A 56619-nucleotide genomic window follows, 5' to 3' on the forward strand; every position below is an offset into this window, starting at 1 on the left:
GGTAGAGGGGTGAGCGCCGCTCCAGCTCCTCGTGGGTGCCGAGGTCGGCCAGGCGGCCGCGGTCGAGGACGGCGATGCGGTCGGCGAGGGCGAGCGTGGAGCGGCGGTGGGCTATCAGCAGGGTGGTGCGTCCGGCCATGACCTGCCGCAGCGCCTCGTGGATCTCGTGCTCGACCCGGGCGTCGACCGCGGAGGTGGCGTCGTCCAGGAGCAGCAGCCGGGGGTCGGCGAGGATCGCCCGGGCGAGGGCCACGCGCTGGCGCTGGCCGCCGGAGAGGGTCAGTCCGTGCTCCCCGACCGTGGTGTCGTAGCCCTCCGGGAGTTCGGCGATGAAGCGGTCGGCCTGGGCGGCGCGGGCGGCGGCCTCCACCTCGGCGTCGCTCGCGCCGGGGCGGCCGTAGGCGATGTTGGCGCGGACGGTGTCGGAGAAGAGGAAGCTGTCCTCGGGGACCAGGCCGATCGCGGCGCGCAGGGAGTCGAAGGTCAGCTCGCGCACGTCGTGGCCGCCGACCAGGACGGCGCCGTGCGTCGCGTCGTAGAAGCGGGGCAGCAGCAGCGAGAGGGTCGACTTCCCGCTCCCGGAGGCGCCGACCACGGCGACGGTCTCACCGGGTGCGATCCGCAGCGAGAAGCCGTCGAGCACGGGCGTGCCGTCGGCGTAGGCGAAGCCCACCCCGTCGAACTCGACGCTCGCCGGGGCGCCTGCCGGCAGCTCCCTGGTGCCCTCGCGCATCGTCGGCTCGGTGTCGATCAGCTCCAGGACCCGCTCGACGCCGGCGCGCGCCTGCTGGCCGACGGTGAGCACCACGGCGAGCATCCGCACCGGGCCGACGAGCTGCGCGAGGTAGGTGGAGAAGGCGACGAAGGTGCCGAGCGTGATCTCGCCCCGGGTGGCCAGCCAGCCGCCGAGCGCGAGCATGGCGACCTGGCCGAGGGCGGGCACGGCCTGGAGGGCGGGGGTGTACCTCGCGTTCAGCCGGATGGTGCGCAGGCGGCCCGCGAACAGCTCGCGGCTCGCCTCGCGCAGTTTGCCGGTCTCCTGCTCCTCCTGCCCGAAGCCCTTGACGACGCGGACGCCGCTGACCGCGCCGTCGACCACCCCGGCGACGGCCGCGGCCTTGTTCTGGGCGTACCAGGTGGCCGGGTGCAGCCGGGTGCGGCTGCGCCGGGCGATCGCCCACAGCGCGGGGGCCACGGCCACGGCCACCAGGGTCAGCGGCAGCGAGAGCCAGGCCATGATCGCCAGCGAGATGGCGAAGAGGAGGAAGTTGCCGATGGTCATCGGCAGCATGAAGAGCAGGCCCTGGATCAGCTGGAGGTCGCTGGTGGCCCGCCCGACGACCTGCCCGGTGGACAGCTCGTCCTGCCGCCGCCCGTCGAGCCGGGTGATCGTCCCGTACATCTCGGTGCGCAGGTCGTGCTGGACGTCGAGGGCGAGGCGGCCGCCGTAGTAGCGGCGGATGTAGGTCAGGACGTAGATCACCACGGCGGCGGCGACCAGCAGGCCCGTCCACACCGCGAGCGAGCGCGTGCCCCCGCCGATCACGTCGTCGATGACGACCTTGGTGATCAGCGGCACCAGGGCCATGACCGCCATGCCGCCGAGCGAGGAGCCCAGCGCGAGCACCACGTTCCGCCGGTAACGCCACGCGTATCCGGCGAGCCGCCGCGCCCACCCCTGGTCCTGCTCCGACGCCGTCGCCACGTGGGCCTCCCCGTCGGTCCCGGACTCCTCCGGGACCGCTCCTCGGTCCTGATCTTCCGGAAGGCTGCAACACCCATGAAAGCGGATTTCATCCCTCCGCCGTGGATCCCGGTCCTTCGGCCGAGCGCCCTCGGGCGCGGGGAGCAGGACCGGGGACGGGGGCCTCGGGGCCCGGGGGCGGGGCGGACCGCGGGCGGTCGGGCGCCCCCGGGCCCGGCCGCGGCCGCGATGTCAGTGGGCCCCACCAGACTGGGGGACGTCATCACCGCAGCACGCGACGGGGGATCACCATGGGCACCTGGGACATCGGGCACTTCGACAACGACACCGCGGCCGACTTCTCGATCCGGCTGGACGGCGCCGCCGGGGAGGAGCGCGCGGGGGTCCTGTCCGAGGTGCTGCGGAGCACCGCGGACAGCGGGGAGTACCTGGAGGGAGACAACGCCGCCCGGGCGGTCGCCGCGGCGGCGCTCGTCGCCGCGCAGTGCCCGGGCGGCGTGCCGGTGACCACGGCCTACGGGCCGGACGAGCCGCTGCCGCCGCTGCCGCGGGAGCTGCGCCCCCTCGCCGTGCGCGCCCTGGACCGGCTGGTGGGCGGGGATTCGGAGCTGGCGGCGCTGTGGGACGAGGGAGGCGAGGGGGAGGAATGGCGCGAGGGCATAGCCCGGCTCCGCGCGGTGCTGGTCGCGGCTCGGGGCTGACGGGTGGGCGGACGCCCGCGGAGCGCCCGCCCGGGTGACGCCCGCGGCTGCCCCGCGGGGGCGGCGGCCGAGAGCCGCCCCCGGCCCGGCGCCTGTGGGGGTGGGCCCGGGCCGCCCGTCAGAGGTGCGTCGGGGCGAACATCCGCAGGACGGCCGGGAGGACGACCACCGAGGGCCCGGGCGCGGCGAGCGCCGCGGCGAGGTCCCCGGCCAGCGCCTCCGGGCTCGTGCGCACCGCGGGCACGCCGAAGGACTCGGCCAGGGCGACGAAGTCGGGCCGGGCCAGTTCGGTGCCCGTCGCCGTTCCGAAGGCGTCCGTCATGTACTCGCGCAGGATGCCGTAGCCGCCGTCGTCCACGATCAGCCAGGTGACGGGGAGGCCGTACTGGCGGGCCGTGGCCAGTTCCGCCAGCCCGTACATGGCCCCGCCGTCCCCGGAGACGGCGAGCACCGGGCGGGTGGGGTCCGCGGCGGCCGCGCCGAGGGCGGCCGGGAAGGCGTAGCCCAGACCGCCCGCGCCCTGCGCGGAGTGCATGGTGTTGGGCCGCCGGGCGTCGAAGGCGGACCAGGCCCAGTAGGCGAGGATCGTCATGTCCCAGAAGCCGGGCGCGTCGTCGGGCAGCGCCTCGCGCACGGCGTCGAGCACCTGCTGCTCCAGGGCGAGGTCCTGCGCGTCGATCCGGGCGCGCACGGCGTCGAGGAGCGCGCGCACCGAGGCGGCGGCGGCCGGGTCCCGCCGCTCGCCGGCCGTCTCCAGCAGCGCCTGGAGGGCCAGGCGGGCGTCCGCGTGGATGCCGATGCCCGGGTGGTTGGACTCCAGCTTCCCGAGGTCGGCCTCGATCTGCACCACCCGGCCGCGGGGGGCGAAGGTGTGGTAGTTCGAGGACAGTTCGCCGAGCCCGGAGCCGACCACGAGCAGGACGTCCGCCGACTCCAGGAAGTCGGTGGTGTGCCGGTCCTCCAGCCAGGACCGCAGCGACAGGGGGTGGTCCCAGGGGAAGGCCCCCTTGCCGCCGAAGGTGGTCACCACCGGCGCGTCCAGCTTCTCGGCGAGCGCGCGGAGCTTGCCGGAGGCGTCGGAGCGCACCACCCCGCCGCCCGCGACGATCACGGGGCGCCGTGCGTGCGTCAGCAGGTCGGCGGCGACGGCGGTCAGCTCCGGGCGCGGGGGCAGCGGCCCGGGCGTGGCGTCGGGGGCGGTGACCTGCGGCAGGATCGTCTCCGCGAGCAGCACGTCCTGGGGGATCTCGACCCACACCGGTCCGTGGGGTGCGCTGAGGGCCGACTGCCAGGCCGCCGCGATCGCGGACGGGATCTGGGAGGCGGTGCGCACCGTGTGCACGGACTTGACGATCTCGCGGAACGACGCCTGCTGGTCGCGGAGTTCGTGCAGGTAGCCGTGGCGGCCTCCGCCGAGTCCGGCCACCGGCACCTGGCTGCCGACGGCCAGCACGGGCGCGGAGGCGGCCGCCGCCTCCTGCAGCGCGGCCAGCGACATCAGGGCACCGGGCCCGGTGGAGAGCAGCAGCGGGGCCGCCTCGCCGGTGATCCGGCCGTAGGCGTCGGCGGCGAAGCCCGCGCTGCTCTCGGTGCGCAGGCCCACGTAGCGCAGCGAGGAGCGGCGCAGGGCGTCGAACATCCCCAGCGCGTGCTGGCCGGGGAGCCCGAAGACCGTGGTGGCCCCGAGCCCCGCCAGGGTCTCGACCACGAGGTCCCCGCCGATCCGGCCCGGCGGCGGCGCGAGGGCCGCCGCCGTCTGCACCGGGGTGGGGCGCAGGACCGGGTCGTGGTCGTGCGTCACCGCGCCGTCCCGGCCCCGGCGATCTGGCGGGCCATGATGGTGGTCAGCTCGTAGGCGGTGTGCGAGGCGGCGACGGCGGTGATCTCGGCGTGGTCGTAGGCGGGCGCCACCTCGACGACGTCGGCGGAGACCAGGTTGCAGGAGGCGAGACCGCGCAGGATCTCCAGGAGCTCGCGCGAGGTCATGCCGCCGGCCTCGGGGGTGCCGGTGCCGGGGGCGTGCGCCGGGTCGAGGCAGTCGATGTCGATGGAGATGTACAGCGGCCGGTCGCCGATGCGCTGGCGGAGCTGGTCGGCGACCTCGTCGGCGCCGCGGCGGTAGACGTCGGCGGAGGTGACGATGCCGAAGCCCATCTTCTCGTCGTCGGTGAGGTCCTGCTTGCCGTAGAGCGGGCCGCGGGTGCCGACGTGGGAGAGGGCGGAGGTGTCGAGGATGCCCTCCTCCACGGCCCGGCGGAACGGGGTGCCGTGGGTGTACTCGGCGCCGAAGTAGGTGTCCCAGGTGTCGAGGTGGGCGTCGAAGTGGAGCAGGGCGACGGGCCCGTGCTTCTTGGCGACGGAGCGCAGCAGCGGCAGGGCGATGGTGTGGTCGCCGCCGAGGGTCATCATCCGGGCGCCGGTGGCCAGCAGGTCGTCCGCCGCGGCCTCGACGGTCTCGACGGCCTCGTTGATGTTGAACGGGTTGGCCGCGATGTCGCCCGCGTCGGCGACCTGGGCGAGCGCGAAGGGGGAGGCGTCCTGCGCCGGGTTGTAGGGGCGCAGCAGCCGGGAGGCCTCGCGGATGGCGTTGCCGCCGAAGCGGGCGCCGGGGCGGTAGGAGACGCCGGAGTCGAAGGGCACGCCCACGACGGCGACGTCGGCGCTCCCGACCTCGTCGAGGCGGGGAAGCCGGGCGAAGGTGGCGGGCCCGGCGTACCGCGGGATGCGGGAGGAGTCGATCGGGCCGCGCGGCTGCTCGGTGCTGCTCATCTGGTGGCTTCCTTACGTTCCTGCGCCCCGCCGGACCGTGCCCTCGATCCGTTTCGCCAGGTGATCGGGAGGCTTCCGGCGACAGGGTGCCTGTGTGCTGACTCTGGCGCTGCGCGGCGGCCGGCCGGGGCGGTGCTCCCTCCGTCCGCCCCGGTGGGGGCGGGGCCGCGCTCGTGCGCCGGGCACCGACGGTAGGTGGCCGGAGCGCCCTGATGAAGTGTACGTTTCCTCCATCGAGGGCTTCCGCGATGGAGGAAACATCCATGTCCGAGGCCGGTGCACCCCCGCCCACTCCCCCGGTCCCGCTGGCCACGCTACTCGCGGACCGGGAGCTCGGCCTGCGCCGGCTGGCCGGGCCGGACCCCTCGCACGGCGCGGCGATCCGGATGGTGCACACCTCGGAGATGGCCGACCCCTTCCCCTACCTCCTCGGCGGCGAACTGCTGCTCAGCGCCGGCGTGCTGCTCGACGACGCGGACCACTACGTGGCCCGGATCGTGGAGGCGGGGGCCGCCGCGCTCGGCTTCGGGGTGACTCCGGTCCACGACACCGTGCCCGCCGCCCTCGTGGCGGCCTGCGACCGCCGCGGCCTGCCGCTGCTGGAGGTGCCCCCGAGTACCCCGTTCACGGCGGTGGCGCGGGCGGTGTGGGGCCTGATGGCCGAGGCCCGCCACCACGAGCTACAGCGGGTGGCCCGGGCCCAGCAGGGTCTGGCCGCGGCGGCGGCCCGGCCCGCCCCGGTACCCGCCGTGCTGCGCCGGCTGGCCCGGTACGTCCAGGGCACTGCCGTGCTGCTCGACGCGGAGGGCGCCGCGGTCCACGCGGCGGGGCCCGAGCCCTCGGGGGCCGCGGCGGCCTCCCTGGCCCGGCTGGCCCGCGTGGTCGGCGGGCCGGGGCAGGGGCCCGCCTCGGCGACCGACCGGGCCGGCGGCGACCACGTCTCGGCGTACCCGCTCGGCGGCGGCCGCGGTCTGGTCCTCGCGGTGGCCACACCGGCCCGGGAGGCGGGCGACCACACCATCGCCGGGGTCGCCGCGGTCCTGCTCTCCCTGCTGACCGCCCCGCTCCTGGACACCGACGTCTCCGCGCGCTCGGGGGCGCTGGTCCGGCTCCTGCTCGGCGCCGCCCCGGAGTCGGCCGCGCCGCTGCTCGGGGGCGGACCGTGGACGGTGGTGCACGCCCGCTCCGCGGACACCACGCCCTTCGCGGCGGCCGCCCTGGGCGCGGCACTCGGCACCACGCTCCTGTCCCTGGAGGACGACGGCACCGTACGCCTCCTGCTCCCCGGCGGCCGCGAGCCCTCGGCGCGTCCGGGGTGGACGCTGGGCGCGAGCGCCCCCGCCGCACCGGAGGCCCTCCGGGAGGCGGACGCCCAGGCGGACCGCGCCCTGCGCCGCGCGGCGGCGACCCGGAGCGGGCTGGTCCGGCACCGCGAGCCGGGTCCGCTCACACCCGAGTCCGCCCGCGCGCTCCTCGCACCGCTGGCGGACGCCCCCGCCCTGGTGGAGACGCTGCGCACCTGGCTGTCCGTGCACGGCGGCTGGGACCGGACCGCGACCGCCCTCGGCGTCCACCGCAACACCGTCCGCCAGCGCATCGCCCGCTGCGCCTCCCTGCTGGGCGCGGACCTGGACGACGTGGACGTGCGCATGGAGCTCTGGTTCGCGCTGCGGCAGCGGTGAGGCGGGCGGGGGCGTTCGGTCCGCAGCGGCGCGGTGCCGCGGCTCCGGTCCCCTGGCGGGCGCCGCCACCGGCTGCCGGAGCCGGGGCGCCCGCCGCGGTTCCGCCGACGGCCCGCCACCGAGGGCCGGGAACCCTGTCGGAGAACGCCAACTCCCGTGTGCTCAGACCATGTTGCAATGCCTCATGACCTCTCCCCAGCGCGGCACCACGACCCCGGGCGGCCCCGAACCGGTCCCTGACCACCTCAGGGCGGAGATCGGGCGGTTACGGCAGGAGGCGGTGCACCAGCGGCGCCTGGCGCACCGCCGGGCCGAACGGTGGAACGCCGTGCACCTCCTGCTCGGCTTCCCCGCCGCGCTGCTGGCCGGAACCGCGGGGGCCGCGGGACTCTCCTCCCCGGCCGCCCGCGTCCCGGCGGCACTGATCGCCCTGGCCTCGGCCGGGTTCGCGGCGGGCGCCGGGTTCCTGCGCGGCGACGTCCGCCGTCTGGCCAACAAGCGGGCGCGCGGCGCCTGGGGGGCGGTGGAGGACGCGGCGACGCTGGCACTCTCCCGGCCGCACCCGTCCACCGACGACCTCGCCGCCCTGCTCCGGCTGCGCCAGGCCGCCCTGGCGGCCTACGACGCGGGGGACGCGCAGCCCTCCGGCGGCCCGCCCGCCGTGCCGCCCGGCTGAGACGGGGCACGGGGGCCGCGGACGACGGGGCGCCCGCCGCCCTCGGGGCCCCGGCCCGGAGCGCGGCCGCACCCCTACCCGCGCAGGTGCTCCCGCGCCCGCCACTCGCGCTCGACGGTCCTCAGCAGGGCCGGGTAGACGAGGGCGTACCGGAAGGGCTTGATGGCGGCCATGTAGCAGCGGCCGAGCGGGCCGTTGGGCTTCGCCAGGACCGTCAGCTCGCCGCGGTGGCCGCCGCGGCCGTCCGGGACCCAGCCGAGGTGCAGCACGGCGTGGACGGTGCGGTTGGCGTTCTCGGCCGCCCACTCGTCGCGGGTGAGGTAGAGGGAGCCGAAGGAGATCGCGCCGCCGATGTCCGGGCCGCGTTCGCCACTGCGCAGGTCCTCGGGGAGCCGCTGCCGCAGCGAGCGGACCCGGGCCCCCGGCCCGGCCTCGGGCGTGTCCCAGCGCAGCAGGCGGCCGAGCCCCGCGCGCACCGCGAACAGGGCGCGGAGCACCAGCCCCTCCCTCCCGCGGCGGCCGCCGCGGCCGGAGCCGCCCGCGGCGAACTGCTCCACGAGGAGGCGCAGGTCGTCGGGGCCGCCGGGAGTGTCGAGGGACCAGACGTCCTCCACCCGGAAGTCGGGGGCGATCTCACGGATGCGCCAGGGCCGGGTGTGTGCGGACGCGGGAAGCCTCATCACGGACTCCTGTCTATACGGTGCCGTATAAATAGACGCTAGCACCGTCCGTACGGCACCGTATAGACGGGAGCCCGCCACCGGGGCGGCACACCCGCCGGGGCGGCAGGCGCGGACCGGCACCACGGACACGGAGGGAGCGGCCATGGCGGCGCCGCGCACGGCTCGCGAGGCGTGGGTCGAGGAAGGGCTGCGGGCACTCGCGTCGGGAGGGCCGGGAGCGGTCCGCGTCGAGGTGCTCGCCCAGGGCCTCGGCGTGACCAAGGGCGGCTTCTACGGCTACTTCCGCAACCGGGACGCCCTCCTCGCCGAGATGCTGGACACCTGGGAGAGGGAGGCGACCGACGCGATCATCGAGCGGGTGGAGGAGGCCGGGGGCGACCCGCGCCAGCGGCTGGGGCACCTGTTCGCCCTCACCGCGCCCGCCCAGGGACCCCCGGACCCTCCGGACGTCGAACTCGCGGTCCGCGACTGGGCCCGCCGGGACGACGCGGTCGCCGAGCGGCTGCGCCGCGTGGACGAACGGCGGATGGAGTTCCTGCGCTCCCTCTACCGGCCGATCTGCGCCGACGAGGACGAGGTGGAGGTGCGGAGCCTGGCGGCCTTCTCCCTGAGGGTCGCCGCCCCCCTGCTCGACGTGGACCACGGCGGGCGCAGCCGGGCGGAGGTCATGGAACTGGCCGCGCGCTGGCTGCTGCGGTGACGGGGCGGCGCCCGGGCCGCCGGGACCCGCCGCCGCGAGGCGTGCGGCGCGTCACTCTGGACAGTTTCAACAACCGCCCGGTAACTTAACCTGAGCAAGCGCTTAGACATGCGTCGGGGACATCCCGCACCGGCACCGTGAAGGAGGCGTCGACCGTGCGCCGTACCGTTTTCACCGAGGACCACGAGGCGTTCCGGGACACTATCCGCGCCTTCATCGAGGCCGAGGTCGTCCCCGTCTACGACGAGTGGTTCGCCGCGGGCCAGGCCCCGCGCGACTTCTACCACAAGCTCGGCGAACTGGGCATCTTCGGCATCAACGTGCCCGAGGAGTTCGGCGGCGCCGGTCTGGAGACGCACAAGTTCGAGGCGGTCCTCTACGAGGAGACCGCCCGCGCGGGCGTCCAGTTCGGCGGCTCCGGCGTGCACGTGCTGCTCGCCCTGCCCTACATCAAGATGCTCGCCACCGAGGAGCAGAAGAAGCGCTACCTGCCGAAGTTCGTCTCCGGCGAGGAGATGTGGGCGCTGGCGATGACCGAGCCCGGCACCGGCTCCGACCTCGCGGGCATGAAGACCACCGCCAGGCTCTCCGAGGACGGCACCCACTACGTCCTCAACGGCGCCAAGACCTTCATCACCGGCGGCGTCCACGCCGACCGCGTGATCGTGTGCGCCCGCACCGCCGCGCCGACCGCCGAGGACCGCCGCCACGGCATCTCGCTCTTCGCCGTCGACACCAAGGCCGAGGGCTACTCGGTCGGCCGGAAGCTGGACAAGCTGGGCCTGCGCACCTCCGACACCGCCGAGCTCGCCTTCGTCGACGTCAAGGTCCCCGTGGAGGACCTGCTCGGCGAGGAGAACAAGGGCTTCCACTACCTCGGCCTGAACCTGCCCTCCGAGCGGTGGGGCATCGCCTTCGGCTCCTACGCCCAGGCCAAGGCCGCCGTCCGCTTCGCCAAGGAGTACGTGCAGGACCGCACGGTCTTCGGCAAGACGGTGGCCTCCTTCCAGAACACCAAGTTCGAGCTGGCCGCCTGCCAGGCCGAGGTGGACGCGGCCGAGGCCGTCGCCGACCGCGCCCTGGAGGCCCTGGACGCGGGCGAGCTGACCGCCGCGGAGGCCGCCTCCGCCAAGCTGTTCTGCACCGAGGTCGCACACCGGGTCATCGACCGCTGCCTCCAGCTGCACGGCGGCTACGGGTTCATGAACGAGTACCCGATCGCCCGCCTGTACGCGGACAACCGGGTCAACCGCATCTACGGCGGCACCAGCGAGGTCATGAAGATGATCATCGCCAAGGACATGGGCCTGTAGGTCGCACCCGTGACCCGAGCGCTCGACGAGCTGCTCGATCTGCTCGACCTGGAGCAGATCGAGCAGAACATCTTCCGCGGCCGCTCCCGCTCCGCCGTCGTCCCCCGGGTCTTCGGCGGGCAGGTGGCGGCCCAGGCCCTGGTCGCGGCGGGGCGGACCGTGCCCGAGGACCGCACCGCCCACTCCCTCCACTCGTACTTCCTGCGCATGGGGGACCCGGGCGCGCCGATCGTCTACTCCGTGGACCGGATCCGCGACGGACGTTCCTTCACCACCCGCCGGGTGGTGGCCGTCCAGCACGGGCAGCCGATCTTCCATCTCTCGGCGTCCTTCCAGACGCAGGAGGAGGGGCTGGAGCACCAGGCGGCCGTGCCGGACGCCCCGGACCCGGAGTCGCTGCCGACGGCCGAGCAGATGCTCCCGCGGTACGCGGACCGCTTCGTGGACCCGAAGGTGGTCGACCGCCTGCTGGAGGCCCGGGCTGCGGTGGACCTGCGGTACGTGGACGAGCCCCCGTACGGCACCGCCGGCAGCCCGCGCGAGCCGCGCTCCCAGGTGTGGTTCCGGGCCAACGGCACGCTGGCGGACGACCCGCTGCTGCACGTCTGCCTGGCCACGTACGTCTCGGACATGACGCTGCTCGACTCGGTGCTGCTGGCCCACGGGCGCGGCGGCTGGGCGGTCGGCGACGTGGTGGGCGCCTCGCTGGACCACGCGATGTGGTTCCACCGGCCGTTCCGCGCGGACGAGTGGCTGCTCTACGACCAGGAGTCGCCCTCCGCCTCGGGCGGGCGGGGGCTGGGCCAGGCCCGGATCTGGACCCGGGACGGGCGGCTGGCGATCTCGGTGATCCAGGAGGGCGTGGTCCGCGTCCCCCGGTAGGCCCCGGCGGGACCCGGCCCGCGGCCGGGTCCCCCACCCCGCGGCGGATCCGGCATAGCGTCCGGGCCATGGACGACCCGCAGCGGCCCGAGAGCGCAGCCACCGTGATCGTCGCGGCGCTCGCCAACCTCGGCATCGCCGTGGCCAAGGCGGTCGCCGGCCTCCTCGGCGGCTCCAGCGCGATGCTCTCGGAGGCCGCCCACTCGCTGGCGGACACCGTCACGGAGCTGATGCTGCTCGTCGCGGTCACCCGCGCGGACAGGCCCGCCGACGAGGAGCACCCGCTGGGCCACGGCCCCGAGCGCTACATCTGGGCCCTGCTGGCGGCGGTGGCCACCTTCGTCGGCGGAGCGGTCTTCTCGGTCTACGACGGCATCCGCGCCCTCGCCCACGGCGCGGAGCCCGGCGACCCGCTGCTCTCCTACGCCGTGCTCGCCGTGGCCTTCGTCCTGGAGTCCCTCTCGCTGCGCACCGGGCTGCGCCAGGCGCGGGCGGAGGCGCGGCTGCTGTCGCTGGGCTTCGGCCGGTACCTGCGGCGCACCCCGGACACCGCGGTGAAGGCCGTGGTGCTGGAGGACTCGGCCGCCCTCGCCGGGCTGCTGCTCGCGGCGGGAGGGCTGCTGGGCGGGCAGCTGACCGGCTCGGGCGTCTGGGACGGGGTGGCCTCGATCCTCATCGGCGCCCTCCTGGTGTACGTGGCATGGGTCCTCGGCGCCGCCAACGCCCGCCTGCTCATCGGACGCCCGCTGCCGCCGTACCTGCGGGCAGGGGTGCGCGAGGAGATCCTCTCCGTGCCCCACATCGTGGACGTGCTGGAGCTGACCACGCTCGTCCAGGGGCCCCGGGAGGTGCTCGTCGCGGCGAAGGTCGACTTCCGCGACGCCTCCAGCGCCCGGCAGGTGGAATGGGCCTGCGAGGAGGCGGAGGAGCAGCTGCGGGAGCGGTACCCGGCGATCCGCCGGGTCTACCTCGACCCGACACCCGGGCTGGGCGGGGAGGCGGGCACCGGCCCGGGGGCCGGCCGCGGGGGCTGAGCGGCAGAGGACCGCGCCGGGGCGGACGGGCCCTCGATGGCGCGAAGTGTGGGATGCCCGTCGTTGACGCCATCCGGGGGCGGCTCGCAGGGTGGAGGGGTGGAACAGCGCCGCATCGTCTTCGTCGTCTTCGACGGCTTCCAGTCCCTCGACCTCTTCGGCCCCTACGAGGTCTTCCAGCACGCCGCGGGTCTCACGGGCGGGTACTCCTGCTCGATCGCGGCCCCGCTGCCGGGCCCGGTGCGGTCCGGCAGCGGCGTCCCCGTGCACGCCGCCCACGGCGTGGCCGACCTGGATCCCGCCGGGATCGACACGGTGGTCGTGGCCGGCGGCGGCGGTGTCGACCTGGCCCGCCTCGATCCGGAGCTGACGGACTGGATCGCCCGGGCGGGGGCCTGCGCACGGCGGGTCGCCTCGGTGTGCAGCGGCGTGTTCCTGCTGGCCGCCGCCGGACTGCTCCGGGGGCGCAGGGTGACCACCCACTGGGCACGCGAGGAGCAGCTCGCGCGGGAGTACCCCGACCTCGCCGTCGACTGCGATCCGATCTTCCTCCGGGACGGCCCGGTGTGGACGTCGGCCGGGGTGACGGCGGGGATGGACCTCGCCCTCGCCCTGGTCGAGGACGACCAGGGGCGGGAGGTGGCCCACGCGGTCGCGCAGGAACTGGTGATGTTCCTGCGCCGGCCGGGCAACCAGTCCCAGTTCAGCGTGGCGCTGTGGTCGGACCAGCCGGCCGGCGACCCGCTGCGCGCCGCGGTCGCCGCGATCCACGCCGATCCCGGTGCCCGGCACGGCATCGCGGACCTGGCGGCGCACGCCGGGCTCAGCCCCCGCCACCTCCAGCGCAGGTTCACGGCCGAACTCGGCACCCCGCCCGCGGCCTACGTCGAGACCGTGCGCGTGGAGGCCGCCAAACGGGCGCTCGCCGAGAGCGACCGCCCCGTCGAGACCATCGCCCGCCGGTACGGGTTCGGCACCACCGAGACGCTGCGCCGCGCGTTCCACCGGCGCCTGGGCGTCGCCCCGTCCGACTACCGCCGACGATTCCGATCCACCAGGGAGTACACATGACCGCATACGGCCTGCTGGTCTTCGACGGAGCCGAGGAACTCGACTTCGTCGGGCCGTGGGAGGTGTTCACCGCCTCCTCCATGCTGCGCGACCACGCCGACAGCGCGGTGCTCGTCGCCGAGCACCCCGGCCCCGTCCGCTGCAACAAGGGGATGCGGGTCCTGCCGGACCACACCTTCGGCGACCACCCCCCGCTGGACGTCCTGCTGGTCCCCGGGGGCAACGGGACCCGCCGCGAGGTGGCCAACACCCGGCTCACCGACTGGATCCGCAGCACCGCCGACCGCGCCGCCTGGACCACCGGCGTCTGCACCGGGGCGCTGCTGCTGCACGAGGCCGGCCCGGCCCGCGGCCGCCGGGTGGCGACCCACCACGGCTTCGAGGACGCCCTCCAGGACCGGGGCGAGGTCACCGTGGTGCGCGACGCCCGGTACGTGGTCGACGGCGACCTGGTCACCAGTCAGGGCGTCTCCGCGGGGATCGACATGGCCCTCTGGCTCGTCGGCCGGCTCCACGGCCGCGACCACGCGCGGGCCGTGCGCCGCTACATCCAGTACGAGCCCGCTCCGCCCTACCTGGCGGACGAGCCCGGCGCCGCCTGAGGCGGCGGCGCGCCGCGCAGCCCCCACGAGCGCGGCGCACACCCCCGCACCCGCGGGGAGCCGTGCCCCCGCCGCGAGGCCTCACCGCAGGGGGAAGGCCGCCTCCAGCAGGAAGCCCCCGCCGGGGTCCGGGCCCGCGGAGAGCGTGCCGCCCAGCTCGGCGGCGCGGGCGCGCAGCCCCGGCAGGCCCTGGCCGCCACCGGCCGGGGCCGCGGCGGTGGCCGCCCGGTGCGGCGGGCCGTTGCTGACGCGCAGCCGCAGCTCACCGGCCTCCCGGTGGACGTCCACCTCGGCGCGCGCGCCCGGCGCGTGGCGGCGGGCGTTGGTCAGCCCCTCCTGGACGACGCGGTAGGCCGCGCGCCCGACGGCGGGCGGGCAGTCACCGGTGTCGAGGCGGACCGCCGCGGCGCCCGCCGCCTCCAGCAGGCCCGGGAGCTCCGCGAGCCCCGGCCCCTCCCGGTGCACGGCCTCCCGGAGATCGACGGCGGCCCGGCGGCTGAGCGCGCCGAGCGCCTCCGCCCGGCGCCGGTGCTCGGCGGACTCGGCCCCCGCCGCCAGGTCGGCGCAGTGCAGGCTGATCAGGCTGAGGTGGTGGGCGGCGGTGTCGTGGACCTCGCGGGCCAGCCTCTCCCGCTCGCGCAGCGCCGCCTGCTCGGCGGCGCACCTCTGCTCGCGCTCGCGGGAGAGGGCGAGTTCGGCGAGGCGGGCGGCCAGCTCGCGGCGGGCCAGGGACAGCCGTCCCAGCGCGGCGGGGGCGACGGCGAGCAGCCCCGAGAGCAGCAGCCCCAGGGTGATGTCGGGCAGCGTCCAGGCGTAGTCGCCGACTCCCTGCCACGGCGCGAAGGACACCGCCGCCACGGCCGCGGCACCGGCGGCCGCCTCCCGGCGCGACCGGTCGGCGGCGACGGCGTGGAGGGCGGCCATCGCCGGGAGCCAGAGCACCCCGGTGGCCAGGGTCGGCAGGGCGAGCAGCAGCAGGACGCGGGGGAAGCACCTGCGCAGCGGCAGCAGCACCGCCACGGCCAGCGCGGCGGGCAGCAGGGCGCCGGGCAGGTAGGCGCGGGTGGCCAGCGCCTCGGCCACCGAAGCGGTCACCACGAGCGCCTCGGTGACGAGCGTCCGCAGGCGGTCGGGCCCCTCGGCGCGGCGCAGGGCGCTCCCGGCGCACCGCCGCACGGCGGCGGCCGCCCGCCGCGGCGCTCCGACCCGGCCGGGGGCCGCTTCCGGCACCGGGGGGACGGCCGGGCTCTCCCGGGGGAGGGTCCGTCCGCCCTCCGGCCGCGCGCCGCTCACCGGGGCCCGGCCCGGTGGGCGGCCGCGGCCAGGCCGACCCGGCTGTCGGCGCCGAGCTTCCGCTTGAGCGCGCCGATGTGGGTCTTCACCGTCGTCACCCCGACGCCCAGGTGGGTGGCGATGTCCGTGTTGGACAGTCCTGCCGCGATGAGCGTCAGGACCTCCTGCTCACGGGCCGTGAGCCCGTCCAGCCGCCCCCCGGCGGGCGGCGGCTCGGGGACCGGCAGCGGCCGGGTGACCGCGGCGGCGAGCGCCCGCGCGCTGCCGGGCGGGGTGCAGAACACCCCGCCCGCGGCGAGCAGCCGGACGGCGTCCCCGAACAGGCGCGGCTCCATGGTCTTCAGCAGGAAGCCCGAGGCGCCGAGCCGCAGCGCGGCGGCCACGTGGTCGGCGGTGTCCAGGGCGGTGAGCATCGCCACGGCGGGCGCCTGGGGCAGCGCCCGCAGCGCGGGCAGCACGTCCAGTCCGGGGGCCGCGGGCATGTCGACGTCGAGGAGGACGAGGTCCGGGCGGAGGGCGCGGGCCGCCGCGAGGGCCTCGGGTCCGTCGCAGGCCCCCGCGACGGACACGCCGTCGGCGGCGTCGAGGATCCGGCGCAGGGCGGTGCGTACGAGTTCCTCGTCGTCGACGACCAGCACACGCACCGGCCTGAAGTCGTAGAGCAAAGGTCGTCCTGAGGTGTGAGCGATGGTGCCGTCGCGGCTGCGAGCCTGGATGCAGATCCTAGGACGCCACGAGCGCCCGCCCGGATCGCCCGGGGCCCTCGACCAGGCCCCGGGACCGCGCTGCCCCGGACGCCGAGTCCGGCCACCGGGCCGATTCGTCGAAGGGAACGGACCAGTGAGCGCAGGACCGACGGCCGAGGAGGAACCGTCGGGCGGTGATCGTCCGCCCGACGCGGCCGCGGGGACCGCGCGGTGGGCACGTGCCCCCCGCGGCGAGCGCACCCTGTGGTTCGCCGCGGGGGCCGTGCTGATCGTCGGCGCCGTGGCCCTGCTGATCGGCGTCCGGCACCGGGCGGAGGACCTTGCCACGGGCATGCGCTACGCCCTCGGCCTCGGCCTGCGCGGCGCGGTGTTCCTGATGCTGCTGGGCGGTACGTACTGCGTCGTGCGCGGTAGATGGCGCGACTGACCGTCCGGCGGACGGCGGTCCGTCCGCGTGGCCTCCCCCATGGGCCGCGCGGACGGTCCGCCGCATCCGGGGCCCGGGGCGGCGCCGCGCGCGCCGCCCCGCCTCACGCGCCGGGGTCGAGCCCCGCGGGGAGGTCCAGGCCCGCGGCGTCCAGCAGGTAGGCGGTCATCGGGTCGTAGAAGCGCGGGTCGGTGACGTGGTCGTCCAGCGGCACGGTGACCTGGAGGCGGCCCTCGGCCTCGCCGATGAACAGGGCCGGGTCGTTGGAGTCCGCGTAGCCGACGGAGTCCAGACCGCGCTGGCCCGCACAGCCGGCCCAGCCGTGGTCGGCGACGACCAGGTCCGGCGGCGGGGTGCCCTGGCGCTCGAAGCCGTCGAGGATCGCGGCCATCGGCGCGGGCGAGTGGGTGTGCCACAGGGTGGCTCCGCGTTCCAGCACGGCGACGTCGGCGAACTGGACGACCATGGCCTCGTCGGCCGTGAGCCCGCCGGGGACGCGCAGGACCTCGCAGCCCGCGGCGCGCAGCGCGGCGGCGGTGTGCCGGTGGACGTCCAGCAGCCCACCGGGGTGCCCGGTCGCCAGCAGCACCCGCTCCCGCCCCGCCGCGGCCTTGCGCAGCCGGGCGGCCATGCGCTCCAGGGCGGAGACGGTCAGCTCCGGGTCGATGGTGTCCTGGCCCGCGCGGTGCCCGGGGTCGTCGACCACCCCGCAGCGCTCAGCCATCACGGCGAGCACGTCCTGCTCGTCGGTCCAGCGGTCGCCGAGTTCCAGACCGAGCCAGTAGTGCCGGTCTCCGTTGGCGAGCTTGCGGTAGTGGGAGAGGTTGTTGTCGCGGGGGGTGGCGACGTCACCGGCGATACGTGAGCGGACGAGGTGGTCGACGAGGGCGGCACGGCTGGGTATCGGCATGCGCCCATTGTGCCGCGCGGTGCGCGGAGCGTGCTGGCCGTACCGCCCGCCGGACACCGCGGCCCCGCCCGGGCCGCGCGGCGGGCGCGGGCCGGGTCGGGCGGGGGGTGCGGGACGGGTCGGTGCCGTCTTCGCCCTCGGGAGGTTCCTCGCCGCGCACCCCGCGTCCGGTCGGCGGGACGCGGGCGGGGACGGGGGCCGTGCCCCGGGGCGGGCACACGGCGACGGCCGTCGCCGCCGGTCCGCCCGCAGCGGGGCGGGCGGGGGCGGGTGCCGGCGGCCGGACACCGGGCCGGCCCCACCCCCGGGGTGAGCGGCGGCTGCCCGGCCCTCACCCCCCGTCGGCCGCCGCGAAGGCCCCCCGGGCCAGGCGCCGGAGCAGGCCGGCGGGGGCTCCGGAGGGCCCCAGGTGGGGCGTGGAGTTCAGCAGGCCGAAGACGGCGTGGACCGCTGAGCGGGCGTCGGCCTCGGAGAGCGAGGGGTAGACCTCGCGCACCGACTGCACCCACAGCTCCACGTACTGCCGCTGGAGCTGCCGCACCCGGCGCCGGTCGGCCTCCCGGAGGCGGTCGAGCTCGCGGTCGTGCAGGGTGATGAGCGGGCGGTCGTTGAGGGCGAAGTCGATGTGGCCGTCGATCAGCGCGGCGAGCAGCGCCTCGGGATCCCCGCCGGATTCCGCGACCCGGCGCCGCCCGCCGCTCAGGAGGCGTTCGCTGATGCCCACGAGCAGCTCCGCCAGCATGGCGTCCTTGCCGGGGAAGTGCCGGTACAGGCCGGGTCCGCTGATGCCGACCGCGGCGCCTATCTCGTCGACGCCCACGCCGTGGAAGCCGCGCTCGGCGAAGAGGCGGGCGGCCTCCTTGAGGATCTGCTCGCGGCGGGTCGGGGCCGACGTCCTGGTGCTCATGACCATTCATTCTAGACAGGGCGGGTTAGCGGTCGTTAACCTTGGCGCAACACGTTAACGCTCATTAACCGAGCAAGGGAGCTCGACCGATGCAGCAGGCACCAGTGCTGACGAGCGCCGCGGACCCGGCCTCCGAGGCGTGGCAGGCCAACGAGGCGGCCCACCGGGAGCTCGCCGACGGCCTGCGGTCCCGCCTCGCCGCGGCCCGGCTCGGCGGCGGCGAGAGGGCCCGTGCGCGCCACACCGCGCGCGGCAAGCTGCTGCCGCGCGACCGGGTGGACACCCTCCTCGACCCGGGGTCGCCCTTCCTGGAGCTGGCCCCCCTCGCGGCCGAGGGGATGTACGAGGGGCAGGCCCCGGCGGCGGGGGTGATCGCCGGGATCGGGCGGGTCAGCGGCCGCGAGTGCGTGGTGGTCGCCAACGACGCCACCGTCAAGGGCGGCACCTACTACCCGATGACGGTCAAGAAGCACCTGCGCGCACAGGAGGTGGCCCTGGAGAACCGCCTCCCCTGCGTGTACCTGGTGGACTCGGGCGGGGCCTTCCTGCCGATGCAGGACGAGGTCTTCCCCGACCGGGAGCACTTCGGGCGGATCTTCTACAACCAGGCCCGCATGTCCGGGGCGGGCATCCCCCAGATCGCCGCGGTCCTCGGCTCCTGCACCGCCGGCGGCGCCTATGTGCCCGCGATGAGCGACGAGGCCGTGATCGTGCGCAACCAGGGCACGATCTTCCTCGGCGGACCGCCGCTGGTGAAGGCGGCGACGGGCGAGGTGGTCACCGCGGAGGAACTGGGCGGCGGCGAGGTCCACTCCCGCGTCTCCGGTGTCACCGACCACCTGGCCGAGGACGACGCCCACGCGCTGCGGATCGTGCGCACCATCGTCTCCACGCTGCCCGCCCGCGGCGCGCTGCCGTGGACGGTGGAGCCCGCCGAGGAGCCCAAGGCCGATCCGGCGGGGCTCTACGGCGCGGTGCCGGTCGACTCCCGCACCCCCTACGACGTCCGCGAGGTCATCGCGCGGATCACGGACGGCTCCCGGTTCGCGGAGTTCAAGAGCGAGTTCGGGCAGACGCTGGTCACGGGCTTCGCCCGTATCCACGGGCACCCGGTGGGCATCGTCGCCAACAACGGCATCCTGTTCGCGGAGTCCGCCCAGAAGGGCGCGCACTTCATCGAGTTGTGCGACCAGCGCGGCATCCCCCTGCTGTTCCTCCAGAACATCTCCGGCTTCATGGTCGGACGGGACTACGAGGCCGGCGGCATCGCCAAGCACGGCGCCAAGATGGTCACCGCCGTGGCGTGCACCCGGGTGCCCAAGCTGACGGTGGTCGTCGGCGGCTCCTACGGCGCGGGCAACTACTCCATGTGCGGCCGGGCCTACTCCCCCCGCTTCCTGTGGATGTGGCCCAACGCCAAGATCTCGGTGATGGGCGGCGAGCAGGCCGCCTCGGTGCTGGCCACCGTCAAGCGGGACCAGATCGAGGGCCGGGGCGAGGAGTGGTCGGCCGACGACGAGGACTCCTTCAAGGCCCCGATCCGGGCCCAGTACGAGACCCAGGGGAACGCGTACTACGCCACCGCCCGGCTGTGGGACGACGGCGTGATCGACCCCATGGACACCCGGCAGGTGCTGGGCCTGGCCCTGACGGCCTGCGCCAACGCTCCGCTGCCCGAGCGGGACGGCGCCGGCTTCGGCGTCTTCCGGATGTGAGGGACCTTCCACCATGACGATGTTCGACACCGTGCTCGTGGCCAACCGGGGCGAGATCGCCGTCCGGGTCATCCGCACCCTGCGCTCCCTCGGCGTCCGCTCGGTCGCCGTCTTCAGCGACGCCGACGCCGGCGCCCGCCATGTCCGCGAGGCGGACACGGCCGTGCGCATCGGCCCGGCGCCGGCCGCCGAGAGCTACCTGTCCGCGGACCGCCTGCTGGACGCGGCGGCCCGCACCGGCGCCCAGGCGGTCCACCCCGGCTACGGCTTCCTCGCCGAGAACGCGGGCTTCGCCCGGGCCTGCACCGAAGCGGGCCTGGTCTTCATCGGGCCCCCCGCGTCGGCGATCTCGCTGATGGGCGACAAGATCCGCGCCAAGGAGACGGTACGCGCGGCGGGCGTGCCCGTCGTCCCCGGCTCCTCGGGGAGCGGACTGACCGACGAGCAGCTCGCCGAGGCCGCCCGCCGCATCGGCATGCCGGTGCTGCTGAAGCCCTCCGCGGGCGGCGGCGGCAAGGGCATGCGGCTCACCCGGGTCGAGTCGGCCCTGCGGGACGAGATCGCCGCGGCGCGGCGCGAGGCCCGCGCCTCCTTCGGCGACGACACCCTGCTGGTGGAGCGCTGGATCGACCGCCCCCGCCACATCGAGATCCAGGTCCTGGCCGACGGCCACGGGAACGTCGTGCACCTCGGGGAGCGCGAGTGCTCCCTCCAGCGCCGCCACCAGAAGATCATCGAGGAGGCCCCCTCGGTCCTGCTGGACGAGGCGACCCGGGCCGCGATGGGCGAGGCGGCCGTGCAGGCGGCCCGCTCCTGCGGCTACCGCGGCGCCGGGACGGTGGAGTTCATCGTCCCGGGCACCGACCCCTCGCAGTACTACTTCATGGAGATGAACACCCGCCTCCAGGTGGAGCACCCGGTGACGGAGCTGGTCACCGGCCTGGACCTGGTGGAGTGGCAGCTGCGGGTCGCGGCCGGGGAGCCGCTGTCCTTCGGCCAGGAGGACATCGCCCTCACCGGCCACGCGGTCGAGGCCCGGATCTGCGCCGAGGACCCCTCGCGGGGCTTCCTCCCCTCCGGTGGCACGGTGCTGCGGCTGCACGAGCCCCAGGGCGAGGGCGTGCGCACCGACTCGGGTCTCAGCGAGGGCGCCGAGGTCGGCAGCCTCTACGACCCGATGCTCTCCAAGGTCATCGCCTACGGCCCGGACCGTGCGACGGCGCTGCGCAGGCTGCGCGCCGCGCTCGCCGCGACGGTCACCCTCGGTGTGCCGACGAACGCCGGGTTCCTGCGCCGGCTGCTCGCCCACCCCGACGTGGTGAGCGGGGAGATGGACACCGGCTTGGTGGAGCGGGAGGTCGACTCGCTCGTCCCGGAGGGGGTCCCCGCCGAGGTGTACGAGGCGGCGGCGGCCGTGCGCGCCGAGGCGCTCGCCCCGCGGGGCGGTGGCTGGACGGACCCCTTCTCGGTGCCGAGCGGCTGGCGGATGGGCGGCACCCACGCCGCACCGGCCTTCCCGCTGCGGGTGCCGGGCCACGAGCCCGTCGTCCACGCACCGGCCCCCTCGGCCGCGCCGCGCGTCGCGCACGACGCGGTCACCGTCGAGCTGCACGGCGTCACCCACACCTTCCGGCGGGCGGGCGACTGGCTCGGGCGGGACGGCGACTCCTGGCACGTCGCGGACCACGACCCGGTCGCGGCCTCCCTGTCGGGTGCCGCGCACGCCGGTGCCGACACCCTGGCGGCCCCGATGCCGGGCACGGTCACGGTCGTCAAGGTCGCCGTGGGCGACACGGTGGCGGCCGGGCAGAGCCTGCTGGTGGTCGAGGCGATGAAGATGGAGCACGTCATCTCCGCGCCGCACGCCGGGACGGTCGCCGAACTCGACGTGAGCGCCGGTTCCACGGTCGCCATGGACCAGGTGCTGGCCGTGGTCGTCCCCGAGGAGCACGCCGAGGGCCCCGGGGACACCGCCGGGACGTCCACCCGGGAGGAGAAATGACGGCCCTTCCGATGACGGTCCGGGCCCCGGGACTCCCCGAGCGGGTCCGCATCCACGAGGTCGGCCCCCGCGACGGCCTCCAGAACGAGGCGTCAGTGGTGCCGACGGAGGTCAAGGCGGAGTTCGTCCACCGCCTGGCCGGCGCCGGCCTGGACACGGTCGAGGCCACGAGCTTCGTCCATCCCAAGTGGGTCCCCCAGCTGGCGGACGCCGAGAAGCTGTTCCCGATGCTCTCCGGGCTGCCGGGGGTCCGGCTGCCCGTGCTGGTGCCCAACGACCGCGGCCTGGACCGCGCCCTGGCACTCGGGGCGCGTGAGGTGGCCGTGTTCGCCAGCGCCACCGAGTCCTTCGCCCGGGCCAACCTCAACCGCACCGTCGACGCCTCGCTGGCCATGTTCGAGCCGGTCGCCATACGCGCCGTGGAGAACGGCCTTCGGGTACGCGGCTATGTGTCGATGTGCTTCGGCGACCCCTGGGAGGGCGCGGTGCCCGTCGGCCAGGTGGCCGAGGTGTGCCGCCGCCTGGTGGCGATGGGCTGCGACGAGCTCAGCCTCGGCGACACGATCGGCGTCGCCACCCCCGGCCATGTGGGCGCGCTGCTGGGCGCGCTGACGGAGGCGGGGATTCCGGCGTCGGCGATCGCCGTCCACTTCCACGACACCTACGGCCAGGCCCTGGCCAACACCCTGGCCGCGCTCCAGCACGGCGTCACCACGGTGGACGCCTCGGCGGGCGGCCTGGGCGGCTGCCCCTACGCCAAGAGCGCCACGGGCAATCTCGCCACCGAGGACCTCGTGTGGATGCTCGACGGCCTCGGCATCGAGACCGGGGTCGACCTCGGCCGCCTCATCGACACCAGCGTGTGGATGGCCGAGAAGCTGGGCCGGCCCAGCCCCTCCCGTACCGTCCGCGCCCTCTCCCACAAGGAGTGACACACGATGTCCCTGGACCACCGGCTCTCCGAAGAGCACGAGGAACTCCGCCGCACCGTCGAGGAGTTCGCGCACGACGTGATAGCTCCGAAGATCGGCGACTTCTACGAGCGCCACGAGTTCCCGTACGAGATCATCCGTGAGATGGGCCGCATGGGCCTGTTCGGCCTGCCGTTCCCCGAGGAGTACGGCGGCATGGGCGGCGACTACCTCGCGCTGGGCATCGTGCTGGAGGAGCTGGCGCGGGTCGACTCCTCGGTCGCCATCACGCTGGAGGCGGGCGTCTCGCTCGGCGCCATGCCGGTCTACCGCTTCGGCACCGAGGAGCAGAAGCGCGCGTGGCTGCCGAAGCTGTGCTCGGGCGAGATGCTCGGCGCCTTCGGCCTGACCGAGCCGGGCGCCGGCTCGGACGCGGGCGGCACCCGCACCACGGCCGTCCGGGACGGCGACACGTGGGTGATCAACGGCTCCAAGTGCTTCATCACCAACTCGGGCACCGACATCACCGGCCTGGTCACGGTCACGGCGGTGACGGGCCGCAAGGCGGACGGACGCCCCGAGATCTCCTCCATCATCGTGCCCGCCGGCACCCCCGGCTTCACGGTGGCCGCCCCCTACTCCAAGGTCGGGTGGAACGCCTCCGACACCCGCGAGCTGTCCTTCAGCGACGTCCGGGTCCCGGCGGCGAACCTGCTGGGCGAGGAGGGCCGCGGGTACGCCCAGTTCCTGCGCATCCTCGACGAGGGCCGGATCGCCATCTCGGCGCTGGCCACCGGCCTGGCGCAGGGCTGTGTGGACGAGTCGGTCAAGTACGCCCGCGAGCGGGAGGCGTTCGGCCGCCCGATCGGCGACAACCAGGCGGTGCAGTTCAAGATCGCCGACATGGAGATGCGGGCGCACATGGCGCGGGTCGGCTGGCGCGACGCCGCCTCCCGCCTGGTGCTGGGCGAGCCGTTCAAGAAGGAGGCCGCGCTGGCGAAGCTGTACTCCTCGACGGTGGCCGTGGACAACGCCCGCGAGGCCACCCAGATCCACGGCGGCTACGGGTTCATGAACGAGTACCCGGTGGCCCGGATGTGGCGGGACTCGAAGATCCTGGAGATCGGCGAGGGCACGAGCGAGGTGCAGCGGATGCTGATCGCACGGGAGTTGGGCCTGACCGCCTCCTAGAGCCGGGCGGCGGCCCGGGCCGCCGCCCCGCAGCCGATCCCGCCGGGCGGGCCCCGCGACCCGTCCGGCGGCGCGCGCCGTCCGTGCGCCCGCGCAGGGGCAGGGGCGGGCGCGGCCCGTGGTCAAGGTCACACGGCGGCGCGAGCCGGTCGCTCCGGGGCCCTATGGACAAGATCTGAGGTTAGGCTAACCTACCTTCGGACCTGGCCGGAGTGGCCGAATCGGCACGCACGAAAGCGGACTCATCATGCCCAACGCCCGAGCTTCCCACCTCACTCGCCGCGGTCTCCTCGCCGCCGGCGGCGCCCTCGGGCTCGGCGCCGCGCTCGCCGCCTGCGGCGGTGGAGACGACACCGAGAGCACGGGCAAGGGCGGGGAGAAGGCCGCCGAGGGCACCGGCGCCTGGTCCTTCAAGGACGACCGCGGCCGGACCGCCGAGCAGAAGTCCGTCCCGAAGAACATCGTCGCCTTCACCGGCACCGCCGCCGCGCTGTACGACTACGGCATCGAGGTCAAGGGCGTGTTCGGCCCGACCAAGACCCCCGAGGGCAAGCCCGACGTGCAGGCGGGCGACCTGAACGTGGACAAGCTGGAGATCCTCGGCAACGTCTGGGGCGAGTTCAACGTCGAGAAGTACGCGGCCCTCGCCCCCGAGCTCCTCGTCACCGACATGTGGACACAGGACTCCCTGTGGTACGTGCCGGACGAGTCCAAGGACAAGATCCTCGGCCTGGCCCCGAGCGTCGCCCTGTGGGCGGCCGGGACCACGATGCCCAAGGCGCTCGCGCGCCGCGCGGAGCTGGCCGAGTCGCTGGGCGCCGACCTGAAGGACAAGAAGATCGCGGACGCCAAGGCGCGCTTCGAGGCCGCCGCGGAGCGCCTGCGCCGGGCCGCCAAGTCCAAGCCCGAGATCACCGTGCTCATCGGCTCCGGCTCCCAGGACCTGTTCTACGTCTCCGTCCCGAAGATGAGCGCCGACACGCTCTACTTCCAGGAGCTGGGCCTGAAGTTCGTCGAGCCGAAGCCGAACGAGCAGGGCTTCTTCGAGGAGCTGAGCTGGGAGAACGTCGGCACCTACAAGGCCGACGTGATCATGCTCGACAACCGCACCGGCACCCTCCAGGACGCCGACCTGAAGAAGGGCAAGCCCACCTGGGCGGGGCTGCCCGCCGTCAAGGCCGGCCAGGTCGTCCCGCGGGTCACCGAGCCCGTCTACTCCTACGCCAAGTGCGCTCCGATCCTGGAGGACCTGGCCGAGGCCATCGAGAACGCCAGGAAGGTCTCCTGACGATGCCCCGGCAGGCCGAGCCGGCCCCGTTCCGCTTCTTCGACCTCCGGGTCGACCGGACGAGGCGGCTCGGCCCGTCCCTGGTCCGCGTCACCTTCCGCGGCGAGGAGCTGGCGCACTTCGCCGCCGGGGGGCGCGACCAGTCCCTGTCCCTGTTCCTCCCGCACCCCGGCCAGCAGGCCCCCGTGGTGCCCCGCGAGGCGGGCGACATGTACGCCGTGCTCGGCGCCTGGCGCGCACTGCCGGACGGCGAGCGGGCGGTGATGCGGTCCTACACGGTCCGGGAGCAGCGCCCCGAGGCGGGCGAGCTGGACATCGACTTCGCGGTGCACGAGGACGGCGGCCCCGCGTGCCGCTGGGCACTGTCCGCCGCCGCGGGCGACCGGGTCACCGTCCTCGGTCCGGGCGTCGCGGACAACACCGCGGTGCGCTTCCGCCCTCCCGAGGGCACCGACTGGGTGCTGCTGTGGGGCGACGAGACGGCCCTGCCCGCTGCCGCCGCGATCCTCCGGTGGCTGCCGGAGGGCCTGCGCGCCCGGGTGTGGCTGGAGGTGCCGCACGCCGGGGACCGCACGGAGCTTCCCACCGCGGCGGACGCCGAGGTCACCTGGCTGGTCCGCGACGGGCATGCGCCCGGCGCCGCGGAGGCGGTGGCCGCGGCCGAGTTCCCGCAGGGCGTGCCCTACGCGTGGATCGCCGGCGAGTCCGGGAGCGTGAAGCGGCTCCGGCGCCATCTGGTGGACGAGCGCCGCATCGACAAGGGGCGGGTGACCTTCGTCGGCTACTGGAAGCGCGGCGTCAGCGAGGACGGGCTGCGGCAGCGGCCCGCAGCGGACTGAACCCGCACGCACGCGCGCCCGCACGGTTCCCCGCTCGCGGAACACCCGGCCACCACCACCGAGTCGGCCCGCACCCGCACCCGCACCCGCACCCGCACCCGCACCCGCACCCGCACCCGCACCCGCACCCGCACCCGCACCCGCACCCGCACCGACGAACGAGGACGGCCGGGTGCGCGTTCCGGGCGCACGTGCCGTGTGAAGAACAGCACAACCCGACAACGAACCGCGGAATCAAGCCCGTTCAGAAAATAGGTTAGGCTAACCTAAGTCATCATCCCCGTGTCACGTTCCGCCCCGTCCTCCGTCCAGGAACGACCACCCCCCGCACCCGGAAGGGCCATGCATGCGCTCGCACCTGCTCAATGACATGACGGCCGAGCACTACCGCCGCTCCGTGGCCGACGGAGTCGAGCGGGTGGCGGCCAGACTCGCCGCGACCCGGCAGCCGTTCACGGGCGTGACCCCCGACGCCCTCGCACCCGTGGTCGACGCGGTCGACCTCGAACGGCCGCTCGGCGACACCGGTGCCGCGCTCGACGAGCTGGAGGAGCTGTACCTCCGCGACGCCGTCTACTTCCACTCCCCCCGATACCTGGCGCACCTCAACTGCCCGGTGGTCATCCCGGCCGTGGTCGGCGAGGCGATCCTCTCGGCCGTGAACTCCTCCCTGGACACCTGGGACCAGAGCGCCGGCGGCACCCTGATCGAGCGCAGGCTCGTCGACTGGACCGCGGGCCGGATCGGCCTCGGCCCCGCCGCGGACGGCGTGTTCACCTCCGGCGGCACCCAGTCCAACCTCCAGGCGCTCCTCCTCGCCCGGCAGGAGGCGTCGACGCAGGAGCTGTCGAGACTGCGCATCTTCACCTCCGAGTGCAGCCACTTCAGCGTCCAGAAGTCCGCCACCCTCCTCGGTCTCGGCCCCGACGCCGTGGTCTCCGTCCCCACCGACCGGGACAAGCGCATGCAGGCCGTCGCGCTGGAGGCCGAGTTGATGGGCTGTGTCAGCGAGGGCCTGGTGCCGATGGCCGTCGTCGCCACGGCTGGCACCACCGACTTCGGGTCCATCGACCCGCTCCCCGAGATCGCCGCCCTGGCCGCGCAGTACGGCGCCTGGATGCACGTCGACGCCGCCTACGGCTGCGGCCTGCTGGCCTCTCCCACCCGCCGCCACCTGCTCGACGGCATCGAGCGCGCCGACTCCGTCACCGTCGACTACCACAAGTCCTTCTTCCAGCCGGTGAGTTCCTCGGCCCTCCTGGTCCGCGACGCGGCCACGCTGCGCCATGCCACGTACCACGCCGACTACCTCAACCCCCGCCGCACGGTGGCGGAGAGGATCCCCAACCAGGTGGACAAGTCGCTCCAGACGACCCGGCGGTTCGACGCCCTCAAGCTCTGGATGACGCTGCGGGTGATGGGCGCCGACGGCGTGGGCCGGCTCTTCGACGAGGTGTGCGACCTCGCCGCCGCCGGCTGGGAGCTGCTCGACGCCGACCCGCGCTACGAGGTGGTCGTCCGCCCCCGGCTGTCCACCCTGGTCTACCGGTACGTCCCGGAGGCCGGGACCCGCCCCGAACTCGTCGACCAGGCCAACCTGCACGCCCGCAAGGCGCTCTTCGCCTCCGGCGAGGCCGTGGTCGCGGGCACCACCGTGGGCGGTCGCCAGTACCTGAAGTTCACCCTGCTGAACCCCGAGACGACCGTCGGCGACATCGCCGCCGTCCTCGACCTGATAGCCGGCCACGCCGAGCAGTTCCTTGGAGAGAACCTTGTCCACGCTTCCTGATGCCCGTCCCCCGCGTGCCCACGAGGCGTACGACTTCATCGGGATCGGCCTCGGCCCCTTCAACCTGGGTCTGGCCTGCCTCACCGAGCCCATCGACGAGCTGAACGGCCTGTTCCTGGAGTCCAAGCCGGACTTCGAGTGGCACTCCGGGATGTTCCTGGAGGGCGCCCACCTCCAGACGCCGTTCCTGTCCGACCTGGTGACGCTCGCCGACCCGACCTCTCCCTACTCCTTCCTCAACTACCTGAAGGAGAAGGGCCGACTGTACTCCTTCTACATCCGGGAGAACTTCTACCCGCTGCGGGTCGAGTACGACGACTACTGCCGCTGGGCCGCCGCCCGGCTGAGCAGCATCCGCTTCTCCACGACCGTCACCGCCGTCGAGTACGACGCGGAGGGCGAGGTCTACCTGGTGCGCACCGCGGACGAGACCTACGCGGCGCGCCGGATCGTCCTGGGCACCGGCACCCCGCCCCACCTGCCCGAGGCGTGCCGGGGCGTCGGCGGGGACCTGCTGCACAACTCGCGCTACATGGAGCACCGGGAGGCGCTCCGGCAGAAGCGCTCCATCACCGTGGTCGGCAGCGGCCAGAGCGCCGCCGAGATCTACCAGGACCTGCTCTCCGAGATCGACGTCCACGGCTACCGCCTCAACTGGGTCACCCGCTCCCCGCGCTTCTTCCCGCTGGAGTACACCAAGCTCACGCTGGAGATGACCTCCCCGGAGTACGTCGACTACTTCCACGCGCTGCCCGAGGACACCCGCTACGCCCTGGAGACCGCGCAGAAGGGCCTGTTCAAGGGGATCGACTCGGAGCTGATCGACGCGATCTTCGACCTGCTCTACCAGAAGAACCTCTCCGGGCCGGTGCCCACCCGCCTGCTGACCAACTCCTCCCTGGAGTCCGTCACCCACGAGGACGGCGTGTACACCCTCGGGCTGCGCCAGCAGGAGCAGGGCAAGGACTACACGATCGAGACCGAGGGCCTCGTCCTCGCCACCGGCTACCGCTACACCGCGCCGGGGTTCCTGGGGCCGGTCGCCGACCGCATCCGCCTCGACGGCCGCGGGCGCTTCGACGTGGCGCGCAACTACAGCATCGACACCGCGGGGCGGGAGATCTTCCTCCAGAACGCCGGTGTGCACACCCACTCGATCACCTCGCCCGACCTCGGCATGGGCCCGTACCGCAACGCCTGCATCATCCGCGAGCTGCTCGGCACCGCGTACTACCCCGTCGAGAAGACCATCGCCTTCCAGGAGTTCTCCGTATGAGCCCGCAGGCCGTCGGCCGCCTCACCGTGCGCCCGCTCGCCCCCCGGGCCGACGCGGAGGTGCTGCACCGCTGGGTGACCCACCCCAAGGCGGCGTACTGGATGATGCAGGACGCCCGCCCGGAGGACGTCGAGCGCGAGTACCTGCGCATCGCCGCCCACGAGCACCACCACGCCCTCCTCGGGCTCCACGACGGGGAGCCCGCGTTCCTGATGGAGCACTACGACCCCCGCCACGTCGAACTGGTCGGCCTCTACGAGCCGCAGCCGGGGGACGTGGGGATGCACTTCCTCGTCGCACCGTCGGACACCCCGATCCACGGCTTCACCCTGGCGGTGATCACGGCCGTGATGCGCGAGCTGTTCAGGGACCCGGCGGTCCGGCGGGTCGTCGTCGAACCCGACGTCGCCAACACGGCCGTCCACCGGCTCAACGAGGCGGTGGGCTTCGTGCCCGTCGGGAAGATCACCAAGCCGGAGAAGGAGGCCCTGCTCAGCTTCTGCACCCGGGAGCGGTTCGCACGGGCCACAGGAGGTGCCGCATGAACCCCGTCGCCCATCTGACCCCGGACCGCTGGGCCCTCGCCAACCGGCTGCTCGTCCGCAAGGCGCTGGCCGAGTTCGCGCACGAGCGCCTGCTGACCCCCGAGGCACTCGCCGAGGGCGGCTACCGGGTGTGCTCCGACGACGGCGCCACCGAGTACCGCTTCACCGCCGAGCGCTACGCCCTGGACCACTGGCGGATCGACCCCGGGTCGATCACCCGCCACCGCGACGGGGCCGTCCTCCCGCCGGACGCGCTGCAGTTCGTGATCGAGCTGCGCGGCGCCCTCGGACTGGGCGACGCGGTCCTGCCCGTGTACCTGGAGGAGATCTCCTCCACCCTGGCGGGCAGCGCCTACAAGGCGGCGGCGCCCGCCCTGAGCGCGGCCGAGCTCGCGGAGGCCGGCTTCCAGGCGGTCGAGACGGGGATGACCGAGGGCCACCCCTGCTTCGTCGCCAACAACGGCCGCCTCGGCTTCGACATCGAGGAGTACCACGCCTACGCTCCCGAGGCCGCCTCCGGCGTCCACCTGGTGTGGCTGGCCGCCTCGCGCGAGCGTGCCGCCTTCACCGCGGGCGCCGGCATCGAGTACGAGTCCTTCGTCCGCTCCGAGCTCGGGGACGCCGCCGTCGACGGCTTCGCCGCGACCCTCGCCACCCGGGGCCTGGACCTCGCGGACTACCTGCTGATCCCCGTGCACCCCTGGCAGTGGCGCAACAAGATCTCGGTCACCTTCGCGGCGGAGGTGGCGCAGCAGCGCCTGGTCTACCTGGGCACCGGTGCCGACACGTACCTGGCGCAGCAGTCCATCCGCACCTTCTTCAACACCAGTGCCCCCGCGAAGCACTACGTCAAGACGGCCATGTCGGTCCTCAACATGGGCTTCATGCGGGGCCTCTCGGCCGCCTACATGGAGGCCACCCCCGCCATCAACGACTGGCTGGCACGGCTGGTCGACGAGGACGACGTGCTGCGGAAGGCACGCTTCTCGATCATCCGGGAGCGGGCGGCGGTGGGCTACCGGCACCTGGAGTACGAGGCCGCCACCGACCGCTACTCGCCCTACCGCAAGATGCTCGCCGCACTGTGGCGCGAGAGCCCGGTGCCCTCCCTGGACGAGGGGCAGCGCCTGGCCACCATGGCCGCGCTGCTGCACACCGACCGCGAGGGCGCCTCCTACGCCGGCGCGCTGATCGCCCGCTCACCGCTCTCCCCGAAGGAGTGGCTGCGCCGCTACCTGGACGCCTACCTGGTGCCGGTGCTGCACACCTTCTACGCCTACGACCTGGTGTTCATGCCCCACGGCGAGAACGTGATCCTGGTCATCGGCGAGGACGGCGCCGTGGACCGCGCGATCTTCAAGGACATCGCCGAGGAGATCGTGGTGATGGACCCGGACGCGGTCCTGCCGCCGGCCGTGGAGCGCATCCGGGCCGACATCCCCGAGGAGGAGCGGATCCTGTCGGTCTTCACGGACGTCTTCGACTGCTTCTTCCGCTTCCTCGGGGCGGACCTCGCCGCCGAGGGCGTACTGGCGGAGGAGGAGTTCTGGGCCACGGTCGCCGAGTGCGTGCACGACTACCAGGACGCGATGCCGCAGTTCGCGGACCGGTTCGCGCGGTACGACCTCTTCGCCGGGGAGTTCGCGCTGTCCTGCCTCAACCGGCTCCAGCTGCGGAACAACCAGCAGATGGTGGACCTGGCCGACCCCTCGGCCGCCCTCCAGTTCGTCGGCACGCTGGCGAACCCGGTCGCGCGCTTCGCGCGCTGACCCCGGGGTGTCCGCGCCCGGCCGCAGGGCCGCGCGGACACCCCCTCGGCACGGCCGGCGCCCGGCGGGACACGGTCCCTGCCGCCGGGCGCCGGCGCACGCTCCGGGCCTGGTTGCCGCCGGGCCCGGTTGCGGTGGCCGCCCGGCCGGGTGACCGGCCCCGCCCTCCCTCCACTGAATCCGTTGAAATAGGGCATATCGCGGCATCAAGCCCGGGGAAACGCAGATTCCTGCCCGATATCGGGCAGGAATCTTGCATGGAGAGGCCCTGTCGCCCACTATCTACGGGTGCTCGAACACCGCCCGTCGTCCCACGACGACCTCGTCGACCATCTGGTGCGCACCACGGCGCTCCCTCGCGGCGAGGCCGCCCGCGTGGTCCTCGACGTGCTGGCGTACTTCGACGAGACGACGGAGGAGTTCGTCCGCCGCCGCCATCGCGAGATGCAGTCCGGCGGCGCGGTGAACACGGAGATCTTCGAGCGGATCGCGGCCGAGCTGCCGCACCGCGCCGTCGCGCCGCCGGAGCTCTCGCTCCGGCAGCTGCGCCGCATGGTCTACGGCTGACGGCGGGATCGTCCACCCGGGCACACACCGGAACTACGGAGGGCATCTCTTCATATGTGCGGAATCGTCGGTTACATCGGCAAGCGCGACGTGGCGCCGCTGCTGCTCGAAGGGCTGCAGCGGCTGGAGTACCGGGGCTACGACTCGGCGGGCGTGGTGATCAACAGCCCCAAGTCCGCGGCCCTGAAGATGGTCAAGGCCAAGGGGCGCGTCCGCGACCTGGAAGCCCGCGTCCCCAAGCGCTTCTCCGGGACCACCGGCATCGCCCACACCCGCTGGGCCACCCACGGCGCCCCCAGTGACGAGAACGCCCATCCGCACCTGTCCCCGGACAGCGAGGTCGCCGTCGTCCACAACGGCATCATCGACAACGCCTCCGAGCTGCGGGCCAAGCTGGAGGCGGACGGTGTCGTCTTCGCCTCGGAGACCGACACCGAGGTCCTCACCCACCTGATCGCGCGCTCCCAGGCGAAGACCCTGGAGGAGAAGGTGCGCGAGGCGCTGCGGCTGGTCGAGGGCACCTACGGCATCGCCGTGATGCACGCCGCGTTCGCGGACCGCATCGTCGTCGCCCGCAACGGCTCGCCGGTCGTCCTCGGCATCGGCGAGAAGGAGATGTTCGTCGCCTCCGACGTCGCCGCGCTCGTCGCCCACACCCGCCAGGTCGTCACCCTCGACGACGGCGAGATGGCCACCCTCAAGGCCGACGACTTCCGCACCTACACCACCGAGGGCTCGACCACCACGGCGACGCCCACCACCGTGGAGTGGGAGGCCGAGTCCTACGACATGGGCGGCCACGACACCTACATGCACAAGGAGATCTGCGAGCAGCCGGACGCGGTGGACCGCGTACTGCGCGGCCGGATCGACGACCGCTTCAGCACCGTGCACCTCGGCGGCCTCAACCTGGACGCCCGCGAGGCCCGCGGCATCCGCCGCGTCAAGATCCTCGGCTGCGGCACCTCCTACCACGCGGGCCTGATCGGCGCCGGGCTCATCGAGTCCCTGGCCCGCATCCCGGCCGACGCGGAGCCCGCCTCCGAGTTCCGCTACCGCAACCCGGTCGTGGACCCCGACACCCTCTACATCGCCGTCTCCCAGTCCGGCGAGACCTACGACGTGCTGGCGGCCGTCCAGGAGCTCAAGCGCAAGGGCGGCCGCGTCCTCGGCGTCGTCAACGTGGTCGGCTCGGCGATCGCCCGCGAGGCGGACGGGGGCACCTACGTGCACGCCGGCCCCGAGGTCTGCGTCGTCTCCACGAAGTGCTTCACCAACACCGTGGTGGCCTTCGCACTGATCGCCCTCCACCTCGGCCGCATCCGCGACCTCTCGGTGGCCGAGGGCAAGCGGATCATCGAGGGCCTGCGCAAGCTGCCCGCCCAGATCAGCGAGATCCTCGAGACCGAGGACGAGATCAAGAAGCTCGCCGCCCAGTACGCGGACGCCAAGTCGATGATGTTCATCGGGCGCGTGCGCGGCTACCCGGTGGCCCTGGAGGCCTCGCTCAAGCTCAAGGAGATCTCCTACATCCACGCCGAGGCGTACCCGGCCTCCGAGCTCAAGCACGGCCCGCTGGCCCTGATCGAGCCCGCGCTCCCGACCGTCGCGATCGTGCCGGACGACGAGCTGCTGGAGAAGAACCGCGCGGCCATGGAGGAGATCAAGGCCCGCTCCGGCCGGATACTGGCCGTCGCCCACCGGGAGCAGGAGAAGGCCGACCACACCATCGTGGTGCCGAAGAACGAGGACGAGCTGGACCCGATCCTCATGGGCATCCCGCTCCAGCTGCTGGCGTACCACACGGCGCTGGCCCTGGGCCGGGACATCGACAAGCCGCGCAACCTGGCGAAGTCCGTCACCGTCGAGTAGCCGCGCCCGGCCCGCCGCCCCGCCCAGCGGGCGGGGAAGGGCCGGTCCGGGGCACGGGAACGCCCTCCTGCGTGCAGGAGGGCGTTCCCCTTGCGCCCACCCGGTCCCGGAAGCGCAGGCCGTCGCTCGCGAAGGGCACTGCGGCCCCGTGGAGGCCGGCAACCGGCGGCAGCCCGGCGGGAGTCGGCCCACCGGGACCCCGTCCGCGGGCGGGGGCGGGTGCCGGGGCTGTGCGGGCTGCGGGCTGCGGGCTGCGGGCTGCGGGCTGCGGGCTGCGGGCTGCGGGCTGCGGGCTGCGGGCTGCGGGCTGCGGGCTGCGGGCTGCGGGCTGCGGGCTGCGGGCTGCGGGCTGCGGGACGGTGCCCTAGGGGATCACGATCACGGGCCGCTGGGCGCGGCGCGCGAGGCGCCCGGCGACCGAGCCGAAGAGCCGCCCCACCAGACCGTGGGTGGAGCCGACGACGATGGCGTCGGCCGAGTACTCGCGGCCGACCTCCTCCAGCTCGTGGCAGATGTCCCCGCCCCGCTCGACCAGGATCCAGGGCACCTCGGCCAGGTAGTCGGCGCAGGCGAGCTCCAGGCCCAGCACCTCGGTGCGGTGGTCCGGGACGTCGACGAAGACCGGCGGCTCGCAGCCCGCCCAGACCGTGGTCGGCAGGCGGTTCGCCACATGGACGATGATCAGCCCCGAGCCGGAACGGCTGGCCAGCCCGATGGCGTAGGCCAGGGCCCGCTCGCTGGAGGTGGAACCGTCGAAGCCGACGACCACGCCGTGCTGGAAGGCGGGGTCACACGCGTGGCACGCCTCTTCGGCCGCCTGCAGGCCCGACAGTGCGTCGGTCGCCTGCTTGCGGTCCGCGGGTTCGGGGGTTTCGTGACCGGCCATCGGTGTCTCGGCGAAGAAGGTCCTCGTGGGAGGGGCGGGGTCTCAGGGTGGACAAGCGGCGGAGCGGTGTCCGGGAATCATCTTCCCAACCCGTACCCCAAGGGTACGGCGCCACTCCTCTCCTGCCCAGACTCCCGGCGCCTCATGCACCGGGCTTCAGGGGAGCATGCCCGAGCCTCCCGGCGATGGCAACGCCGCATGGCCGATGCAGCTTGTCCCCGGAGCCCCCGGACCGCCCCGCGCGGGGCGGAGGGCCGCGCGGGGCGGCACCGGGTCGCGGCGACCCACCGTGACCGGTCCACCACGGCGGTCGTTGACCGGAGGGGTCCGCGTGCGGCGGCCCGGAGGGGCGGAGGGCCGGGACCGCGGGGCGGCGCACCTCGGGCGTCCGGCCGGGGCGCGCACGGCGCACGGAGCGGCGCACACGAATTCGGCGCATCACGAGCGCACAAGGGGTCGTGTTTCAGCCAACTTCACGTCACCGGGGCCGACATGGCGAAACCACCCTCCAACCCCTGTGCCACCAGCGAGAAGAGGCGAATGGGCGGCTCAGGCACCCTACGGGGACGGGCCATGACCGCCGCGGCCACTTCCCTGCGGGCCCCCCGAGTGGAACGCTTCGTGATCGAATGCATCACGCCAAGTGGCCAAGTCGACATAGCGGGTCACACCGAACTTGGCACCACGACGCCACGCGACACAGTAGATTCGATCATGAGTATCGAAGGCCGGGGGACTCGTGCAGAACCGAGGGGAAACGTGCAGGAGCGAAAGGCCCGAAACGAACGGGGAGACGCGCACTTCGAGGGGGGCTTAGCGTCATGAGTCAGGACTCCGCCGCACCGGAGGCAGCACGGAAGCTCTCCGGCCGCCGGCGCCGGGAAGTCGTTGCTGTGCTGCTGTTCAGCGGCGGCCCTATATTCGAGAGTTCCATTCCGCTCTCGGTGTTCGGGATCGACCGCCAGGACGCCGGAGTGCCGCGCTACCGCCTGCTGGTCTGCGGTGGCGAGGACGGCCCCCTGAGGACCACGGGGGGCCTGGAACTGTCCACGCCGTACGGCCTGGAGGCGATCAGCAGGGCGGGCACCGTGGTGGTCCCGGCCTGGCGGTCGATCACCTCGCCGCCACCGCCCGAGGCGCTGGAGGCCCTGCGCAGGGCGCACGAGGAGGGCGCCCGGATCGTCGGGCTGTGCACCGGCGCGTTCGTGCTGGCCGCGGCCGGGCTGCTCGACGGCCGCCCGGCGACCACGCACTGGATGTACGCGCCGACGCTCGCCAAGCGCTACCCGTCGGTCCACGTGGACCCGCGGGAGCTCTTCGTCGACGACGGCGACGTCCTCACCTCGGCGGGCACGGCCGCCGGGATCGACCTCTGCCTGCACATCGTGCGCACCGACCACGGCACCGAGGCTGCCGGCGCACTGGCCCGCAGGCTCGTCGTACCGCCCCGCCGCAGCGGCGGGCAGGAGCGGTACCTCGACCGGTCCCTGCCCGAGGAGATCGGCTCCGACCCGCTGGCCGAGGTGGTCTCCTGGGCGCTGGAGCACCTCCACGAGCAGTTCGACGTGGAGACGCTGGCGGCCCGCGCGTACATGAGCCGCCGGACGTTCGACCGCCGCTTCCGCTCGCTGACGGGCTCGGCACCGCTGCAGTGGCTGATCACCCAGCGCGTGCTGCAGGCGCAGCGCCTGCTGGAGACCTCCGACTACTCCGTCGACGAGGTCGCGGGCCGGTGCGGCTTCCGCTCGCCGGTGGCCCTGCGCGGCCACTTCCGGCGGCAGCTGGGCTCGTCCCCGGCGGCCTACCGGGCGGCCTACCGGGCACGCCGGCCGCAGGGCGACCCGGGGCCCGCGCCCCTGGCCGACACGGCCGTGCCGGTGCAGGCCCAGGCGGTGGGACGGCGCGGAGGGCCCGGCATGCCGGGCGCTCCGGAGCCGGGCCGCGGCGGACCCGAGGTCTACGCCCGGGTCGGCCTGCCCGGGCAGCGCGGTCTGCCGTAGGACGCGAACGGGTGCGGGCCCGGGGTGCACAGGACCCCGGGCCCGCACCCGTCCCGCCCCATAAGGTAGGGCGCATGAACGATCGCATGGTGTGGATCGACTGCGAGATGACCGGGCTCTCGCTGGCGGACGACGCACTCATCGAGGTGGCCGCACTGGTCACCGACTCGGAACTGAACGTGCTCGGCGACGGCGTGGACATCGTGATCCGCCCACCGGACGGGGCCCTGGAGACGATGCCCGAGGTGGTGCGCCAGATGCACACCTCCTCCGGGCTGCTCGACGAACTCGCGGACGGCACCACACTCCAGGACGCCGAGGCCCGGGTCCTCGCCTATGTCCGCGAGCACGTCAAGGAGCCCGGCAAGGCACCGCTGTGCGGGAACTCGGTCGGCACCGACCGGGGCTTCCTCGCCCGGGACATGCCCGCCCTGGAAGGGCATCTCCACTACCGGATCGTCGACGTCTCCTCGGTCAAGGAGCTGGCGCGCCGCTGGTACCCGCGGGCCTACTTCAACAGCCCGGAGAAGTCCGGCAACCACCGGGCCCTCGCGGACATCCGCGAGTCCATCGCGGAGCTGCGCTACTACCGGGAGGCGGTCTTCGTCCCCCAGCCGGGCCCGGACAGCGAGACGGCCCGCACCATCGCCGCCCGGCACGTCCTGCCGGCCGAGCCCTCCTGATCCGCGCCCCGCTCCGCCCGCGGCCGCGGGCGGAGCGGGGCGCGGACGGGCCTCCGGGCGACCGGGAGCACGCCGGGAAAAGGGTGGCGCGAGCACCCTCCGGGACCCTGTACACTTTTTCTCGGCCGGTCGGGAGAACGACCGGTCATGGTGGGTGTAGCTCAGCTGGTAGAGCACCTGGTTGTGGTCCAGGATGCCGCGGGTTCGAGTCCCGTCACTCACCCTGAAGGATCAAGGGCCGACCTGGGAAGACAGGTCGGCCCTTGATCGTTTTCCGGCTGTCGGGAACACCCGGGGCACCCCCCGAACACGCCCGGCGGGCTCAGGCGCACACCGGCGGCCCGCCGAGGCCCTCGGCACGGGCGAAGTCCACCGGCTCCGCGGCGTCCTGGACGCTGAAGACCTCGCTCACCGCGTCGTTCACACCGATCACCAGGTCACGGCGACCGTGCGCCACGCCCCGGCGCCCGAGAGCCCGGGCACGCCCCCGATCCGGGCACGGACGGCTGCGGCCGCCCGGATCGCGCAGCCGCCCACGTCCCCGCCGCACACCGGTCCGCAGTCCATGGCCGTGGTGTTCACCGGGCCGCCCCGCACGCCCTGCCGCTTCGCCTCGGCCGGCCGGTCGGCACCGGACCGGGTCAGGCCCTCGGGCACCGGGCGCACCGTGCGCCGGTGGGTGGTGCTGCGCCTCATGGCCCTGCCTCCGGGTGCGGGACCGGGGGTGGGGCAGAGCACGCCGGCGGCCCGGCACCGGCCCCGGGCACCGTCAGGGGCGGCGCCCGGGCTCCGTCGACAGCGCTTGAGCCGGCCATCGGAGCGGGTCGAACGTGGCGCGTCATCGAGGTGCGCGGGGCCGGGCCCCCTCTCCCCACGGGGAGCGCGACGGCCTCGGCGGACGGCGTCGACGGCGCACAGGGGCACGCCCGGACGGGGCCGGCAGCAGGGATCCCACCCGTCACCGGGCGGGGACTCCTCTCGCGTGTTCCGTCACGGGTACGCGCCGGACGGCGGCCTCAGCCGCCGACCACCACGACCCCGTCCTCGGGGTCGACGGGGTTCACCGTGTCGAACAGGATCCGGTTGGCCTCCTCGTCGAGGTAGAAACTCCCCGTGTAGAGGTCCCGGGTGACCGACCCGTCCAGCTCAGGGCTGGTCACCCAGGTCGTCGTCGACGAGGGCGTGATACCCGCCGCCCGCGCGACGGCGTCCGGCAGCCCGGTCGGCCGGGTCTCCTCGAACGTCCAGCCGCTCCGGCCGAGCAGTGCCTCGACGGCCGAGGCGCTGGTCTCGAAGTACCCCACGACCCGGGTGTCGGTGGGACCGGGGACCCGGCCCGTGCCGGTTCCCAGGGCGAAGGCGCACCACCGCGTGGACAGCACCTCGCCGAGCGCCGAGAAGCGGGCGCCGACGGGCTCCTTCTCCTCGCTGATCTCACAGGTCGGGGACGCCGACGCGGGCGGGTCGGCCACGCGGCCGGCCGGCGCCCGGTCGCGCGCCTCGGGACCGGAGGTCCCGCAGGCGGCCACGAGGAGCAGGCCGGCCGCCGCCGCGCTCCGCGCCGCTGTGGCGCCGTGCCGTCGCCGCATCAGCGTCAGCCTCCCCCGGAGTTGTACGTGGCACCCACGAGGCCCCTCGCCTCCAGGCCACCGCCCGGGTGAGCGTACCCCCGGACACTGGGCGGCTCCGCCAGCCGGGCACCGGAGTCCTTCGCGCAAGCGGCAGGACGGCCGCCCGGGAGCCGCCCCGCCGGCCCGCCCGCCGGTTCAGACCTCCGCGGTCCGCCGGCGCCCCCGCCCGGCGCCCCGCCGGGTGCGGCGGCCCTCGCCCCGGGTGCGGGCGCCGGTGCCGCGGCCGATCCAGACGCGTACCTCGGTGCCGCCGAGCACGGAGCGGCCGATGCGCACATCGCCCCCCGTTCCCTCGGCGACCCGGCGGACGATGTCCAGGCCCAGCCCGGTCGAGCCCTCCCGGGCCCCGCTGTTGCCGCGGGCCAGGGCGGCCGCGGGGTCGCTGATGCCGGGACCCGCGTCGGAGACCAGGACGATGACCGCCTCCTCGGTGCTGTGGACGTCCACGGAGAACGCCGTCCCCTCCGCCGTGTGCCGGAAGACGTTGCCCAGCAGGGCGTCCAGGGCCGCGGCCAGTTCGGGGCGGGCGACGGGGATGCGCACGGGGCGCTCCACCCCGGCGACGCGCACCGTGCGCCCCTCGTCCTCGGCGAGGGCCGACCAGAACCCCATGCGCTCGCGCACCACCTCGCTGGCGTCGCAGCCGGCCCCCGGCCCCGCGGCGGAGGTCTGCGGCTTGGCCTCCCGGGCGGTGCGGATGATGGTGTCGACCTCGCGTTCCAGCTGGGCCACCGCCTCGCGGGTCTGCTCGGCCGCGGCGCTGTCGCCGAGCGAGGCCGCGTTCAGGCGCAGCACGGTCAGCGGGGTGCGCAGCCGGTGCGACAGGTCGGCGGCCAGTTCCCGCTCGTTGGCCAGCAGTTGCACCACCTGGTCGGCCATGGAGTTGAACGCGACGGCCGCGGAGTGGAGTTCGGGCGGGCCCTCCTCCGGCACCCGCGCCCCGAGCCGCCCCTCCCCCAGTTCCTTGGCGGCGCCCGCGAGGCGGCGGGCCGGCTGCACCATCCGCAGGCCGAGCCGGTCGGCCACCGCGACGGAGCCGAGGACGAGCGCCGTGCCGACACCGGCGAGGACGAGCCAGGCGGTGTCCACGCCGTTGGAGACCTCGCCCTCGGGGACGAAGATCTCGACCACCGCGATCCGCCCGGCGCCGATCGCGGTCGGGGCCAGCAGGGCGAAGCCGCCGGAGACCTCGGTGATGGAGGCCCGGCCGATGCGCCGCACGGTGGCGATGTCGCGTACGGCGGCCCGCCGGATGCCGATCTCCAGTGGGACGACGCCGAGTTCACCGGTGGACGGGATGTGCACGGCCATCCGCCCGTCGGCCCCGGCCGGGGTGGACTCGACGGCCCGGTCGAGCATCCGGCGCTCGGTGGTGACGGTGAGCGTCGGGGCGATGGTGGCCGCCTGGCGCTCGGCGTTGGAGAACGCCCGGTCCCGGGCCATCTCCTTCACGACGATGCCCAGCGGGAGCGCGAAGGCGAGCACGACCATCACGGTGACCGCGAGCGACACCTTGACCAGGGCCCATCTCATCGCCGCGGACCGCCGTCCGCGCCGCCCGGGGGCGGCTGGGCGACGTCCGCCGGCAGGTGGGCCCGGGCGTCGGGGGGCGGTTCCAGCTTCACCCCGACGCCGCGCAGGGTGTGCAGGTACCGCGGCCGGGCGGCGGTCTCGCCGAGCTTCCGGCGCAGCCAGCTGAGGTGGACGTCGATGGTCTGGTCGTCGCCGTAGCTCTGCTGCCACACCTCGGCGAGCAGTTCCCTGCGCGGGACCACCACACCCGGGCGTCCGGCGAGGAAGGCGAGCAGGTCGAACTCGCGCCGGGTCAGATCGATGGGGCGGCCGTCCAGTTCGGCCTGGCGGCGCAGCGGGTCGACGGCCAGGCCGCCGACGCGCAGGAGCCGGCCCGGAGGCTGCGCGGCGCCCCGGGCGCGGGCCCGGCGCAGCACGGCCGACATCCGCGCGGACAGGTGCTCCACCGAGAAGGGCTTGGTGAGGTAGTCGTCCGCGCCGTCGTTCAGCAGCCGGACGATCTCCGTCTCGTCGTCGCGGGCGGTGGCGATGATCACAGGGACGTCGGTGATGCCGCGGAGCATCTTCAGTGCCTCGGCGCCGTCCAGGTCGGGCAGTCCGAGGTCCAGGACGACCAGGTCGAAACGGTGGTGGGCGACCTCCCGCAGTGCCTCCAGGGCCGTTCCGACGCTCCGTACGGTGTGGGATGCCTCGGTGAGGTGCCTGATGAGAGCGGAGCGCACGAACTGGTCGTCCTCGACCACGAGCACACTTGCCATGGGCCGCACCGTACGCCATCCGGAGGATGCGGGTCCTGCGGGGAGGTGAACCCCGGGAGCCGGGACAGCGGGGGGCCGCATGATGCACCATGAGCCGGTGAGCAGAGGACTCGTACACGCCCTGGCGTGGTCGCTGTCCACCGGCGCGGCGGTGACGCTGTCCTGGTGGGGCGTCCACTCGGTCATGGCCGGCACCGCGTACGACCGTCCGCGCGCCCTGCCGATCACCGCGCAGGCGGCGACCCCGTCGCCGCCCCGCCCGCCGGAGGCGACGTCCACGCGGCGGCCGCCCCCGGTGTCGCCCACCCCGTCGCCCACCCCGTCGCCGGGCAGGCCGAGCGGGCCGGCGTCCCCGGCATCCCCGGCCTCCCCGGCGAGCAGCGTCCCGGCGGAGCCGGCGCCCTCGCCCTCCCCCGCCCGCCAGGACGCCGCGGGCGATGTACGGGGCTACACCATCGAAGGCGGCCGGGTGGTCTTCGACATCGGCGCGAACTCGGCCGACCTGGTGTCGGCGACCCCGGAGGCGGGGTGGCAGATGCAGGTGTGGACCCAGCCCACGTGGATCCGGGTCACGTTCACCCGGGACGGGCGGGAGGTGTCGGTCTTCTGCACCTGGCACGACCACCCGCCGATGGTCCAGTTCGACGAGCGGTGAGGCGCGCCGGTCCATCCTTCAGCCGAAGACGTCGGCCGGCGGCGCCGGGGAGTCGGTGGCGGCGGAGTCCGCGACCGGGGCCGCCCCGCCGCTGAAGTCGGCGAGGGACCGCCCGTGCTCCACCCGTCCGGCGAAGGGGTCGCCCGCCACCCGCCGGGTGAACTCGGCGACGGGCAGGGGGGCGTCGGAGGCGACGAGCACGGCGTTGCCGAAGCGGCGACCGCGCAGGACCGCGGGGTCGGCGGCGAGCGCCAGCTCCGGGAAGACGGCGGCGGCGGTGGCGATCTGGCCGCGCAGATGGGCGAGCGGGGGGCCGTCGGCGACGTTGGCCGCGTAGCGTCCGCCGGGCCGCAGCACGCGCGCCACCTCGCCGAGGAACTCGGTGCTGGTCAGGTGCGCCGGGGTGCGGGCGTCCCCGAAGACGTCGGCGACCACGAGGTCCGCCCAGCCCCCGGGCACCTTGGCCAGTGCCGCGCGGGCGTCGGCGGAACGGACCCGGATCCGCGCACCCGGATCGAGCGGCAGCCGCTCGCGCACCAGGCGCACCAGGGCGGCGTCCACCTCCACGACCTGCTGTGTGGAGCGGGGGCGGGTGGCGGCGGTGTACCGGGCGAGGGTGAAGGCCCCGCCGCCGAGGTGCAGGACGTGCACGGGCCGTCCGGGCGGTGCGGCGAGGTCGACCAGGTGGCCGAGGCGGCGCTGGTAGGCGAAGGAGAGGTGGGCGGGGTCGTCCAGGTCGACGTGCGACTGCGGGGCGCCGTCGATCAGCAGGGTCCAGGCGCGGGGCCGGTCGGGGTCGGCCACCAGCTCGGCGACGCCGCCGTCGACCCGCTCGACGAACACGCCGCCGTCCCGCTCCCTGTGCCTGCGCCGTCCCACGGCCCCATTATCTCCGGGGCACCGCCCGCCGCCGGCGGGGGGCCCGGGAGCCGGGCGCCGGCCTGCCGCTCAGCGGCAGTTGTCCGCCGCCTCGATCAGCCGGGCCGCCTCCCCGAGCGCGGCCCGCAGTACCGCCGGGTCCGTCAGCGGCACCCCGGCCGCGTCCTCCGGGGGCAGCAGCCATCCCGAGCCGGGGACGAAGGGAGCCGGGGACGGTGCGTCCGCCAGGCGCAGGCCCCGGCCGGAGGTCCGGGTGCAGGCGCTGCCCGGCACGTCCCAGCAGTCGGCCGTGCCCGGCGGGACGAGGAAGCCGAGGGTGTCGCACGTGCCGTCGTGCAGGACCGGCCCCACCCCGGGTGCGTCGCCGCCGCGGCGCAGGATGTCGACCGCCTCCAGCCCCTGGCGGGCCGGCACGGTCACCAGGTCGCACGGCGGGGGCGCGACCGGCCCGTGGGGGCGGGCGCCGTCCGCCGCGGAGCGGTGGCCCGCCGCGGCAGGGGGCGTCGCGCCGGTCTCCGTGCCGAGCTCCACCAAGAGGATCCCCTCCTCGCGAGTCCTTCCCGAAGAGGCGCCGTGCGGGCCTCCGGGTGGTTCAACGCCGCCGGGCGTCAAGGGCTACGGCGGCACGCCGCCGCAAAGAGTGGCGGTTCATGGCAGATCACCGGCGAGATGTCCCTTTTGCAGTCAAACCCCGTGTGAGCCCCCGACCACAGCAGGTACGTTCTTGCCCGCCGGAACACGGCTGCACCAGGAGAGGGCACGGCCATGGCGTCGTCTCGGGCATCACGGGCCCGTCCCGCGCATCCCAATCTCGTCTTCCGCCGGCTGCGCGGAAGCCGCTCGCCGGGCGAGTTCGCCACGGCGGTCCGTCGGGCCGCGCGCGAGATCGGGGAGCAGGTGTCGTGCGACGCCCGCTACATCGGGCGGGTGGAGTCCGGGGAGATCCGCTGCCCCAACTACGCCTACGAGCGCGTGTTCCTGCACATGTTCCCCGGCCGCTCCCTGGCCGACCTCGGGTTCGCCGCCCGGGAGGAGGTCCGGGGGCGGGGGCGCCCGGGGGGCGCCCCGCCGGACCCGGGGGCCGGGACCGGCCCCGCGGGAGTTCCCCCGCCGTGCTGCCCCTGCACCACAGCCGGCGGCCGGTGCCGCACCGACAGCGAGATCGACGAGGAGAGCGACGTGCTGCGTCGCGCGTTCATGACCGGCGGGTCCGCCACGGTGGCGGCCGCCTCCTTCGGGTTCGGAGGCGACTCGGTGCCCGCCCAGCGCCGCCGCCGCGTCGGTGAGGGCGAGGTCCGGGCCGTCGAGGACGCGGTGCGCCGCATCCGGCTGCTGGACGACCGGCACGGCGCGGACGGGCTCTACGCACGCGCCGCCCAGCCGCTGCACGCCGCCTACGCCCTGCTGGACTCCGGGACCGCCACCCGGTCCGCCGTGACCGACCGGCTGCACGCGGGTGCGGGCGAACTCGCCCTCTCGGTGGGCTGGCTGGCCCACGACTCGGGCCGCTTCGAGGACGCGCGCTCGCACTACGCCGAGGCGCTGGCCACCGCCCGGGTGGCCGGGGACCCGGCGCTGGAGGCGCACGCCTTCTGCAACACCTCGTTCCTGGCGCGGGACGCCGGGCGCCACCGGGAGGCCGTACGCACCGCGCAGGCGGGCCAGCAGGCGGCCCGGCGGGTGGGCTCCGCCCGGCTGCTGTCGCTGCTGGCGCTGCGCGAGGCGGGCGGCTGGGCGGGGCTGGGGGACCGCGCGGGCTGCGAGCAGGCGCTCGGCCGCGCCCACGACCACTTCGCCCGGGGGGCCGGTGCCCGCGACCCGGAGTGGATGTCGTTCTTCGCCGAGCCCGAGGCGGAGGCGCTGCAGGCGCAGTGCTGGGCGGCCCTGGGGCAGTGGCCGCGGGCGGCGCGGCACGCCCGGCGTGCCGCCGCCCTGCAGGACCACCGCTTCACCAGGAACCTCGCGCTCTACCGGGCCGAACTCGCCGCCGATCTGGCCCGGGCCGGGGCGCCCGACGAGGCGGCCGCCGCGGGCGAGCAGGTGCTGGTGCTGCTGGGGGACGTCCGGTCGGCGCGCATCAGCGGGATGCTGGCCGACACGGCCTCCGTGCTGCGCTCGCACCGCTCGGTGCCCGAGGTGGCCGGGTTCCTGGACCGGTACGAGGGGACCTCCGCCCGCCGCGCCTGACCTCCTCGCCCGGTCGCCGGCGCGCGTCCCCGGCGACCGCGCCGCGGGGCGGTCCGGTCAGAGCTCCAGGTGGGCGGTGTCGTTCCAGCGCTCCACGGCGGGCTCGCCGTAGGCCCAGGACAGCACCGACAGGCTGGTGGGGTCGAGGCGCATCCGCGAACCGAAGGAGACGTCCTCGCCCAGCCAGCGGGCGCAGATGGACCGCAGGATGTGGCCGTGGGCGAAGACCAGCACGTCGCGTTCGGCCGAGCGCGCCCACCGCACGACCTCGTCCGCGCGCGCCGAGACCCGGGCCAGCGTCTCCCCGCCGGGGACGCCGTCCTTCCACAGCACCCAGCCCGGCTGTTCGGCGTGGATCTCCGCCGGCGTGAGCCCCTCGTAGGCGCCGTAGTCGACCTCCATCAGCGCGTCCCAGGGCTGCGCCCGCTCCCCGAACCCGGCGAGTGCGCAGGTCTCGCTGGCGCGCACCAGCGGGCTGGTGCGCACCTCGACCCCCTCCAGGCCCGACCAGGGAGCGCGGTGCAGCCGCTCGCCCAGCAGCTTCGCGCCGCGCCGCCCCTCCTCCAGCAGCGGGATGTCCGTACGGCCGGTGTGCCTGCCGCTCAGCGACCACTCGGTCTGGCCGTGCCGGGCGAGCAGTATCCGCGGTGCCATGAGGGGCTCTCCTGGTGAGACGTCCGATGTGCCGGGTGCGCGGCCGCGCGCACCCCGTGAACGGCCGCCCGGCCGGGGCCGGTACCGGCCCCGTGGTTCACGGGAGCGTTCCGTTCCATCATCCCGCACCTCACCCGCAGGCGGCTCGGCGGACGCCCTCCGGCGCCCCGTCCGGGCCGGCGGCCCGCACGACCGGCCCGGCACGGGCGCCGCCGCCGACGGCTCCCCGTGCCGTTCCCGCCCGCGATGTCGGTGGCGGATGCGAGACTTCCGCGGGTGAGCGAATCCCCGGAGAGCGCACCTCCCCCGCAGGCGCCGACGACACCACTCAGGCAACGGCTCGCCGAGCTGCGCGGGCCGTCCGCGCAGCCGCACCCCCTGGATGCCCGGGCGCTCGCGGCACTCGCCGCCAACCCCGGCTGCCGTCGCCGCGCCCTGCTCGACGGCGCGGGGGTGGACAAGTCGGCGCTCGCCGCGGCGCTCGGCTCCCCCTCCGGGTACGGCCAGTCGCAGTTCGCCTTCATGCGGGGGAACGCCTTCGAGGCCCGGGTCAAGGCCGACGGCGGCCGGGAGCTGCTGCGCCTGCTGGGGCTGGAGGAGGCGGGCGAGGTCCGCCTCCCGGAGCTCGGCGCCTCGGGCCCCGAGGGCCGCGCGGCCCGTACGGCGCTGGCGCTGCGGGAGGCCACCGGGGCGGGGGCCGTCAGCCTGCTCGACCACCCGATGCTGGCGCTCCGGGTGGCGGGCTCCCCCGCCTACCTGGAGCCCGACGCCGTGGTGGTGCACCCCGACGGCCGGTGGACGGTGGTGGAGATCAAGTCGTTCCCGATGATCGACGCCTCGGCGGACGCCGCCAAGGTGGGGGCCGCGGCCCGGCAGGCCGCCGTCTACGTACTGGCCCTGGAGCGGGTCGCCGGGGCGGTGCCGGGGGCCTCGGTCGCCCACCGCGTGCTGCTCGTGTGCCCGAAGGACTTCACCAACCTGCCCACCGCCTCCGCCGTGGACGTGCGCAAGCAGCTGTCCGTCACCCGGCGGCAGCTGGCCCGGCTCACCCGCGTCGAGGACATCGCCGCGGCGCTGCCCGAGGGCCTGACCTTCGACCTCGACGGCCGCTCCGCGGAGCAGCTGTGCGAGGCCGTGGAGCAGGTTCCGCACGCCTACGCCCCCGAGTGCCTGGCCGCCTGCGAGCTGGCGTTCCACTGCCGCGACCGGGCCCGGCTGGCCGGGGCGGTGGAGGCGCTGGGGCGCTCGGTGCGCGGCGAGCTGGGGGGGCTGAGCACCGTCGGGGAGGTGCTGGCCGCCTCCCGCGGCGAGGCAGGAGAGCCGGACGACCCGGCGGTCGCCGCGCTGCGCCGCGCGGCCGCGCTCCGCTCCGAGGCCCTGGCCTCGGCCGGGGTCCCCGCCGCCCGGGGGGCACGGGAGGCGGAGGGGGCGGCATGTCGCTGATCTCCACCCTCGCCCGGTTGGAGGCGGTCGAGTCGGGCCGGGCACAGCCGCTGACCACGGTGCGCCACCGCCATCTGTCCGACCGGCCGCTCGTGTTCGTCCCGCTGACCACCGCGGGCGAGGCGGGCGCGCCGCTGGGGGCCCTGGTCGGCACCGATCCCGGGGAGCCGGGGCTGCTGGTGGTGGCCCAGCCCCGCGACCGAGACCTGCGGGCGCAGTTCCTCGCCGAGCTGGCCGAGGTGTTCCTGCCGCACCTGGAGCGCTACGCGGAGCGGGTCGAGCCCGCCGAGCGCTCCGAGACGGACCCGGAGTCCGGGAAGCGCGTGAAGGTCGAGGTCGAGCTGTGCGCGGACGCCCCGCAGGTGATCGTGCCGAGCCGGGCCGGCGTCGAGTACGTGAGGCTGCTGGGGCGCTCGATGCGCTTCCGCCGCACGGCCGACGAGGACCCGGAGAACCCCTACCCGGCCCCGCCCCGGGTCCCGCTGCTGGGGCGCTGGTTCACCCACTACGGGGAGCGTGCCCGGGTCCCCGGCTCCTCGCTGCTGGCGGCCGCGACCGACCTGCTGAACCAGCACTGGGGGACCGGCCAGTCCTCGCTGGAGGACCAGCACCTCGGTGCCCTGCTGGCCTGGGTCGACCCGGTCGGCGGCGTTCCGGGTGCCGAGGCCGCGCTGCGGGCGGAGACCGCCCGGGACGAGGAGGGGCAGCTGCTGTGCCCTCCGGCGGGTCCGGCGACCGACCCGGCCTTCGACAACCGTCTCCTCGCGCCCGCGATGGAGCGCTTCGACCGGGCCCGGCGGGGGCTTCAGGCCGCGGAGGACGGGGCCAGCGCCGACGACCTCCTCGGTGAACTGCACCGCGCCGAGCAGGAGGTGCGCCGGCTGGTCGCGGGGCAGCTGCTGCCCACCTGGAGGGCGGTGTGGCGGGCGCTGGAGCTGCTGCGGGCCCTGCCCGAGGGCTCCCGGGTCGCCGACCGCTGGACGCGGGACCGCTGGTCCTTCACCACCCACCGGGACCGGGTGCGGGCGGGCGAGCCCCCGCAGCCGCGGCACGACGACGCGGTCACCGCGGCGCGGAAGCTGGCCGCGCGGGAGACCGCGCAGGCCCAGCTCGACGCCCAGGAGGCACTGGACGACCCGCTGGTGATGGCGGGGTTCAGGCTGTCGGGCGAGGCGTTCGCCGGCGAGGTGCTGGACGTGGAGATGGCCTGGTCGGACTCGAAGCGCCCGAGCCCCCGGCCGCTGGTCCGGCTGCGCACCGACGACCGGCCCCACCTAGAGGAGCGGACCAGGGCCTACCGCTCGCTGGACGGCAGACCGCAGACCGCCGAGGTGGTCGGCGTCGAGGAGGACGGGACGCTGGTGCTGCGGGTGCTGGACCGGATGGGCCGGGCCCGGGAGCCCGCGGCGGGGAGCGTACCGGAGAAGGGCGACCGGATCTCCTGGACGCTGTTCGCGCACGACCAGCGCGGCGGGCCGCAGCTCCCCGACCCCGAGGAGACGCCGTGGACCCACGGCGGACCGCCGCGGACCGACGCCGAGAGCCCCGATGCCGTGACCCCGGAGGACCTGCTGTGACCGCCGAGTACGCCGTGTCCCGCCGTGCCGAGGACGCGGAGGCCTTCGACCCGGCCGCGGCGGCGGCCCGGGCCACCGCGGAGATCCTCGGCGACACCCTCCACGGCCGGGCGCGCGGGGTGGTCGTGGACTCGCCCCCCGGCGCGGGAAAGTCCACCCTGGTCGTGCGCGCCGCGCTCGAACTGGCCGCGGCCGGGCGGCCGCTGATGGTGGTGGCGCAGACCAACGCGCAGGTGGACGACCTGGTGCTGCGGCTCGCGGAGAAGGAGCCGGCGCTGCCCCTGGGCCGGCTGCACTCCAGCGACTCCGACCCCTACGACCGGGCGCTGGACGCCCTGGACAACGTCCGCACCTCGGCCAGGGCGGGCGACCTGGCCGGGATGGACGTGGTCGTGTCGACCGCGGCCAAGTGGGCGCACGTGCAGGGTGTCGAGCCGTGGGGGCACGCGATCGTCGACGAGGCGTACCAGATGCGCTCGGATGCGCTGCTGGCCGTGGCGGGCCTGTTCGATCGGGCGCTGTTCGTCGGCGACCCGGGTCAGCTGGACCCGTTCTCCGTCGTCGGGGCGGACCAGTGGGCGGGGCTGGCGTACGACCCCTCGGCCAGCGCGGTCTCCACGCTGCTCGCGCACAACCCCGAGCTGCCGCAGCACCGGCTGCCCGTGTCCTGGCGGCTGCCCGCCTCGGCGGCGCCGCTGGTGTCCGAGGCCTTCTACCCCTACACGCCCTTCCGCAGCGGGACGGGGCCGGGCGAGCGGCGGCTTGCCTTCGGGGTGCCCTCCGACTCCTCGGGACCCGACCGGGTGCTGGACGAGGCGGCGCGGTCCGGGTGGGGGCTGCTGGAGCTGCCGGCGCGGCTCACGCCGCGCACCGACCCCGAGGCGGTCGCGGCGGTCGCCATGGTGGTGCGGCGGCTGCTGGACCGGGGCGGGTCCACCGTGTCGGAGCGATCCGGGGACCCGGTGCCGCTGACGGCCGACCGCATCGCGGTGGGTACGGCCCACCGGGACCAGGCGGCGGCGGTGCGCGCGGCGCTGGGGGGCCTGGGGGTCACCGGTGTCACGGTGGACACGGCCAACCGCCTCCAGGGCCGCGAGTACGACGTGACGGTGGTGTTCCACCCCCTCTCCGGGCGGCCGGACGCCACGGCGTTCCACCTGGAGACGGGCCGCCTGTGCGTGCTGGCCTCCCGGCACCGGCACGCCTGCATCGTGGTGTGCCGGGCCGGGGTGTCCGGCCTCCTCGACGAGCATCCGTCGACGGAGCCGGTGCAGCTGGGGGTCTCGCTGAAGTTCCCGGACGGCTGGGAGGCCAACCACGCGGTCCTGGCGCACCTGGCGGAGCACCGGGTGTCCTGGCGCCCGTGAGGCGCCCTTGCACGGCGCGGGACAATGGAGGACGCGGTCCGGGCCTCCGGGCCGGGGACGAGGAGGAGTACGGACATGGCGGAACCGGAGCGGACGACCGAGCGCAGGATGCGGCCGGCCCCGCTGCTCTTCGAGCCGTCGGAGGCGGCCGCCGATCCGGAGCACTTCTTCGACCTGGAGTCCATGGAGGACCCGCACGAGCTGCTCGTCCGCTCCACCGAGCTGACGCTGGCCTTCCGCGCCGCCTCGGACCGGGCGGTGGAGTACCAGGCGATGGCCGCGGCCCAGCTCGCCGACCCGCGCCGGTTCGACCGGCTGACGCCGGGCGACATCGGTGCGCGGGCGGGCTGGACCGAGGACTATGCCCGGAAGATGATCGAGTTCGGCCGGGAGCTGCTCGCCCAGCCGGGCTGACCGGCCCGCGGCCACGCTTTCGCATATGCCAGCCACACGTGGCGCGGCACTGTACCCCTTTCCGGGCGCCCACACCCCCTTTTCCGGGAACTCTCCGGAATCCCCCGGTTACCCGGGGTACACCTGGTGGACATGACGACATGGCTGCGAGACCCGGGCACCGCCACCGCCGGCACGGGGACCGGAACCTGCGCCACCGGCACCGTCGCCCCGCCGCACGGGGCCGACGCCGGTGCAGCCGCCGAGGTCACTCCCCCGGGTGCGGCCTGGCTCGCCTCCGCCGAGGCGTTCCCCCGGACGGTGCTGGCGTTCTGGGAGAGCCGCCCCTCGGCACCGGCGGTCCTCCCCTGCGGCACGGTGTTCGACGTGGTGAACGCCCCCGGCACCTTCGGGCGGCGGATGCTCGACCGGCTGTGGGACGAGGGGCCGGGGTCGGGTCCGGTGGCCGTGCACCGCGGCCGGACGATGCTCTTCGCCGCCCCCGGCACCGCCCAGCGGCTGCGGGCCCTGCTGCGCTGGACCGGCGAGCCCCCGACGCGGTCGGGGGGCACCTGGGGGCGGAGCGTGCCGCCCCTGATCTGCCACGGTCCGGGCGACGCGGTGACGGTGCCGCCGCCGGCGCCCGCCGAGACCCCGGGAGCACCCCGCTGGCTGGTCGCGCCGGACACCCGCACCCCGTGGCTCCCCGGCCCCGAGGTCCTGCTGTGGGCCTGCGTCCGCGCGGCCCGCGCGGACGCCCGGCACGACGTGCGGGTATCGATTTCTCCTCCCGCGGATCCGGGTGCTAAGGTCTACGACGTCAGCAGGCGCCGCTAGCTCAGTTGGTTAGAGCAGCTGACTCTTAATCAGCGGGTCCGGGGTTCGAGTCCCTGGCGGCGCACAGACACCGGAAGGCCCCTCGTGAGAGCGAGGGGCCTTCCGGCGTTCCGGCGTGGCCCCGGCCGGTCACTCGGTCGTGATCCTGATCGTCCAGGCCCCCGTGGCGGTGCGGTCCATCACCTCCACGCGGGTGCGCCCGCCGTCCGGGTCCCGGGTGGTGAAGGTCTCCCCCTCCCGCAGGGGCGCGTCCGCGAGCGGCGGGTAGACCGACCGGTCCGCGCACGCCTCGGTCTCGGGGTGGGTGTCGATCACCTCGACGGGCCCCCCGCCGGACGCCTCGTCGCCGCGCACCCGGTAGAGCAGCACACCCTCGGTGCAGGTGTCGGCGTCGTTGCCCACCGCGGCACGCGCCTCGACGGCGAGCACGCTGTCGGGACCGGTGCGGACCACCGCGAGCCTCCCTCCGACGCTGCCGCCGGGCACGGGCGCGGCGGCGAGCGGCTCCAGGGTGACGATCTCCCCCCGGCGGCCCGGCGGCCCGGCCGCCACACGGGCCGCGCCGCCGCCGTTGACGCAGCGCACCTCCGCGGGGCCGAGCCAGCCGAGCTTCCACTTGTGCCAGCCGAAGAGGTCGGGGGCGAGGCCGAACTGGCTGCCCATGACGTCCCAGTCGCCCACGTGGGTGTCCCAGTCCCCGTTGCCGTCCATGGGCCGGTGGTAGAGGTCGGGCAGGTCGAAGACGTGGCCGGTCTCGTGGGCGAGGACGTTGCGGTCCGGGGGGTGCCGCTCGAAGACGGTGACCACCCGCCGGACCTCCGTGCCGTCGACGGTGAGCGGGCGGTCGAAGTTGACGACCTTGGTGGCGTCGGAGTCGACGCCGGGGGCGTCGGGGTCGGCGACCAGGTAGACGACGTCGTAGCGGGAGAAGTCGACGGCCGGGTCGACGGCCGCGAGGGCGTCCCTCAGGTAGGCGCTGCGCCGGTCCGGGGCCCAGTCGCGCCGTATGTCGTAGAACACCGAGTCCCGGGGCATCGGGATCCATTCGGTGAGCGCGCTGGTGCGCAGCTCGAAGGCCCCGTAGGAGGCGCGGTGGAAGAAGTCGGCGGTGGCCGGGAAGTGGTCCGCCACCAGGTCGGCGGGGGCGGTCAGGGGCGCGGAGTCGGGGAAGGACAGGAAGACCATGACCGCCTCCAGCGAGGAGGCGGGCCTGGGGTAGGCGGCGTTCCAGGTGTCCAGCCCGAGCGAGTGGTGGGCGGCGGTGCGGGGCAGGGCGCAGGGTCCGGCGGGCACGGCGGCCACCGCCGGGCCCGCCACGAGGGAGGTCGCGGTGAACGCCATCAGGGAGGTGAGGGCCGCGGCGGCGCTGCGGGGGCGCACCCGTTCCACTCTCCCGGGTGTTCCCCGGGGCGGCTGCTGACCCTCCACGTGGACCTCCGGCTCGGGATTGCGGGATGCCTCACCCACCCTGTGCCGGTTCGTACGGACTTGGCCTGTTCCAGTGCACCACACGGGTGAGCGGTCCGCCCGGGTGCCGGGGGCCCCGCCGGATCGCCGCGACACTCCGACGACTCACGCAACGTCACATTCGATCGAGCCGCATCCGACCCCGGTCATGACCCGCGCAGAAACGATCGACCATGATCACGGGGCGCCTTCGCCCCCCTGGGCGACGCTGGAACGGCCCGCGCGGCAGCCTCTATGATCGGCACACTTTCCCCGACATCCACCGGGATTTCTGCACCGAACGCCCCGGCCGGCCCACCGCCGACCGGATGCGTACGACCCTGGACGACGCGCTGCATGCGGGAGTGAGCGGTGAGCGGTATCCCCGAAGGACAGGAGCCCCCGGGCATCGGAGTTCCGCAGGGCGGCCGTCATATCATCACCCACGGTTACGATCCGGGCCAGAGCTTCGCCGAGCTGTGCGACTACCGCGCCGCCTTCAACGCGGCCCAGCTCGCCATGGCCGTCGTCGATCCCGAGGGGCTGGTCATCCGCGCCAACGACGCCCTCGCCACCCTGCTGGGCAGCCGCCCCGGCGAGCTGCGCGGACGCTGCGCGGCCGACCTCGTCGACCTGGCGTCCGACGCCCGCACCTGGCACGCGTACCGGGAGGTGCTGCGCGGCAGCCGCTCCCGCTTCCGCTGCACACGGCGGTTGAAGCACGCCGACGGGCGGACCCTGTGGGCCGAGGTCACCGTCACCCCGGTGCCCGACACCGGCGACGTGCTGCTGTCCGTCTGCGACATCAGCGACCGCCGGGAGCTCCACGCCCGGCTGCGCCACCTCCAGCTGCACGACCCCGTGACCCGGCTGCCCAACCGCGCCCTGTTCTTCGAGCGGCTGACCGCGGCCCTGGAGTCGACCCCCTACGACCACGGGGCCACCGGGCGGATCGGCCTGTGCTACCTGGACCTGGACGGGTTCAAGGCGGTCAACGACACCCTCGGCCACCGGGTCGGCGACCGGCTGCTGGCGGCCGTCGGGGCACGGCTGAACGCCTGCGCCGAACAGGGCGGCCATCTCGTGGCGCGCCTGGGCGGGGACGAGTTCGCCCTGCTGGTCGAGGACTCCACCGGCACCGAGCAGCTCGCCGACCTCGCCCGCTCCGTGCTCGCCGCGCTCCAGCGCCCCTTCGACCTGGCGGGCCAGCGGCTGTCCGTGTCGGCGTCGATCGGTGTCGTGGAGCGCGCGGCCGCCGGGACCAGCGCCACGGGGCTGATGCAGGCGGCGGACACCACGCTCTACTGGGCCAAGGAGGACGGCAGGTCGCGCTGGACCCTGTTCGACCCGGAGCGCAACGCCACCCGGATGACCCGGCAGGCGCTGGCCTCCACCCTGCGCCCCGCGGTGGAGCGCGGGGAGTTCGCCCTGGAGTACCAGCCGCTGGTCGGCCTCGCGGACGGCGTGACCCACGGGGTGGAGGCGCTGGTGCGCTGGAACCATCCCCGTTTCGGCACGCTGACGCCGAATCGGTTCGTCGCGATCGCCGAGGAGGACGGCTCGATCGTGCAGCTCGGGCGGTGGGTCCTGCACACGGCCTGCCGCCAGGCGCGCCGCTGGCAGCTCGACCATCCGGAGGTGGAGCCGCTGTTCGTCTCGGTCAACGTGGCCGTGCGGCAGGTCTGGGACTCGGACCTGGTGGCGGACATCGCGGAGATCCTGGCGGAGACCGGTCTGCCGCCCCGGCTCCTCCAGCTGGAGCTGACCGAGTCCGCCGTGATGGGGTCGGCGGGCCGCCCGCTCCAGGCGCTCCAGGCGCTGAGCGCCATGGGCGTGCGCATCGCGATCGACGACTTCGGCACCGGCTACTCGAACCTGGCCTACCTGAGCCGCCTGCCGGTCTCCGCCCTGAAGCTCGACGGGTCCTTCGTCCGCGGCTTCCAGGACGAGGCCCATGCCAACCCGGCCGACGAGACCATCGTCGAGGCGCTGGTGGAGCTCGCCCACCGGCTGGGCCTGACGGTCACCGCGGAGTGCGTGGAGACCTCGGGCCAGGCCTCCCGGCTGCGCCGGATCGGCTGCGACACCGGCCAGGGGTGGCTGTACTCGCGGGCGGTGGCGCCGGAGCGGATCCACGAGATGCTCACCGCGCTCCCCCGGCACACCGCGGCCGCGGGCTGACACGAGTCGGCACCGGCGCGGGCAACGGCCCGGGCGGGCCGGCACCCCCGGAGACGCCGGCCGCCCCCGTCCGGGTTGGATACCGAGCGGGGGCGGCGGCCTGTGGGGGGCGGAGGGGTGGCGGGTCAGCAGGCTCCCAGGTCCTGCCAGACGCCCCACTCACCCGTGGTCCCCGGCTCCTCGCCCTGCGTCCACCACTTGGCCTTCCAGGTGCGGCCGTTGTGGGAGACCTGGGCGCTGCCGCTGTAGGCGGTGGCCTGCGCCCACGCCTCGGCCGTGCAGCCGCCGGACGGGGGCGGGCTGGTCGGCGGGGTCGTGGTGGGCGGCGTGGTGGTCGGCGGCGTGGTCGTGGGCGGGGTGGTCACCGGGGGCTGGGTGGTGCCGCCGGTCGCGGCCACGATCTCGTTCAGGAGCGTGGTGTTCTCGTCCAGGCCGAGCAGGGAGTACATCATCGCGCCGCCGAGGCCGCGCTGGCGGGCGTAGTCGGCACGGGCCTGGATCGCCCTCTTGTCGAGGCCGGTGAAGAACTCGCCGTCCTTGTAGAAGTACGCGGCCTTGGCCTCGTCGTCCCAGAAGGTGGTCGCCGGGTTGTCGACGATGCCGCCCAGCTCCTTGTAGTGCGCGATGCCGGCCTGGCGGCTCAGCGGGCGGGCCGCCGAGGCGCCGGTCGCGGTGCCGGCGAGGCCGTTGTCCGCGGCGGGCACGCCCTTCCAGCCGCGGTAGTAGAACTCGTAGCCGAGGGTCAGCTTGCCCGCGGGGAAGCCGCCGGTGATCCCGTAGGCCGCGTCGCCGTCGATGTAGGCGTCGATGGCGTTGTCGACGGAGTACTTCCCGGTCCCCGGGGCGATCGGGTCGGTCGGGTCGGAGGCCGGCGAGTACAGCGGCGACTGGTGGTACGCGGGCCCGTCGCCGTCCCAGGCGCCGTGCATGTCGTACGTCATGATGTTCGCGTAGTCCAGGTACGCACCGATCTTGTCGGTCTCCAGGTACCTGATCTTGTCCTGGCCGGCCGGGAGGGCCGCGGTCAGCAGGTACTGCTTGCCGCCGTGGGCCGCGCCGTACGCGTCGAGCTGCTTGCGGAACTCGGCGAGCAGCAGCGTGAAGTTCTGCTTGTCCTCGGGACCGTAGTGGTTGCCGAGGTGGCCGCCGGAGGAGCCCGGGTACTCCCAGTCGATGTCGATGCCGTCGAAGATGCCCGCGGCGGTGCCCGGGCCGCCGAAGCCGCCCTCGACCGGCAGGTCGCCCTGGATGTACTGCTTGATGCAGGAGGAGACCAGCTTCTTGCGGCTCGCGTCGGTCTTGGCCGCGTCGTGGAAGTACTTGGAGTACGTCCAGCCGCCCAGCGAGATGTTGATCTTCAGGTGGGGGTACTTCGCCTTCAGCTCCTTGAACTGGTTGAAGACGCCCACGATGGGCTGGTCCCACCTGTCGGCCACGCCGTCGACGCTGTCGGCGGCGCTGAAGGAGCGCTGGTAGTCCGCGTAGGAGTCGCCCGCGCCGTCACCGGCGCTGGGGTTGTTGTCGTCACCCGCGGCCTTGTTGGCCATGAAGCACGTCAGGTCGGTCGGGTGGATGTTCCCGAACGAGTAGTTGATGACGTCCAGCTTGCCCGCGATACCCCGGGTGTCCAGGTGCTTGGGGTAGAAGGCGTTGCCGTAGATGCTCCACTGGTCGTAGTAGGCG

The 56619-nt window shown here is 74.7% G+C and carries 50 protein-coding genes and 2 tRNA genes (2 of these 52 cut by a window edge); 34 read left to right on the forward strand and 18 right to left on the reverse strand.

The features are described from left to right. Nucleotides 1-1705 carry the start of an ABC transporter ATP-binding protein gene (locus tag NPS70_RS07205; protein ID WP_256523211.1) on the reverse strand. Its footprint begins 2063 nt before the window's first position, so the window shows 1705 of its 3768 coding nt (coding positions 1-1705); the start codon lies at nt 1703-1705; its stop codon lies off the left edge, out of view. Nucleotides 1706-1995: 290 nt separating this feature from the next. Between NPS70_RS07205 and NPS70_RS07210 the strand changes: the two genes are divergently transcribed. After that, nucleotides 1996-2406 (forward strand): DUF4259 domain-containing protein, encoded by a 411-nt coding sequence (locus NPS70_RS07210; protein WP_256523212.1) that lies wholly within the window; start codon nt 1996-1998, stop codon nt 2404-2406. Between the two features lie 118 nt (nt 2407-2524). Here NPS70_RS07210 and NPS70_RS07215 read toward each other — a convergent pair whose 3' ends face one another. Beyond that, the gene (locus tag NPS70_RS07215; protein ID WP_256523213.1) at nt 2525-4207 is read right to left on the reverse strand and encodes a thiamine pyrophosphate-binding protein; all 1683 of its coding nucleotides are present in this window, start codon (nt 4205-4207) and stop codon (nt 2525-2527) included. Further along, nucleotides 4204-5175, reverse strand: coding sequence for an agmatinase (gene speB, locus NPS70_RS07220; protein ID WP_256523214.1), 972 nt, complete (start codon nt 5173-5175; stop codon nt 4204-4206). Before speB ends, NPS70_RS07215 begins: the two co-directional genes overlap by 4 nt. Nucleotides 5176-5438: 263 nt before the next feature. Between speB and NPS70_RS07225 the strand changes: the two genes are divergently transcribed. Next, complete coding sequence (locus NPS70_RS07225; RefSeq protein ID WP_256523216.1) at nt 5439-6857, forward strand: PucR family transcriptional regulator; 1419 nt, start codon at nt 5439-5441, stop codon at nt 6855-6857. A 184-nt stretch (nt 6858-7041) separates the two neighbouring features. After that, nucleotides 7042-7533, forward strand: coding sequence for a hypothetical protein (locus tag NPS70_RS07230; RefSeq protein ID WP_256523218.1), 492 nt, complete (start codon nt 7042-7044; stop codon nt 7531-7533). Between the two features lie 74 nt (nt 7534-7607). Here the strand turns inward: NPS70_RS07230 and NPS70_RS07235 are convergent, their stop codons facing one another. Beyond that, nucleotides 7608-8213, reverse strand: coding sequence for a DUF2867 domain-containing protein (locus NPS70_RS07235; protein WP_256523220.1), 606 nt, complete (start codon nt 8211-8213; stop codon nt 7608-7610). A 145-nt stretch (nt 8214-8358) separates the two neighbouring features. Between NPS70_RS07235 and NPS70_RS07240 the strand changes: the two genes are divergently transcribed. The 6 genes from NPS70_RS07240 to NPS70_RS07265 all read left to right on the forward strand — a co-directional run bounded on the left by NPS70_RS07240 (nt 8359) and on the right by NPS70_RS07265 (nt 13818). Next, nucleotides 8359-8916, forward strand: a complete 558-nt coding sequence (locus tag NPS70_RS07240; RefSeq protein ID WP_256523221.1) for a TetR/AcrR family transcriptional regulator — start codon at nt 8359-8361, stop codon at nt 8914-8916. Nucleotides 8917-9071: 155 nt separating this feature from the next. Next, nucleotides 9072-10229: an acyl-CoA dehydrogenase family protein gene (locus NPS70_RS07245; RefSeq protein ID WP_256523222.1), complete on the forward strand. Its 1158-nt coding sequence runs from the start codon at nt 9072-9074 to the stop codon at nt 10227-10229. Between the two features lie 9 nt (nt 10230-10238). Next, nucleotides 10239-11111, forward strand: a complete 873-nt coding sequence (gene tesB / locus NPS70_RS07250) for an acyl-CoA thioesterase II (RefSeq protein WP_256523223.1) — start codon at nt 10239-10241, stop codon at nt 11109-11111. Between the two features lie 68 nt (nt 11112-11179). Continuing rightward, on the forward strand, nt 11180-12145 hold the full coding sequence (locus NPS70_RS07255; RefSeq protein WP_256523224.1) for a cation diffusion facilitator family transporter: 966 nt from the start codon (nt 11180-11182) through the stop codon (nt 12143-12145). Nucleotides 12146-12244: 99 nt separating this feature from the next. Continuing rightward, nucleotides 12245-13216: a GlxA family transcriptional regulator gene (locus NPS70_RS07260; protein WP_256523225.1), complete on the forward strand. Its 972-nt coding sequence runs from the start codon at nt 12245-12247 to the stop codon at nt 13214-13216. Beyond that, the gene (locus tag NPS70_RS07265; protein WP_256523226.1) at nt 13213-13818 is read left to right on the forward strand and encodes a DJ-1/PfpI family protein; all 606 of its coding nucleotides are present in this window, start codon (nt 13213-13215) and stop codon (nt 13816-13818) included. The genes NPS70_RS07260 and NPS70_RS07265 overlap by 4 nt, the downstream gene beginning before the upstream one ends. Before the next feature lie 81 nt (nt 13819-13899). On the opposite strand, the gene NPS70_RS07270 is transcribed toward NPS70_RS07265, so the two are convergent. Both NPS70_RS07270 and NPS70_RS07275 read right to left on the reverse strand, forming a co-directional pair. Next, complete coding sequence (locus tag NPS70_RS07270; RefSeq protein ID WP_256523227.1) at nt 13900-15048, reverse strand: histidine kinase; 1149 nt, start codon at nt 15046-15048, stop codon at nt 13900-13902. A 59-nt stretch (nt 15049-15107) separates the two neighbouring features. Further along, nucleotides 15108-15776 (reverse strand): response regulator transcription factor, encoded by a 669-nt coding sequence (locus tag NPS70_RS07275; RefSeq protein ID WP_256523228.1) that lies wholly within the window; start codon nt 15774-15776, stop codon nt 15108-15110. A 175-nt stretch (nt 15777-15951) separates the two neighbouring features. On the opposite strand from NPS70_RS07275, the gene NPS70_RS07280 reads away from it, so the two are divergent. Further along, entirely contained in the window at nt 15952-16245 is a 294-nt protein-coding gene (locus NPS70_RS07280) for a hypothetical protein (protein ID WP_256523229.1), read from the forward strand. Between the two features lie 103 nt (nt 16246-16348). On the opposite strand, the gene NPS70_RS07285 is transcribed toward NPS70_RS07280, so the two are convergent. Together NPS70_RS07285 and NPS70_RS07290 are read right to left on the reverse strand one after the other, a co-directional pair. Continuing rightward, nucleotides 16349-17155, reverse strand: coding sequence for a phosphatase (locus tag NPS70_RS07285; protein ID WP_256523230.1), 807 nt, complete (start codon nt 17153-17155; stop codon nt 16349-16351). A 331-nt stretch (nt 17156-17486) separates the two neighbouring features. Continuing rightward, nucleotides 17487-18062 (reverse strand): TetR/AcrR family transcriptional regulator, encoded by a 576-nt coding sequence (locus tag NPS70_RS07290; RefSeq protein WP_256523231.1) that lies wholly within the window; start codon nt 18060-18062, stop codon nt 17487-17489. An 89-nt stretch (nt 18063-18151) separates the two neighbouring features. Here NPS70_RS07290 and NPS70_RS07295 point away from each other — a divergent pair, with 89 nt between their 5' ends. The 12 genes from NPS70_RS07295 to glmS all read left to right on the forward strand — a co-directional run bounded on the left by NPS70_RS07295 (nt 18152) and on the right by glmS (nt 33826). Further along, a complete protein-coding gene (locus NPS70_RS07295) occupies nt 18152-19777 on the forward strand; it encodes a carboxyl transferase domain-containing protein (protein ID WP_256523232.1) in 1626 nt (541 codons plus the stop codon). Nucleotides 19778-19796: 19 nt separating this feature from the next. Continuing rightward, on the forward strand, nt 19797-21779 hold the full coding sequence (locus NPS70_RS07300; RefSeq protein ID WP_256523400.1) for an acetyl-CoA carboxylase biotin carboxylase subunit: 1983 nt from the start codon (nt 19797-19799) through the stop codon (nt 21777-21779). Then, complete coding sequence (locus NPS70_RS07305) at nt 21776-22711, forward strand: hydroxymethylglutaryl-CoA lyase (RefSeq protein WP_256523233.1); 936 nt, start codon at nt 21776-21778, stop codon at nt 22709-22711. The genes NPS70_RS07300 and NPS70_RS07305 overlap by 4 nt, the downstream gene beginning before the upstream one ends. A 6-nt stretch (nt 22712-22717) precedes the next feature. Continuing rightward, complete coding sequence (locus tag NPS70_RS07310) at nt 22718-23881, forward strand: acyl-CoA dehydrogenase family protein (protein WP_256523234.1); 1164 nt, start codon at nt 22718-22720, stop codon at nt 23879-23881. Between the two features lie 247 nt (nt 23882-24128). Then, nucleotides 24129-25169: an ABC transporter substrate-binding protein gene (locus NPS70_RS07315; RefSeq protein WP_256523235.1), complete on the forward strand. Its 1041-nt coding sequence runs from the start codon at nt 24129-24131 to the stop codon at nt 25167-25169. A 2-nt stretch (nt 25170-25171) separates the two neighbouring features. Continuing rightward, entirely contained in the window at nt 25172-26008 is an 837-nt protein-coding gene (locus NPS70_RS07320; protein ID WP_256523236.1) for a siderophore-interacting protein, read from the forward strand. Nucleotides 26009-26354: 346 nt separating this feature from the next. Continuing rightward, on the forward strand, nt 26355-27797 hold the full coding sequence (locus NPS70_RS07325) for an aspartate aminotransferase family protein (RefSeq protein WP_256523237.1): 1443 nt from the start codon (nt 26355-26357) through the stop codon (nt 27795-27797). Then, nucleotides 27781-29073, forward strand: coding sequence for a lysine N(6)-hydroxylase/L-ornithine N(5)-oxygenase family protein (locus tag NPS70_RS07330; RefSeq protein WP_256523238.1), 1293 nt, complete (start codon nt 27781-27783; stop codon nt 29071-29073). Before NPS70_RS07325 ends, NPS70_RS07330 begins: the two co-directional genes overlap by 17 nt. Next, nucleotides 29070-29618, forward strand: a complete 549-nt coding sequence (locus NPS70_RS07335; protein WP_256523239.1) for a GNAT family N-acetyltransferase — start codon at nt 29070-29072, stop codon at nt 29616-29618. The genes NPS70_RS07330 and NPS70_RS07335 overlap by 4 nt, the downstream gene beginning before the upstream one ends. Beyond that, nucleotides 29615-31387: an IucA/IucC family siderophore biosynthesis protein gene (locus tag NPS70_RS07340; RefSeq protein ID WP_256523240.1), complete on the forward strand. Its 1773-nt coding sequence runs from the start codon at nt 29615-29617 to the stop codon at nt 31385-31387. The genes NPS70_RS07335 and NPS70_RS07340 overlap by 4 nt, the downstream gene beginning before the upstream one ends. Nucleotides 31388-31675: 288 nt before the next feature. Continuing rightward, complete coding sequence (locus NPS70_RS07345; protein ID WP_256523241.1) at nt 31676-31954, forward strand: hypothetical protein; 279 nt, start codon at nt 31676-31678, stop codon at nt 31952-31954. Nucleotides 31955-32008: 54 nt separating this feature from the next. Then, nucleotides 32009-33826 (forward strand): glutamine--fructose-6-phosphate transaminase (isomerizing), encoded by a 1818-nt coding sequence (gene glmS / locus NPS70_RS07350; RefSeq protein WP_256523242.1) that lies wholly within the window; start codon nt 32009-32011, stop codon nt 33824-33826. Between the two features lie 364 nt (nt 33827-34190). Here the strand turns inward: glmS and NPS70_RS07355 are convergent, their stop codons facing one another. Next, complete coding sequence (locus tag NPS70_RS07355) at nt 34191-34712, reverse strand: universal stress protein (protein ID WP_256523243.1); 522 nt, start codon at nt 34710-34712, stop codon at nt 34191-34193. An 821-nt stretch (nt 34713-35533) separates the two neighbouring features. Here NPS70_RS07355 and NPS70_RS07360 point away from each other — a divergent pair. The 3 genes from NPS70_RS07360 to NPS70_RS07370 all read left to right on the forward strand — a co-directional run bounded on the left by NPS70_RS07360 (nt 35534) and on the right by NPS70_RS07370 (nt 37618). Beyond that, nucleotides 35534-36712, forward strand: coding sequence for a helix-turn-helix domain-containing protein (locus tag NPS70_RS07360; protein ID WP_256523244.1), 1179 nt, complete (start codon nt 35534-35536; stop codon nt 36710-36712). 74 nt (nt 36713-36786) lie between these two features. Beyond that, the gene (orn, locus tag NPS70_RS07365; RefSeq protein ID WP_256523245.1) at nt 36787-37395 is read left to right on the forward strand and encodes an oligoribonuclease; all 609 of its coding nucleotides are present in this window, start codon (nt 36787-36789) and stop codon (nt 37393-37395) included. Nucleotides 37396-37545: 150 nt separating this feature from the next. After that, nucleotides 37546-37618 (forward strand) — tRNA-His (locus NPS70_RS07370). A gap of 206 nt (nt 37619-37824) precedes the next feature. On the opposite strand, the gene NPS70_RS07375 is transcribed toward NPS70_RS07370, so the two are convergent. The 4 genes from NPS70_RS07375 to NPS70_RS07390 all read right to left on the reverse strand — a co-directional run bounded on the left by NPS70_RS07375 (nt 37825) and on the right by NPS70_RS07390 (nt 41317). Then, the gene (locus NPS70_RS07375) at nt 37825-38091 is read right to left on the reverse strand and encodes a hypothetical protein (protein WP_256523246.1); all 267 of its coding nucleotides are present in this window, start codon (nt 38089-38091) and stop codon (nt 37825-37827) included. Nucleotides 38092-38411: 320 nt separating this feature from the next. Further along, a complete protein-coding gene (locus tag NPS70_RS07380; protein ID WP_256523247.1) occupies nt 38412-38984 on the reverse strand; it encodes a hypothetical protein in 573 nt (190 codons plus the stop codon). A gap of 177 nt (nt 38985-39161) precedes the next feature. Further along, nucleotides 39162-40559, reverse strand: coding sequence for a HAMP domain-containing sensor histidine kinase (locus NPS70_RS07385; RefSeq protein ID WP_256523248.1), 1398 nt, complete (start codon nt 40557-40559; stop codon nt 39162-39164). Then, entirely contained in the window at nt 40556-41317 is a 762-nt protein-coding gene (locus NPS70_RS07390) for a response regulator transcription factor (protein ID WP_256523249.1), read from the reverse strand. The genes NPS70_RS07385 and NPS70_RS07390 overlap by 4 nt, the downstream gene beginning before the upstream one ends. Before the next feature lie 79 nt (nt 41318-41396). Here NPS70_RS07390 and NPS70_RS07395 point away from each other — a divergent pair, with 79 nt between their 5' ends. Then, the gene (locus NPS70_RS07395) at nt 41397-41972 is read left to right on the forward strand and encodes a hypothetical protein (protein ID WP_256523250.1); all 576 of its coding nucleotides are present in this window, start codon (nt 41397-41399) and stop codon (nt 41970-41972) included. An 18-nt stretch (nt 41973-41990) separates the two neighbouring features. Here NPS70_RS07395 and NPS70_RS07400 read toward each other — a convergent pair whose 3' ends face one another. Next, nucleotides 41991-42851: a fused MFS/spermidine synthase gene (locus tag NPS70_RS07400; RefSeq protein WP_256523251.1), complete on the reverse strand. Its 861-nt coding sequence runs from the start codon at nt 42849-42851 to the stop codon at nt 41991-41993. A 69-nt stretch (nt 42852-42920) separates the two neighbouring features. Then, nucleotides 42921-43385, reverse strand: coding sequence for a hypothetical protein (locus NPS70_RS07405; RefSeq protein ID WP_256523252.1), 465 nt, complete (start codon nt 43383-43385; stop codon nt 42921-42923). A 231-nt stretch (nt 43386-43616) separates the two neighbouring features. Between NPS70_RS07405 and NPS70_RS07410 the strand changes: the two genes are divergently transcribed. After that, nucleotides 43617-45038, forward strand: a complete 1422-nt coding sequence (locus tag NPS70_RS07410; protein WP_256523253.1) for a tetratricopeptide repeat protein — start codon at nt 43617-43619, stop codon at nt 45036-45038. Between the two features lie 57 nt (nt 45039-45095). Here the strand turns inward: NPS70_RS07410 and NPS70_RS07415 are convergent, their stop codons facing one another. Next, nucleotides 45096-45692, reverse strand: a complete 597-nt coding sequence (locus tag NPS70_RS07415; RefSeq protein WP_256523254.1) for a histidine phosphatase family protein — start codon at nt 45690-45692, stop codon at nt 45096-45098. A gap of 276 nt (nt 45693-45968) precedes the next feature. Between NPS70_RS07415 and NPS70_RS07420 the strand changes: the two genes are divergently transcribed. From NPS70_RS07420 to NPS70_RS07445, 6 genes are all read left to right on the forward strand, one after another. Next, a complete protein-coding gene (locus NPS70_RS07420) occupies nt 45969-47135 on the forward strand; it encodes a hypothetical protein (RefSeq protein WP_256523255.1) in 1167 nt (388 codons plus the stop codon). Then, nucleotides 47126-48712 (forward strand): hypothetical protein, encoded by a 1587-nt coding sequence (locus NPS70_RS07425; RefSeq protein ID WP_256523256.1) that lies wholly within the window; start codon nt 47126-47128, stop codon nt 48710-48712. Before NPS70_RS07420 ends, NPS70_RS07425 begins: the two co-directional genes overlap by 10 nt. Continuing rightward, nucleotides 48709-50079 (forward strand): AAA domain-containing protein, encoded by a 1371-nt coding sequence (locus NPS70_RS07430; RefSeq protein WP_256523257.1) that lies wholly within the window; start codon nt 48709-48711, stop codon nt 50077-50079. Before NPS70_RS07425 ends, NPS70_RS07430 begins: the two co-directional genes overlap by 4 nt. A gap of 75 nt (nt 50080-50154) precedes the next feature. After that, nucleotides 50155-50493, forward strand: a complete 339-nt coding sequence (locus NPS70_RS07435) for a hypothetical protein (protein WP_256523258.1) — start codon at nt 50155-50157, stop codon at nt 50491-50493. A gap of 132 nt (nt 50494-50625) precedes the next feature. Then, nucleotides 50626-51309 (forward strand): bifunctional DNA primase/polymerase, encoded by a 684-nt coding sequence (locus NPS70_RS07440; RefSeq protein WP_256523259.1) that lies wholly within the window; start codon nt 50626-50628, stop codon nt 51307-51309. Further along, a tRNA-Lys gene (locus NPS70_RS07445) sits at nt 51300-51373 on the forward strand. Before NPS70_RS07440 ends, NPS70_RS07445 begins: the two co-directional genes overlap by 10 nt. Nucleotides 51374-51438: 65 nt before the next feature. Here the strand turns inward: NPS70_RS07445 and NPS70_RS07450 are convergent. Further along, a complete protein-coding gene (locus NPS70_RS07450; RefSeq protein ID WP_374211958.1) occupies nt 51439-52737 on the reverse strand; it encodes a M6 family metalloprotease domain-containing protein in 1299 nt (432 codons plus the stop codon). A gap of 390 nt (nt 52738-53127) precedes the next feature. Between NPS70_RS07450 and NPS70_RS07455 the strand changes: the two genes are divergently transcribed. Continuing rightward, nucleotides 53128-54936, forward strand: coding sequence for a putative bifunctional diguanylate cyclase/phosphodiesterase (locus NPS70_RS07455; protein ID WP_374211951.1), 1809 nt, complete (start codon nt 53128-53130; stop codon nt 54934-54936). A 125-nt stretch (nt 54937-55061) separates the two neighbouring features. Here the strand turns inward: NPS70_RS07455 and NPS70_RS07460 are convergent, their stop codons facing one another. Further along, a protein-coding gene (locus NPS70_RS07460) for a glycosyl hydrolase family 18 protein (RefSeq protein ID WP_374211959.1) crosses the window boundary here: on the reverse strand, nt 55062-56619 show its 3' portion. It continues 122 nt past the right edge of the window; only the last 1558 of its 1680 coding nucleotides appear in the window; the start codon falls outside the window, past its right edge; it ends in the stop codon at nt 55062-55064.

The sequence above is a fragment of the Streptomyces sp. C10-9-1 genome, assembly GCF_024497955.1.
Classification (GTDB): Bacteria; Actinomycetota; Actinomycetes; order Streptomycetales; family Streptomycetaceae; genus Streptomyces; species Streptomyces sanyensis.

What these genes read in the sequence shown, in the direction of transcription:
- NPS70_RS07210 (WP_256523212.1), top strand. Translation starts at nt 1,996, where the DNA reads ATGGGCACCTGGGACATCGGGCACTTCGACAACGACACCGCGGCCGAC.
- speB (WP_256523214.1), bottom strand. Translation starts at nt 5,175, where the DNA reads ATGAGCAGCACCGAGCAGCCGCGCGGCCCGATCGACTCCTCCCGCATC.
- NPS70_RS07225 (WP_256523216.1), top strand. Translation starts at nt 5,439, where the DNA reads ATGTCCGAGGCCGGTGCACCCCCGCCCACTCCCCCGGTCCCGCTGGCC.
- NPS70_RS07230 (WP_256523218.1), top strand. Translation starts at nt 7,042, where the DNA reads ATGACCTCTCCCCAGCGCGGCACCACGACCCCGGGCGGCCCCGAACCG.
- NPS70_RS07235 (WP_256523220.1), bottom strand. Translation starts at nt 8,213, where the DNA reads ATGAGGCTTCCCGCGTCCGCACACACCCGGCCCTGGCGCATCCGTGAG.
- NPS70_RS07240 (WP_256523221.1), top strand. Translation starts at nt 8,359, where the DNA reads ATGGCGGCGCCGCGCACGGCTCGCGAGGCGTGGGTCGAGGAAGGGCTG.
- NPS70_RS07255 (WP_256523224.1), top strand. Translation starts at nt 11,180, where the DNA reads ATGGACGACCCGCAGCGGCCCGAGAGCGCAGCCACCGTGATCGTCGCG.
- NPS70_RS07265 (WP_256523226.1), top strand. Translation starts at nt 13,213, where the DNA reads ATGACCGCATACGGCCTGCTGGTCTTCGACGGAGCCGAGGAACTCGAC.
- NPS70_RS07285 (WP_256523230.1), bottom strand. Translation starts at nt 17,155, where the DNA reads ATGCCGATACCCAGCCGTGCCGCCCTCGTCGACCACCTCGTCCGCTCA.
- NPS70_RS07290 (WP_256523231.1), bottom strand. Translation starts at nt 18,062, where the DNA reads ATGAGCACCAGGACGTCGGCCCCGACCCGCCGCGAGCAGATCCTCAAG.
- NPS70_RS07295 (WP_256523232.1), top strand. Translation starts at nt 18,152, where the DNA reads ATGCAGCAGGCACCAGTGCTGACGAGCGCCGCGGACCCGGCCTCCGAG.
- NPS70_RS07300 (WP_256523400.1), top strand. Translation starts at nt 19,797, where the DNA reads ATGTTCGACACCGTGCTCGTGGCCAACCGGGGCGAGATCGCCGTCCGG.
- NPS70_RS07305 (WP_256523233.1), top strand. Translation starts at nt 21,776, where the DNA reads ATGACGGCCCTTCCGATGACGGTCCGGGCCCCGGGACTCCCCGAGCGG.
- NPS70_RS07310 (WP_256523234.1), top strand. Translation starts at nt 22,718, where the DNA reads ATGTCCCTGGACCACCGGCTCTCCGAAGAGCACGAGGAACTCCGCCGC.
- NPS70_RS07315 (WP_256523235.1), top strand. Translation starts at nt 24,129, where the DNA reads ATGCCCAACGCCCGAGCTTCCCACCTCACTCGCCGCGGTCTCCTCGCC.
- NPS70_RS07320 (WP_256523236.1), top strand. Translation starts at nt 25,172, where the DNA reads ATGCCCCGGCAGGCCGAGCCGGCCCCGTTCCGCTTCTTCGACCTCCGG.
- NPS70_RS07325 (WP_256523237.1), top strand. Translation starts at nt 26,355, where the DNA reads ATGCGCTCGCACCTGCTCAATGACATGACGGCCGAGCACTACCGCCGC.
- NPS70_RS07335 (WP_256523239.1), top strand. Translation starts at nt 29,070, where the DNA reads ATGAGCCCGCAGGCCGTCGGCCGCCTCACCGTGCGCCCGCTCGCCCCC.
- NPS70_RS07340 (WP_256523240.1), top strand. Translation starts at nt 29,615, where the DNA reads ATGAACCCCGTCGCCCATCTGACCCCGGACCGCTGGGCCCTCGCCAAC.
- glmS (WP_256523242.1), top strand. Translation starts at nt 32,009, where the DNA reads ATGTGCGGAATCGTCGGTTACATCGGCAAGCGCGACGTGGCGCCGCTG.
- NPS70_RS07355 (WP_256523243.1), bottom strand. Translation starts at nt 34,712, where the DNA reads ATGGCCGGTCACGAAACCCCCGAACCCGCGGACCGCAAGCAGGCGACC.
- NPS70_RS07360 (WP_256523244.1), top strand. Translation starts at nt 35,534, where the DNA reads ATGAGTCAGGACTCCGCCGCACCGGAGGCAGCACGGAAGCTCTCCGGC.
- orn (WP_256523245.1), top strand. Translation starts at nt 36,787, where the DNA reads ATGAACGATCGCATGGTGTGGATCGACTGCGAGATGACCGGGCTCTCG.
- NPS70_RS07375 (WP_256523246.1), bottom strand. Translation starts at nt 38,091, where the DNA reads ATGAGGCGCAGCACCACCCACCGGCGCACGGTGCGCCCGGTGCCCGAG.
- NPS70_RS07380 (WP_256523247.1), bottom strand. Translation starts at nt 38,984, where the DNA reads ATGCGGCGACGGCACGGCGCCACAGCGGCGCGGAGCGCGGCGGCGGCC.
- NPS70_RS07385 (WP_256523248.1), bottom strand. Translation starts at nt 40,559, where the DNA reads ATGAGATGGGCCCTGGTCAAGGTGTCGCTCGCGGTCACCGTGATGGTC.
- NPS70_RS07390 (WP_256523249.1), bottom strand. Translation starts at nt 41,317, where the DNA reads ATGGCAAGTGTGCTCGTGGTCGAGGACGACCAGTTCGTGCGCTCCGCT.
- NPS70_RS07395 (WP_256523250.1), top strand. Translation starts at nt 41,397, where the DNA reads ATGATGCACCATGAGCCGGTGAGCAGAGGACTCGTACACGCCCTGGCG.
- NPS70_RS07410 (WP_256523253.1), top strand. Translation starts at nt 43,617, where the DNA reads ATGGCGTCGTCTCGGGCATCACGGGCCCGTCCCGCGCATCCCAATCTC.
- NPS70_RS07415 (WP_256523254.1), bottom strand. Translation starts at nt 45,692, where the DNA reads ATGGCACCGCGGATACTGCTCGCCCGGCACGGCCAGACCGAGTGGTCG.
- NPS70_RS07425 (WP_256523256.1), top strand. Translation starts at nt 47,126, where the DNA reads ATGTCGCTGATCTCCACCCTCGCCCGGTTGGAGGCGGTCGAGTCGGGC.
- NPS70_RS07435 (WP_256523258.1), top strand. Translation starts at nt 50,155, where the DNA reads ATGGCGGAACCGGAGCGGACGACCGAGCGCAGGATGCGGCCGGCCCCG.
- NPS70_RS07440 (WP_256523259.1), top strand. Translation starts at nt 50,626, where the DNA reads ATGACGACATGGCTGCGAGACCCGGGCACCGCCACCGCCGGCACGGGG.